The sequence below is a fragment of the Ruegeria arenilitoris genome, assembly GCF_013032445.1.
Classification (GTDB): Bacteria; Pseudomonadota; Alphaproteobacteria; order Rhodobacterales; family Rhodobacteraceae; genus Ruegeria; species Ruegeria arenilitoris_F.
This window is the reverse complement of sequence record NZ_WQCA01000020.1, coordinates 1-51576: the sequence shown is the minus strand read 5'-3', so window position 1 is coordinate 51576 and position 51576 is coordinate 1. Positions and strand designations below refer to the sequence as shown.

Here is a 51576-nt window from a genome sequence, read left to right as displayed (position 1 = left end):
GATCTTTCCTGGTTTAAGTGGTTGTAGACGGAGGAATGGACGGCGGCGAATTTCTGTAAACTTCGCATGCGCCTGAAACGCTGCATGGCGCGTTCGCTTCGTCGAAACGGCAGGTGCGAATTCTCGACGCGGTTGTTGAGCCACCTGCCCGTCTGCTGTTTTTCGAGTGCACCCAATTGTCTGAGCGCAGCCTTATAGGATGCGAAGCGATCCGTGACGATCTCTTCGGCGCAACCATGCCGCTTCATCAATTTCTTGAGGAATTTCAGTGCTGCATCTTTGTTTCGACGTTTGGTGACAACGGCTTCCAGCACCTCACCTTCGTGATCAACGGCCCGCCAAAGATAAAGCCGCTTGCCATTTACCTTCACAAAAACCTCATCCGCGTGCCACTTCCATTTGGAGAACGCGCGCAGCTGCTGAACACGCTTTCGCCTGATCTCAGCGGCAAACATCGGCCCGAACCTGTTCCACCAATATCGGACAGCTTCGCGGCTGACATCGATGCCTCGCTCATGAAGCAGATCTTCGACATTCCGAAGAGAGAGCGGGAAACGGATGTACAGCATCACTGCAAGGCGGAAGATCTCGGGACTGGTTTTGAAGTATTTGAATGGTGATCGTCTTTTCATCCCCAGAGGCTACGAAAGCCCCCTGCCCGCCTCAACCCAAGTTCTTCTGACAAGACCCTTCTGACAAGACCCCCTCGATAATCATTGGGTCCTGACCCTAACACATTGAATGCCAATGTCTCGGTTGTTACAGTCCTGATAGAGGAAACGAAATGGCTCTATTCAACCGCCCGAAATCATTAACCGAGTTAGTGGCTGAAAACCTGAAAGAACGCATTTTAAGTGGCGAGTTCGATCTAGGTGAACAGCTTTCAGAGGCTAAAATTTCCAAAGAACTGGAAGTAAGTCGAACGCCGGTACGTGAAGCGATCAACAGACTTGAAATGGAAGGATTATTGGTCGTCGAACCCCAACGTGGATCATTCGTATTTGACCTTGAACCTGACGAACTCGATAAACTAATCGATGCGCGAGTTTGCCTTGAAACCGCGGCGTTAAAATACGCTATGCAAACCGACAGCAAGAGGCTGCACGCCGAACTGGACAAATGTGTTAAAGAAATGAATCTGGCAAGAGATTCTGGAAATGATACGGAATATCTTCGACAGGACACTATTTTCCACCAGTGTATATTCGACTGCGCGAACAATAGATTCCTCAACGACGCCTATCAGACAATAGCCTTGAAAGTTTCAGCCGTGCGCAACAGGCTAGGTCGCCACCCTAGGCATATGTCGAGATCCCACGAGCAGCACATTGAACTAGTCAAGTCAGTGAAGCAGGATGATTTCCACTGGGCTTTCGAAGTATTGGAAAACCACATTGACAAAAAAAGTGGTTCATATTGGAGCGAAGCGACCGAAAAGGTCAAAACAAAGGAAGAGGCGCTAAGCGCAACTATCGCAAATTGAGAATTAAACAAAAAACATTTTGAGTTTTTGATGACTAGTTTGATTTCGAACCTGCCGTAGACTTCCTCTGCAACTTTTCACCCAGTGGAAGAAAAGCTTAGCGACTATAATAACTTTTAATTGTCTACTAGTTTTCGCGATTTCAGGTCGGCTTCCCGGTCGAAATAGCAATGGGTCTGAGCTCGGGAAGGGAGTCTTTACACTCCGGCGAAGAGTATTTGTTTCTTGCGATCTGCATCCCTTTGACACAAAACGAAATCGTTCTCATTCAAAAAGCCCTGAGGGGAGGACGCAACTAAAAAATGCCCAAAATCATCTCGCCCTGCGACTAGCGCAACCAAAGTTTTCACTCCGTTTTGCTGTTTCATTGAGGGCTTTATGAAACGCAACGCCGCACCAATGCGTCTATCGTCTGTGTTATTGGGCCCTGATGCGTGAAAGAGATGCCCGTGATGCATGGATGCCTGCCCTGCACGCAATTCCGCAGCAACTGCATCTTTTTCGTTCACATCGACTGCGATTTCCTGCCCACGTGACAAAAGATTGTTTTCGCTGAAGGTGTCCACGTGAGGCACGATACGGCTTTTATGGCTGCCAGGAACAAACCTCATACACCCGCTTTGCTCAGACGCTTCTGAAATCGCAACCCAACAGGTTACCTCTTCAGCATCATCCAAACCCCAATAGGTCAAGTCTTGGTGCCACGAGACTATCTTCGATGATCGCGCTTCTTTTACGAAAAGTGCACCGCTCCAAACCATGAGGTCCGGCCCCAACACTGTTGAAGCAGCCTCAATCAGCTTCGGATGGCGAAGAAGTGCATCGAATGACGGTATCAGCCTGTCCGGATAAGAATATAGAAGCTTGAGTTTCTCTGGGTCGTCTCTGAGAATGCACTCTGCTTTCTCAAAATCATCGCGCAGCGTTTGGACCTCCGAAGCTGTCAGGATATCCAGCGGAGCTACGAAACCGTCTCTTTCATAAGTCTTTGCAATATCGCGCATTCGTCTATCCATCGTCATTTTCCGGAAACGTTAACTGCACCTTCATTGATTGGCTTCGATCAGACGCGACCTCAAAGGCAGTGACAGCCTCGCCAACTTCGAAGGAATGCGTCACCAACTGGTCGACGTTTATTAGTCCGCTTCGCATCATCTCGACCGCGACTGAGAACTCGGAATGGAAACGGAAAGACCCGCGGAGCACTATCTCTTTTGCAGTCAATGCCTGCATCGGCACTGTCATATCTCCGCCCAGACCAAGCTGAACCAATGTTCCACCCGGCCTCAAGCATGCGACGCCAGAAGCCAGAGCCGATTGAGCCCCGGAACACTCCAGTTGGACATCAACCTGGCCCTTGTCCTTTTCAAACTGCTCCAGTTTTTGCGGATCGGTGTAGATGTTGATGACATCGTCTGCCCCGCTTTCACGCGCCAGAGCGAGGGTTTGGTCCGAGATGTCCGTCGCCACTATTCTGGCCGCCCCAAAACGACGTACCGCCAAGATCGTGAGGCAGCCGATCGGACCGCATCCCGTGATAAGTACCGTTTTACCCAAGAGGCTCCCAGCTTGTTTAATCGCGTGCAAACAGACCGCCAGAGGTTCGGCCATAGCGGCCTGCGCAGGGCTCAACCCATCTGCCGGAACGCATTGACTGGCTTTCGCCACGAGTTTGCTTTGAAAAGCGCCTTGGATATGCGGGAACGGCATCGCGCTGCCATAGAACTTCATATCAAGACAGTGGTTTTGCTGCCCGTTCAGACAATAAATGCAGGCTTGGCAAGGGCGGGATGGAGAAACTGCAACCAGTTGGCCTAAGTGCAGCCCCTGCACACTTGACCCGACTTTCAAGATTTCCCCGGCGACTTCATGTCCTAGCACCATCGGCTGACGCAACTTGATCGCACCGAAACCACCGTGGTTATAATAATGCAGGTCAGAGCCGCAAATCCCACCCGCGCGCATGGCAATCAAGACTTCGTCTGGCCCCACGTCGTGTACGTCCCGGTTTTCCAACCTCAGATCTTTTGCGGCATGGATAACAACAGCAACACTGGCCGAAGACATTGCACAGACTCCCTATACAGATTGCCAAAAGATACGGATAGTCGGTGCTGACAACCAAGGGGTTTTTGCATGACGCTTGAAATGTTCAACCTAGAGGGAACACGCGCACTAGTAACAGGCTCTAGCCAAGGCATTGGATTTGCGTTGGCTCGTGGCTTGGCTGCCGCCGGTGCGCAGGTCGTTTTGAACGGGCGCGACACCACGAAACTAGCGGCAGCCGCATCCGAGTTGAGCGAAACAGGCGCCTCGATACGTGAACTTTCGTTCGATGCAACCGATCATGAAGGTGTCCGATCTGCCGTGGACAACTTTGAAGATAATGTCGGCCCCATAGACATCCTGATAAACAACGCCGGAATGCAGCACAGGACGGAGCTACAGGATTTCCCCGCTGATGCCTTCGAGCACCTCCTACAGACAAATGTAGCGTCCGTCTTTCATGTCGGTCAGGCTGTAGCACGGCACATGATTGAAAGAAAGTCAGGCAAGATCATTAACATTGCGTCGGTTCAATCCGCATTGGCAAGACCAGGTATTGCGCCTTACACGGCGACAAAAGGTGCCGTGACCAACCTTACAAAAGGAATGGCGACTGATTGGGCTAAGTATGGTCTAAACTGCAATGCCATTGCGCCTGGATATTTCGATACACCTTTGAACGCCGCACTGGTTGCTGACCCTGAGTTCAGTGCATGGCTCGAGAAACGCACCCCGGCCGGTCGCTGGGGCAATGTAGAAGAACTTGTAGGCGCCGCCATATTCCTTGCCTCCCCTGCATCCAGTTTCGTTAATGGACATACTCTCTACGTTGATGGCGGAATAACGGTGTCACTTTGATTTGTGTCTTTCAACCGTTTGCTAGGTACGACTGACGCAGGCTACGTTTAAAGCGCCGACGCCAAAGCAATCACCACAACAACCATCAATGAAGCCGCCATCGCAAAGTTGATCCTTTGATGTGATCTCTCACTTAATTCAAGGCTGCCCAGCTTTGCGCCAGCACCCAGCCAGATCATGTGCACTGGCACCCAAATCATATTGAATACTACGATTTTTATGACGACCTCCCAAACGGGCGCATCGGGCAAAAAGGCAAACCCTGAAAACAATGCAGTGCCGACCACGTAAGCCTTGGGATTAATGAACTGAAGTGTCAGCCCGTTCGCAAAACCAAGTGGCGAGACCGCGGGGGAAAACCCGACCTTTGAGCCAGCGCTTGCAATACGCCAGGCGAGAAATCCCAAATACCCGACAGAGGCAAATAGCAGCAAAGTTCTAAGTACCGGTATAGCCAAAGCTACTGCAGCGACTCCAGAGACAACCAACATCATGTTGATAAACCCGCCCAGCATCAAACCGGCCACAAAAGCGAGCCCGGCTCGAAAGCCAAATGATGATCCAATACCCGCAGTTGTCAAAACACCTGGGCCAGGCGTAATCAGCAGAAAGAAAACCGCAACGGCAAACTCAAACACTGTTCAGATTGGCCTTCTACAAATCTCTGCATTCCGGCACAGCTGTGATCACCGATCCGTCCTTAAGGTGTTGCAGGAGATTGTCGACAGTTAGGTCACCCATAGCTGCACGCGTCTCAATAGTCGCGCTACCAGCGTGAGGGAGCAGAACGACATTGGACAACTCGCGCAATGCTTTTGGAACGCGCGGTTCGTCCTCAAAAACATCAAGCCCTGCCCACCCGAGCTCACCGTTTTGCAATGCATTGATTAGGGCAGTTTCGTCGACAACCGAACCTCGACTAACGTTTATAAGAGTGCCACCTGCCCCCAACGCGCGCAACACCTCAGCGTTTACCAGCCTATTGGTCGACGGGCCGCCGGGCGTGATGCATATGAGGACGTCCACATGTTCTGCCATTTCAACCAAACTTTCGAAATATCGGTACGGGACATCCTTTTGATTGCGGGTGTGATAAGAGATTTCAGGGGCCCACGGCTCCAACTTATCAACGATCGCCTGACCAATACGACCAAGACCAAGAATGCCTATTCTTTGATTGTCCGCTGATCGCGTCAAAGGGGCATTACCTTCAACTTCCCACCGTCCGGACCGAACATAATCGTCGTCACGGATGAGCTCTCGATAACATGACAGCAACAGCAAAACGGCGGTGGTTGCGACTTCTTTGTTCAAAACATTGGGTGTGTGCGTCACAACAATCCCGCGCTCAGCCGCGGCATTTGCGTCGACGGCGTCGTAACCGACTCCATAGACGCTGATCATCTTCAGACTGCTGAGTGATGTCATCAGGTCATGCGGAACGCCATCATGCCCATTTGTAACGATATGTGTTATACTATCCGCGCTGAAATCGTCCAATTGATGAATATTGAAAACTGCGGATAGGCGTTCTCGCATCCGTTCAGTGATCCCTCCGATTTGCAACAAGTCAGTCATCTTGGCCGACCTCTTGCCGCTGAACACCAAGCCCATCGATGCGAAGCTCCATGACGTCGCCTTTTTTCAGGTAAACTGGTTCCGGCTTGATCCCCATTCCAACACCGGGCGGTGTTCCGGTTGAAATGACGTCACCGGGATGCAGTGTGAAAAGTTGGCTTAGATGTTCAATGATCTCGGCAACGGAAAAGATCATCGTAGCAGTATTCCCGGTTTGCATGCGCTGACCGTTTACATCCAATGACATACCAAGACTTTGAGGATCCGGCACCTCATCCCGGGTCACTAGCCACGGGCCAGTAGGGCCAAATGTGTCACAAGACTTGCCTTTGGTCCATTGACCGGTCAGTTGAGTTTGAAAATGCCTTTCCGACACGTCGTTTACGATGCAATAGCCAGCAACGTATTCGAGCGCGTCGGCCTTGGAAACGTATTTGGCTGTTTTACCTATAACGACGCCCAGTTCGCATTCCCAGTCAGTGTGTGTAGATCCCCGCGGCATGACAACTTCGTCATATGCCCCAATGACCGCTGAGTTAGCCTTGAAAAAAAGTATCGGATGCTCGGGAATATCTGCGCCGGTTTCTGCAGCATGGTCCGAGTAGTTCAAACCGATGCAAAGAAATTTACCGATGTCACCGACACACGGTGCGATACGAGGGTCACCCTCTACAATTGGCAGGTTGTTCGGATCCAATGAGCGCAGGTTATCAAGCGTTCCGTCCTCCAACATATCCCCCGTAATATCAATGATATGAGCGGACAGATCCCGCAATTGGCCTTCAGCGTCGACCAACGCAGGCTTTTCCGAGCCCTCAACTCCGTAACGAACAAGTTTCATTTCTGTTCCTTTTAGTGATTGTCGCGTGGCATGAATCCTCGCGCGATATCGTGGTAGTTTTCTGCCCCCTTGAGCGTCATACCGCGATCCAACCGATCTACTTTTTCGCGGAAAATTTCCTGCCACGGGGATTGGTTGGGCGGCATTGAGTACCCACCCTTTGCCTCCAGATCGCGGGCGCGTTCATGCAGTTCTTCGAGCGAAACCAGCATATCTGCTGTGCCTTTGCCAAGATCGATGCGCAGTCGGTCACCATTTCGCACTAAGGCCAACCCACCACCCTCCGCAGCTTCGGGTGAAGCATTCAGGATAGACGGGCTTCCTGATGTTCCGGATTGCCGTCCATCACCGATGCAAGGAAGGGCTTCGATGCCTTGTTTCAACAAATACGCGGGCGGACGCATGTTCACGACCTCTGCAGCACCTGGGTATCCTTTTGGTCCTGCTCCGCGCATAATCAGAATACAGTTTGCGTCGATGTTTGCTGCGGGATCATCGATCCGATGGTGAAAGTCCTCAGGCCCATCAAACACTACCGCCCTGCCCTCAAATGCATTAGGGTCATCCGGGTTCGACAGGTAGGCCTCTCGAAATGCCTGTGAGATCACAGATGTTTTCATAATCGCACTCTCGAACAGGTTACCCGAGAGATTGATGAACCCCGCCCGTTGCTTAACCGGGCTACCGACAGGTTTGATTACTTCGCGATTTTGAGACCGGCGCGCCGAGCAATTATTGCCCATCGTCTTGCCGTTCACTGTTATCGCATCGGGATGCGGCAGCAATCCCGCATCAAGAAGCTCTCCTACAACGGCGGGAACACCCCCGGCCTGTTGGTAGTCTTCGCCCAGATATTTACCCGCAGGCTGCATGTTGACCAACAGAGGAACGTCGTGGCCATGTTTCTGCCAGTCATCGTTGGTCAACGGAACACCAAGATGCCGGGCGATCGCATTCAGGTGGATCGGCGCGTTAGTCGATCCGCCAATCGCCGAGTTTACAACAATCGCATTCTCAAAGGCCTGACGTGTCATCACATCGCTGGGGCGTAAATCCTCCCAGACCATGTCCACAATGCGTTTACCCGTTTCATAACTGATTTGACCGCGCTCTCTATACGGGGCTGGTATGGCTGCTGATCCGGGCAATTGCATACCCAAAGCCTCAGCAAGCGAATTCATAGTCGTTGCTGTTCCCATCGTATTGCAATAACCCACCGAAGGTGCTGCGGCGGCTGCGATTTCCATGAACTCATCGGTGTCGATTTCATCAGCCGCAAGGTCTTCGCGCGCTTTCCATATAACCGTGCCCGATCCGGCGCGTTCACCTTTCCACCAACCGTTGAGCATGGGACCGACCGACAGGGCAATCGCTGGGATGTTGACAGTCGCAGCGGCCATAAGAAGTGCGGGCGTGGTTTTGTCGCAACCAATGTTCAGAACAACGCCATCAATTGGATACCCGAACAGACTCTCAACCAAGGACAGATAAGCCAGATTGCGGTCGAGTGAGGCCGTTGGCCGTTTACCGGTCTCTTGTATCGGGTGGACCGGTATTTCGATGCACGTTCCCCCGGCGGCGATGATTCCGTCGCGAACGCGTTTAGACAACTCGATATGATGCCGATTGCAGGGGCTCAAATCACTGCCGGTCTGAGCAATACCGATGATCGGTTTGCCTGATTGCAGTTCTGCACGAGTCAACCCGTAATTCAGGTATCTCTCTAGATACAATGCGGTCATCTCAAGGTTCTCAGAATTCATGAACCACTTGCGAGATCGCAGATCGTCCTTTGATACTTTTGTCATTGGCCTGACCATCCCCCGTCAATTATATGCGTGTGTCCTGTGGTGAATGCACTCTCATCGCTCGCCAGATAGACGACCAATGCAGCAATCTCTTCTGCTCTTGCTACACGCCCCATAGGCTGACGCGCCACAAATTGTGCAAGGGCTTCTTCTCTGCTACCCAGTTGTTCGCCCAACGCATCCACGCGGTCACGCCAACTGGGACTGTCGACTGTTCCCGGACAAATGCAATTGCACCGAATTCCTTGCGTTATGAAGTCCACGGTTACCGATTTCGTCAGCCCAACAACAGCAGCCTTTGTCGTTCCATATACAAAACGATTTGGCGCACCGATTATGGAACCCAGTGCGGAAGACATATTGATTATCGAGCCTCCTCCGCGCTCTAGCATTCCCGGCAATACAGCCTTTGTCGTGCGCACCATTGAGCGAACATTAAGGTCCATGGCGAAATCCCATTCTTCATCGGTTGCATCCAGGATAGTTCTGTGATGCACAAACCCGGCGCAGTTGAACAAAACGTCTGGCTTCGCTCGCGCGCCCCATGATGAATACTGTCATTATTCGTCACATCCATCTCGAAATTTTCGAAATTCTCGAGAATCTGACCGCGAATCGAGTTTAGATTTTCGGAGTTTATGTCCGTCGCGTAGACTTTCGCACCCTCTCTTGCCAATGCAATCGTGCTTGCAATTCCGATCCCTTGTGCGGCGGTTATGGCTAGGCTGTGCTTCCCCTTAAGCCTTTTTAACATATAAACATTCCGACTCTTAAAGTGGCAACTGAACAAGTGTTTTTCGTTCCACAGATCAACCGAGAAGCAAAGAAACCTTGTCGGTTTCGCAACGACTTCTGGCATGTGGGCCGAGAGCCGTTAGCGTATGACAGAGATTTTGGTTTGGCCATAACCATGCGTGGCGCACCTTCGGAAGGACAGTAGATGATAAGCAAACAGTTCAAAGTGGCTCTGTTGGGAACCGGCCTGATGGGTGCTCCAATGGCGAGGAATATTTTGCGCGCCGAATTTCCGCTCACTGTATGGAACCGCAGCTTGGAAAAGGCAAAACCGTTAACAGCAGAAGGCGCGACATTGGCGGAAACTGCCCCGGTGGCGGTTTCGGGTACAGATGTAATAATAACCATGCTCTCGGATGGTTACGCGACCGGCGCGCTACTTTCTGACGAGGCTTTCCGTGAACAACTCAATCCGGGGATGATCTGGATTGATATGTCCAGCGCCAAACCCGAACACGCCAGAGAGCAATCCGCGCAATTGTCCTCGATGGGGGTGCAGCATCTGGATGCCCCGGTTTCCGGTGGCACCGTAGGTGCCGAAACTGGCACCCTAGCGATCATGGTCGGTGGCGATCAGGACGTTTTGGAGCGCGTGCGGCCGGTTCTGACGGCAATGGGACGTCCTGTGCATGTAGGCCCAAGTGGTTCTGGTCAATTGTGCAAATTGGCCAATCAAACAATTGTCGCTGTAACAATATCGGCTGTCGCCGAAGCGACACTACTGGCTCAGCAAGGCGGTGCAGACCCCACCGCGTTGAGGGCCGCACTGAAGGGGGGCTTTGCGGATAGTATTATCTTACAACAACATGGCGAACGCATGTCTGATGGAAATTTTGTACCCGGAGGTTTATCTAAGTTTCAATTAAAGGATTTGGACAACACGCTAGAGGAGGCACGAAGCCTGAGCGTTGAGCTACCTAGCACCCAATCTGTGCGCGATCGTTTCGAATATCTGATAGACGAAATGGATGGGGCCGAACTGGATCATTCGGCTTTGTATCTGGAACTCAAAAAACGGAATGGAATGCTGTGACGCGGATCCTTGTCATAGGCGGGGGAGGAATGCTGGGCCAGAAACTGGCCCATCGCATTTCGACCCAAGAGACTTTTGGAGCAGATGCCCAATTCTCACTGTTCGACCTCTCGTTTCCGCTCGACAGTGCGCCAGGCAAACAAATTGTGGGGAGTTTGACTGCGTCAGGCATCGCCAAGTCGGTTGCAGCTCAACACCCGGACGTAATATTTCACCTTGCAGCTATCGTTTCAGGCCAAGCTGAGAAAGACTTTGCGTTGGGCTGGGATGTTAACCTTATGGCGACGTGGGCACTGCTGAACGCACTCAAAGATGAACACGAGGCATCAGGAAGCGAGTACACACCTCGTCTGGTTTTTGCCTCATCCATAGCAGTTTTCGGGTCACCATTCCCCGAAAAGATAAGCGATGAGTTCCTCTCGGCACCTTTGACCAGTTACGGAGCGCAGAAAGCGGCGTCTGAATTGATGATCACAGATTTCAGCAGGAAAGGATATATCGACGGTATTTCCTTACGCTTGCCCACTTTGTGTGTGCGCCCTGGCAAAGCCAACGCTGCCGCTTCGTCCTTCTTTTCAAGTATAATCCGAGAGCCTTTGAATGGGAATGAGGCTGTTTTGCCAGTTGCCGAAACTATTCGCCACTGGCACGCCAGCCCCCGCGCCGCTGCGACTTTTTTGACCCACGCAGCAACAATGGACACGCAGCTTTTGAATGATCGACGCGCGTTGAACATGCCGGGCGTAAGTTGCACCGTCGCCGAACAAATCGAAGCGCTGCACGATGTGGCCGGTCAAGATGCAGTGGGCTTAATTAGGCGAGAACCCGACGAGGCAATCGAAAGAATAGTTAAGAGTTGGCCGCGCGACTTTCAAACAGATCGCGCTCTGGAGTTGGGGTTCAAGGCGGAATCAAGCTTCGACGAAATCATTCAGGTGTATTTGGAAGACGATTTACGGCTTTAGTCACCCATCGTCTTTCCAGTTAGGTGGCGTTTCAGATGATCGTGAATTTTTTCTCTTGTTAACTGCTCATCCCCTGACAATGCTGCTTCAAGTATATCGGCATGGTGTCTTATGTTTTGAGAAATGAACTCAAAGTTCCGATCTGCCACCATCAACTGCTGTCTGAATTGCGCGTAAACTCGGCTATGCATTTGTTTTAAGGTTTCCGAGCCACAGGCAGAAATAAGCGTTTGGTGAAACTCCCTCTCCGAGGCAAACCATATTTCGATAAGGCCGCTCGGGTCGTCTGTGGCGTGAATGCGTTTTTCGATATGGCTGAGTTTGTGATGCGCGGCCGTCAATCTTGCTTCCCAATCCACCCCGCCGTTGCGTATCGACATTGCGGTACCTTCGGCCTCCAGCAAGACCCGGATGTGGGTTAACTCTATCAGTTTCTGAGGCGAACGGTTTGGAACACGAAAACCCCTCTGCTCTTGAAAATCCACCAGCCCAACAGCAGCCAACCGAAACAGAACCTCACGAACCGCACTCGCAGAACAACCATACTCTTTACGTAACTCTTCGGCCCGCACCTTGGCCCCATGCTCGAATCCGTTCGAGATCAAACGCATCTTAAGATTTTGATAAATATCGACTTCTTCGTTCATCCCAATATGCGCCTTCGAGTTTTGTCCATTTAGCGTCCTATACCTATTTTCGATTTACTGCAAGAATCTCGAAATTTTTAGTAATTTCAATTTATTCTTGTTGCATTCGATTCTTCGGCTTAACGTCTAGCAGTGTAACGGCAAGGGAGACGGCAAGATCTCTTACCCCGCGCAATGCTCAACGTCTGGGAGGACAATATGAAAATAGTCAAGACAGCGGCCCTGGCGGTCGTAGCCACAACAATGGCAGCCGGTTTCGCAATGGCCGAAACGACCAAACTTCGTATCCAAACCCATTTCTCGCCCGAGCAGTTGTCCGGGCAAATGGCTGCAAAGTTCATCGAAGATGTCACGGAAATGTCCAACGGCGAGATAGAAATCGAGATGTTCTATTCTTCGTCTGTCGTCAAATCGGTTGAAACTTTTGACGCGGCAGCGACAGGTATTCTGGATTGCGACATGACTGGTGGTGGCTACCAGACCGGCAAAAACCCGGCGTTCCAATTCGCAGGTGACCTGCTTGGCGGATATCAAAACCCCTATCAGCAGATGGCTTGGCTGCTCCATGGCGGTGGTCGCAATGCATTGAACGAACTGTACAATGGCTATGACATGGAATTCGTTGGGTGGTGGATTCCCGGTCCTGAATCGCTTTCTTCGACCAAGCCGATTGCCAAGGTTGAAGACTTTAAAGACTGGAAGTTCCGCTCCCCCCCCGGCTTGGCGACCAAAGTGTTCGCCGAACTAGGTGCTTCTCCGATCGTGATGGATTTCAACGAAATTTTCACTGCTTTGGAAACTGGTATTATTGACGGCGCTGATGCAGCGAACCTGACTAACAACGTGGGTTTGGGCTTGTACGAAATTGCCGGACATACGAACTATCCGGGCTTCCACTCAATGCCGGCCGACCATTTGGCATGTCGTAAGGACGTCTGGGAAGCGATGCCTGCCCATCACCGGAAAATTTTAGAAGTCGCAATGGATAGCTTGGCTCTGCATAACGCGACTATAAACGAGGTGCAGAACGCGCAAACCGCCAAAGACCTGCGTTCAAAGGGTATCCAGCTTTACGAATGGACACCAGAAGATCTGGCCGCCTACCGCGCTGCAGTTCAGGTTGGGTGGACCGATTTTGCTACCACTCCCGAAGCACAAGCGCTTCTGGCAAGCCACATCGAATTCCTGCGCAATCTGGGCGCCATGGAATAATCGGGCTTCGGCTGATTGACGACTGTCGGATAGGCCGCGCAGACGGCCTCTCCGATTTGGTTCCGGAGCTCCGAAATTAATGAAAATAAACAGAATAATAAGTCACGTACTGCAGTACGACATGCCGGAAGTTCTGGGCTATTCGCAACAGTATTATGACAAGCGCACAACCCATCTCGTCGAGATTCAGACAGATGAAGGAGTAACCGGTTGGGGGGAGTGCTTTGGTCCCGGAAACGTAGCCATAGCCAACAAGTCCATCGTGGAAAAGGTAATCCAACCAATGGTCCTTGGCTTGGACCCTTTGGACAAAGACGTGATCTGGCACAAGGTGTACAACCTTTTGCGAGACCATGGCCAAAGCGGAATGCCAATACAGGCTTTGTCCGGGGTGGACATCGCACTTTGGGATATCACCGGCAAAATCTCTGGCCTACCCCTCCATAAACTTGTCGGCGGCGCGCATCGCACAAGCGTTCCTTGTTACGGCTACGGCATGATGCTCCGGGATGAACCGATTTCCAATCTGGCCAGCCGTTTTGAGGATGAAGCCGCAAAGATCAAGGCAATGGGATTTACCGCCACCAAGATGAAAACGGGCTTTGGCCCGAAGCCTGATGTGAAGCTGTGCGAAGCAGTTCGACGCGGAGTTGGAGACGACTTTCCTATTATGGTCGATGCAAACCATGCCTATACGACTTCGGACGCATTTTTTGTCGGTCGGGCGTTGGAAGAACTGGACGCATATTGGTTCGAAGAACCCGTTGCGCCGGAAGACATTGACGGATACCGCGAATTGCGTACTTCGCTTAAAGTTAACATCTCAGGCGGGGAGGCAGTTTTCAATCGTTGGGCCTGGCGCAATCTTCTTGAAAATCGCGGCATCGACATAGCGCAGCCAGAAGTATGCGCTTTGGGCGGTATTTCAGAGTATCTCAGGGTACTGTCTCTATGCCACGCACATTTCACTCCGGTCGTAAATCACGTCTGGGGTAGCGCAATCGCCGTCGCAACTAATGTGCATTTACTGGCGGCCATGCCAGCAATTCCAGGCGGTTTGCATCCATGGGAGCCGATGCTGGAGTTTGACACCACGGACAACAAGTTTAGGGACGATCTGCTGACCGTTCCGCTGGAAATTCAGAATCAGGTCAAGGCCAACAACGGCCGTGTCATGATCCCGACAGGCCCGGGACTGGGTGTCGAACCGGATCGAGACTTTATCGATCACTACAGGATCGAAGGATAGGGACGAGGGTTACGCGATGCACAAGAATTTAGGCGGACCAATTGAATGGCTCATACCGTTGGCCTTCGTCGCGACTGCCAGTTGGCTTGTTTGGCATCTCCCAGCATTCCTATTGGATTGGCTGCCTTACACATCTGAATCCCTCAAAAGTCAGGTAACGGAAATTTATCTGCGCAGCGACGTCACGCCCGAATTGTCTGGCGTGTTCGGGGGGTATGTCGACATCATCGACGTGGCCGCGCTCGTCCTGCTACCGTTCCTTGCAGTGATCGGTACAAAGACCGTGCGAGCAGCGACGATGGAGTTCGAAGGTTCTACGATTATGGATCGTTTCGCCCTGTTCATAGGCCGAGTTACGATGATGATGATCGCAATCATGACTGTAGTCATGCTCTACGAAGTCTTCATGCGTTATATCCTGGAAAAGCCGACCGAGTGGGCCAACGAAATGACACTCTGGTTCGCCAGCTTTGTATTTTTGATGTCTGGCTACTACGCCATGCAGCAACGCAGTCACATTCGAATATTCCTGCTATACGACGCAGTTCCACGTTGGCTTCAGCGTGTTTTTGATACGGTTTCGACAATACTGATCGTGCTATTTGCCTTCTTTTTGGTCTACGGCAGCTACAAACAGGTGTTCGTCAACAAGCTCTATAAATGGGAGCTTTATGGCTCTGCCTTCAATCCTCCGATCCCGGCGACGTTGCAGCCGATGGTGCTGATCGTGATTACGCTCGTCGCAATGCAAGCAATTTTGAACTTGATCGCGGATTGGAACAAAGAACCGGAAATCCACACAGATGAACCGGACGAAGACGAAATTGAAATGATCAAAAGAGCGGTGGGACAAGACTGATGGATATTGGAACAATCTCACTCATCCTGATGGTCGCCCTGATCGTGCTTCTGGCGATCGGGATGCCTTTGGGTCTGGCCTCGGCTTCCCTTGCGGTTCTGGTTCTTGTCCTGAAGTTCGAACCGACACTGCTTTTGAACCCATTTTCATTCGGCGACGGGGTCCTCACCGGTCGGCCAGGCACCGGGCCGCTTTATATTCTGGCGCAGAAGATATACGGGCTCTTAACGGACTACGTGCTCATATCAGTGCCATTGTTTATCTTCATGGCGTCGCTGCTAGAGCGGTCCGGGATCGCGCGTGACATGTATTCGTCGCTGAATGTCTGGCTGTCCAGAACACGCGGCGGCATCGCGATCGTGACCTCGATCATGGCGGTGATCATGGCGGCCATGTCCGGCATAATCGGTGGTGAGGTTGTCCTGCTGGGCCTTATCGCCCTTCCCCAGATGCTGCGCCTCGGGTACGATCAGAATCTCGCGATCGGCGTCATCTGCGCCTCGGGGTCGCTGGGCACCATGATCCCTCCTTCCATCGTTCTGATCATCTATGGGCTGATCACCGAAACTTCGATCAAGTCGCTGTTCACCGCGTCTTTCATTCCCGGCTTCATGTTGGCCTCGATGATCATCCTGTACATCATCATCCGCACGCGGCTGAATCCTCATCACGCTCCGCTGCCGGAACCGGACCCGAACGACCCCGAACCGGTAGAAAAACGCAAACTGTTTGGGGCCTTCATGAGCATCGTAGTCGCCGGTTTTTCCACCGTTCTGTTTATCCGGGCCGCGTTCTTCGAGCTCTCAGGCTCGAACGCTGCCAGCCAGGGCGAGCCTGCGCGGCTGGGAACAGCTGACTACCTGCCCTGGTTTGCGGGTATCACGATCGTTGCCCTTCTGCTGATCTTCTTCGTCTTTGGCAGAGCACGCGCTAAAATCGGGTGGGAAATGGGCAAAGGTCTCGTCGCGCCGCTGGTTGTCATCGGCGTGGTGCTCGGCTCGATCTATGGCGGGATCACAGGCATCACCGAGGCTGCAGGCATGGGCGCCTTCGCCGTTCTGATCATCGCCATCCTGCGTGGCGAAGGATCGTTCGAGCTGGTTTGGGACAGCTTGATGCGAACCCTAAAATCCACAGGCACCATCATCTGGGTTACGATCGGGGCTGCCGCGCTGGCGGGTGCCTACACTATTGCTGGCGGGCCCCAGTACGTGGCCGACCTTATCGTCGGCCAGGAGCTGCCGACTATGCTGGTCATTCTGGTGATGATGCTGATCTTGCTGTTCATGGGCGCATTCATGGATTGGGTCGGCATCGTGCTGTTGATCATTCCGGTCTTTCTGCCGATCGTCCTGCGCCTTCCTATCGAGGAAATCGGAGTCTTTGGCCAGTTGGAGCCGAGTCATGTCGCCATCTGGTTCGGCGTCGTGTTCTGTATGAACATGCAGGTCAGCTTCCTCTCGCCCCCTTTTGGCCCGGCCGCGTTCTACCTGAAGTCCGTGGCCCCGCCGCATATCAGTCTGACGGATATCTTCCGCGGCTTCCTGCCATTCATCGGGATCCAGCTGCTGGCGCTTTCCGTTCTTCTGATCTGGCCGGGCATCATCGCGCTGCTGTTGTGAGGTCGCGCCCATGCTGACACAAGATCAGATTGGCAAGTTCCAGACGGACGGATACCTCGTGCTCGAGGATGTTATTCCGGCCGATGTCCTGGATCGGGTACAGGCCGAATACTCGGATGTCCTGAACCGGCTCTATGACGGTTGGTACGAAAAAGGGCTGGTCACGGACGAACCGTCAAGAATGATCTTCTGGGACAAACTTCTGTCCGCCTATCAGGCCGGTTGCGACTATTTCCAGCCGCTGGACATCTCGTTGCCCGGCGATCGGATCATGGCGGACACACCGTTCCATATTGGGCCCGCAGTGTTCGACTTGCTGACGGCCCGGCCCATGCTTGACATTGTCGAGCAGTTGATCGGGCCAGAGTTGGTCAGCAATCCGATCCAGCACGTTCGGCTGAAGCCCCCTGCCCTCAAGCTGTCCAAGGATGAGGTGCGCGCACACATCACCGCAACGGACTGGCATCAGGACCGGGCGGTCGCGTTGGAGGATGCGGACCAGACCGACATGGTCACGGTGTGGATCGCCGTCAACGATGCAACGGTCGAAAACGGCTGCCTGCAAGTGTTGCCAAAGGCACAGGACCAATCCATCCTGCCGCATTGCGCGCGAACGCAGACAGGCATTGCCGACGGGTTCATTGACGAAGACCGAGCCGTGCCCCTTCCTGTCAAGGCGGGCGGGATCATCCTGTTTCACCCTTTGACGCCACATGCTTCGCTGGTCAATGAAACGGACCGGTTCCGCTGGTCGTTCGACATCCGCTTCAGTGCGGCGGGCCAACCCACCGGTCGAGATCATTTCCCCAGCTTCATCGCGAGGTCCAGATCGCGCCCTGAAACCGAGCTGCGAGATTGGCGAGTCTGCAAGGCCAACTGGGAGGCGGCACGAGCAAGGCTGTCTGGACAGCCGCATATAGATATTCACCGGTGGACATCGGACTCGCCGTTCTGCGCCTAGCTGCTGCCCCCAGGAAAGCTGACTATGACTTTTGTACGTTTAGATCGAACGGATAGCGTGGTGATTGCAACTCGGCCCTTGGAGGTCGGCAGTATGGTCGAGGATGTCACGACCAATGCGCGCATCCCCTCGGGGCACAAGGTCGCCACGCGGAATGTTGCACCCGGCGATCCGGTCAGAAAGTACGCCCAGATCATCGGCTACGCCACCCAACCGATCGAACCCGGCGACCATGTGCACACTCACAATATCCAGTTCCGCAAAACCAGCGTGGACTACGAGTTTGCGACGGATCACAGGCCCGTGAAACCCGCCACCTCGGTCGATACGTTCATGGGCTACCACCGGGACAGCGGTCGCGTCGGCACGCGCAATTTCATCGCGGTTCTGACCACCGTGAACTGTTCGGCGACCGCAGCCCGCATGATCGCCAACCACTTCACACCGGACAAGCTGACCGAGTTTCCGAACGTCGACGGCGTGGTGGCCTTTGTCCACGGAACGGGCTGCGGAATGGCCGATTCCGGCGACGGTTTCGAAACTCTTCAACGGGTCATGTGGGGATTTGCGAAACATCCTAACCATGCTGCCGTTCTGATGGTCGGTCTGGGATGCGAGATGAACCAGATCGATTGGCTGCTAGACGCGTATGGGCTGAAGCATAGTCCCACCTTCCAGACGATGAACATCCAGAACGTCGCCGGATTGCGCCGGACCGTGGAAGTGGGCATCAGCAAGATTAACAAGATGCTGCCCATTGCGAATGAGGCGAGGCGCAGCGAAGCCCCGGCGTCTCAATTGATGGTTGCGCTGCAGTGCGGTGGATCGGACGCTTGGTCAGGTGTGACCGCGAACCCTGCGCTCGGACATGCCTGCGACCTGTTGGTTGCCCAAGGCGGCACCGGTGTCCTTGCGGAAACGCCCGAAATCTACGGAGCCGAACATCTTTTGACCCGCCGCGCCCTTGGTCGCGCAACTGGGCAAAAACTAATCGGACTGATCGATTGGTGGCAGGACTATACCGCTCGCAATCACGGCTCGATGGACAACAACCCAAGCCCCGGCAACAAGCACGGGGGGCTGACGACCATCCTTGAGAAATCGCTGGGGGCAGCGGCGAAGGGTGGAACCACTCCTTTGACCGGTGTATTCAAATACGCTGAACCCATCACAGCCAAAGGCTTCACCTTCATGGACAGCCCCGGATATGACCCGGCCTCGGTGACCGGGCAGATCGCGGCCGGGTGCAACCTAGTGTGCTTTACCACGGGGCGCGGCTCTGCCTTTGGGTCCAAACCAGCGCCCACGCTAAAAATCGCTACCAACTCTGAGTTGGCAGCGCGCATGCCTGAAGACATGGACGTGGATACGGGCGATATTCTGACCAAAGGTGCCAGCGTCGAAGAAAAAGGACAGGAAATATACCGACGGCTGCTCCAAGTCGCCTCGGGCGCGCGGACCAAGTCCGAGGCGCAGGGCTTGGGTGACTACGAATTCGTTCCCTGGCAAATCGGAGCGGTGATGTGAAACGGATCCTTGTAGCTGGCGGCGGGTTGATCGGCATCCGCCACGTCCGCGCCGTGATTGAGCATCCCGACTGCATGTTGGTCGGGTTGGCCGATCCAGATGGCTCGATCCAGATCGACGCGCCGCGTTTTGCCAGTATGGACGAGGTGCAGAGCCCAGTAGATGGCGTCATCATCGCGACGCCCACCCACCTGCATGCCGAACATGGCATTCTAGCCGCATCCCGCGGTTGGCACATGCTGATCGAAAAGCCGGTTGCCGCATCGGTCGATGATGCTCTGCGCCTGAGAACGGCCGTTCACCAGGCCGATGTCCGCAGCCTTGTGGGCCACCATCGACGGTATCATACAACTTTGCAGCACCTGAAAGAGGTGATCGCGCAAGGAACGATCGGACAAGTCATCAACGTCTCGTTGCTGTGGGCCATGCGTAAACCCGAGAGCTATTTTGAACAGAACTGGCGGACTTCTGATGGCAGCCCAGTCATGATCAATCTGGTGCATGATATCGATGTCCTGCGGTTTGTGATCGGAGAAATCTCGGATGTCGTCGCCCTGCCCGGCGCGTCGATCCGCGGATCGGATCGGATAGAAAGCGGGGCTATCGCGACCGCGTTCGAAAACGGCGCGACGGGCACTATCAGTTTTGCCGACACCGCACCCAGCCCTTGGGGGTTTGAAGCTGGAACCGGCGAGAACCCGAACATCGGCACGACCCACCAGGACATGATGTGGATCACGGGAACCAGTGGTGCTGTGAGTTTTCCCTCCATGACTCTGTGGCGTGGAAAGGATTGGGGGACTGCGGCCCAAAAGGACCAGCTTACACGACCGGAACAGCAACGCGCACCATTGGAGGCGCAACTGGATCACTTCCTTGACGTGATCGACGGCGCCCCTCCACTGATCGACGTCGAGGATGCAGCCCGGACGCTCGAGGTCACATCATGGATCGAACAGGGGCTAAAGGCGCGAACAACTCGAGCGCGGGCGCCGGCCTGATGGACATGCGGCCCGGCAAAATACCGGACCACTCAAAAATCAATGATATTCCACAGGGCAAAATGAGCATTTAAACTGTAAAGCCGCCCGCACCAGACACAAGAATGGAAACCAGACACATTCACGGAAAGGGAAACCAATGAGCAAACCATCAATCGGGTTTATCGGCTTGGGACTAATGGGCGGAGCCATGGTGAGCCGACTGTTGGACCAAGGATACTCGGTCGCTGTATTGGGAAACCGCGACCGCACGTACCTGGACGCCGCGATTGACCGGGGCGCCCGCGAGACGCAAAACGCCCAAGAACTAGCTGAAGCCAGCGACATCGTGATGCTGTGCATGGGCACCTCCGAACAGGTCGAGGGTCGTATGCGAGGTACAGACGGAGTGATTGCGGGATTGAAACCCGGGGCGATCGTCATCGACTTTGGCACCTCTCTCCCAGGCAGTACACGCGCCTTGGCCGAGGAGGTTGCCGCAGCCGGCGGAAGCTATCTGGATGCGCCGCTTGGCCGAACGCCGTCGCACGCGCTAGAAGGCAAGCTCAACATCATGACTTCCGGCAACAAGTCTGCCTTTGACAAGGCCGAGCCGACACTGAAGGATTTGGGCGAAAACGTCTTTTACCTTGGCCCCGTTGGATCCGGACACACGATCAAGCTGATCAACAACTTCTTCGGAATGACCGTCGCGAATGCGATGGCCGAAGCCTTTGCCATGGCAGATATCACGGGTGTTGACCGCAAGCAGGTGTATGACGTTATGGCCGCAGGGCCGCTGCATTCCGGAATGATGGATTTCGTCAAAGCCTACGGCGTCGAGAATGACCCAAACCAACTGGCCTTTGCCATCAAGAACGCGGCGAAAGACCTTGGGTATTATGACCGCATGGCGCGCGAAGCAGGCGTTACCAGCGTGATGTCGCAGGGGGCGCTTTTGGCGCTGAGTGACGCGCGCGACCAAGGTCAGGCGGACGACATGGTCAGCCAGATGGTTGACTACTACGTCAAGCGTTTCAACATCTGATAGATGGCTGTCACCGCCAACCCCAATGCGGACCTGCCGCGCCTTGGCATCGTGCTGATGCTGACGGCGTGGCTGTTCTTTTCGCTGGTAGACCTTGGGGCCAAGTGGTTGGCGTTGGCCGGCGTGCCGGCATTTCAGTTGGCGTTCATGCGCTATGCGGGGCACTTTGTGATCTCTGTGGGCGTGATCGCCAAAGGCGGGATTGAGGCCAGCCGGTTCAAGACCGACCATCCATGGCAGGTCATTAGCCGGGCCTTGCTGCTGATCTCGGCGACCGTTTTCAATTTTTATGCCCTACGGTTTTTGCCTCTGACCGTCGTGTCAGCAATCATGTTCTCAAGCCCGGTCATCGTGTGTTTTCTGTCCGTCTTCGTGTTGAAAGAACGCGTAGGCCCATGGCGTTGGGCAGCCATCATCCTGGGCTTTCTGGGAGTGTTAGTTGTCGTGCGGCCGTTTGGTTCGGCCTTTCATCCGACCATGTTACTGATCGTCTACAACGCCACCGCGTTGGCCCTGTACTCGATCATGACGCGCAAGCTGTCTGGGGTTGTTGCCGTGGACACTATGCAATTCTACCTCGGGCTTACCGGGACAGTGGTCCTGCTGCCGTTCGCCATCTGGTTTTGGGTTCAGCCGGAAAACACGTGGAGCCTGATAGTCCTGATCAGCCTAGGCGTCTTTGGCTGGTGCGGGCATCAACTGCTGACGAACGCGCATCGGTTCGGAACGGCGAACCAGTTGATGCCATTCACCTATTCGTTCCTGATCTACGTTGCGATCTGGGGCTATCTGTTCTTTGACACTGTACCGGACGCATTCACGTTGGCAGGGGCTGCGCTGATCATGGTCGCCGGGCTCATCATCTGGAAAAGAGAAAAGAAATGACGCGAATTGCCTGCATCGGCGAAGCAATGATCGAATTGTCCATGCTGGAGACCGGCGCGAAGGTGGGCGTCGCGGGGGATACGCTGAACACAGCCATCTACATGCACCGCGCGGCTCCTGATCTGCAGGTGGAGTATGTGACATGTCTGGGCGACGACCCGTTCTCAGGGCGCATCGCGGACTTTATCGCCAACCATGGCATCGGGACATCCGGCATCCGCATCATTCCCAACGCTTCTCCGGGACTATACGCGATCACGACCTCTGCGGACGGTGAACGCAGCTTTACCTATTGGCGCAGCGAGGCGGCCGCCCGCCAGCTTTTTGCCGATCATGACTTCAGCTCGCTGAAAGGTTACGACGTGCTGTACTTGTCAGGGATTTCCGTGGCCATTCTTCCGCATTCGGTAAGGCTTGCGCTTCTGGACTGGCTCGAAGGCTCTTCAGTCCGGTTGGTCTATGACAGCAATTTTCGTCCGCGTCTTTGGGACAGCGCCGAACACGCCCGGCAGATCAACCAACGGCTTTGGCAGCGTGCAGATATTGCCCTACCATCCATCGACGACGAGATGGCACTGTTCGGGGAAAGCGCGGATCAGGTGGCGGCACGTTTTGCCGATCATCACGGTGTCGGTGGGTTAAAACGCGGAGATAATGGCCCTCTTTCCATCGGTCAGAACATTGAGCAAACCTATAAACCTGCCAAAAACGTACTCGATACCACCGCCGCGGGCGACAGTTTCAACGGTGGATACCTCGCGGCCTTGCTGACGGGAAAATCGCAGGCCGAAGCCCTGATGGCAGGACACAGTCTGGCTTCCACCGTTGTTCAGTTTCGCGGCGCGATCATTCCCGGATAAGTGGTGCAAGATCCTCGGCACCGACAAGGCCCAAAAGTGGTACTACCGGATCTGGCTGCTTAACAGCCGACGCGATTTCCGACGCGCAAGGATCGTTAAGCGCTCTGCCCTTGGCGGTCTCGGACATGCAAAAGGCGATCCAGGCCCGCATCCCCGCAATCACCGCCTGAGAGCCGGTTTCGCGGAGTGTGGGAACAAACCGATACGGCAGCTTCTGGCTGCCATCCATCGCGATTTGGTCCAGACGGTGCGCCAGCTCGAGGTTTTCAAAGCGGCGCAACAAAGCCTCGGCATAGTCCGGAACCTGTGCTTGCAGTGCTGCGGGCAGCGTTGCGCCCGCATCCTTCATCAACTCGGAAACCAGCGGGCGCAAAACCAGGTCTCGAACCGCTTCGTGGACGTAGGTCAGGCCTCGCTCCAACCCGGCATAAGCCAACAGGGAATGGGCACCGTTCAACATGCGCAGCTTTCGCATCTCGTGCGGGGCTACGTCATCGACCAGTTGCACGCCCGGCCAATCCGGGTGCGGACCGGCGAAACTGTCTTCGATCACCCACTCCGAGAACGCCTCGGTCGGAACAGCCATAGGATCGCCGCTGATTGCGCGAACGGCGTCCGTGGTGGCCGGGGTGATCCGGTCGACCATCGCGTTGGGAAAGCGAACGGCATCCCAATCCACGTCCAGACCGGCTGCATTCGCAAAATCGGCAACTGCCGTTTCGAGCGTTTTGCCGTTTTCCATGCGATTGTCGCAGCTTAGCACCGTTACTGGCTTGCAACGTTCCGCAAGGCCATAAGCTAAAAACCCGATCAGCGTCGCAGGCCCTTGCCCTGCCAGATCGGCGGCAATCGCCGGGTCCTGAAGGTTCAGATTGCCCGCGGCGTCCAAATGGTAACCTTTCTCGGTGACGGTCGCCGAGATGATTTCGGCATCCGCCATCACATCGAAAATCTCTGTGCGATCATTGGGCACGACCAGAACGTCACGCAGAGCTTTGATGCGCCGGACGCCCTGCCCCTGTACGCACAAATCGTACTCGAAACCTTGTCGGGCCAATCCATCCCGAACCGAGGATGAACGCAGGCTGACGCCGACAACGTCCCATCCGCCAGCTTGATCGGTGTAGTCCAGCAAATGCGCCCGGGCGAAGTTTCCAAGGCCGAAGTGAAGAATTGTACCCATCTAGCTTTGCAATCCGTAAACTTGTTTCGCCAAATCGACAGCCAGCAACCGCGCAAGATGCCCAGCACTATCCCGACCGAAATAGCCGCGCGCAACCTGCTCGGCTAGATGAATCGCCACTCCCCGTCGCCACAGGTCGTGCCGTGCAGGAATGGACAGAAAAGCCCGCGTGTCGTCATTGAATCCGGCCAGATTGTAATATCCGGACGTTTCAACAATCTGATCGAAATACCGCGCTATCCCGGCTGGGCTGTCGTGGAACCACCAAGGCGGCCCGATCCTAAGGCACGGCCAATGTCCCGCCATGGGCGCCAGTTCACGGGCATAGGTGCTCTCGTCCAATGTGAAGAGTATGATGCGCAGTTCCGCCGAGTTTCCGACCCGGTTCAAAAGCGCCTCAAGGCCCGTGACCCAATTCATCGCGATTGGAATGTCGGCCCCCTTGTCCCGTCCGAAGTCCCGCATTACCGCGTCGTTCGTGTTGCGCTTGCTGCCAGCATGTATCTGCATGGTCAGGCCATCATCGATAGACATCTGCGCCATTTCGATCAGCATATGCCCATAGAACCGGCGCGCGCCCTGTTCTGTGCCTTCCCGCCGTCTCAGCCGTTGGTACAGCGCATCCGGGTCGTCCAGCCACTCGGTCTGCACACGTTCGATTCCGTGGTCGGTGGCCGTACAGCCCAGCTGGATGAAATAAGCCCGCCGCATTCGCAGCGCGTTGAGGTAGCCATCGTAGCTGCCCAGATCGCAGCCCGTCAGCTCGGCCAACTTTTTCAGGTTTTGTACGAACTCCGGGTCCGCCCCATCCAAAACCCCGTCTGGGCGGAACGTCGGAACAACTCGCCCGCCCCAACCGCCTGTGCGAATCTCCCGATGCTCAACGAGGCTGTCGAGGGCGGAATCTGTGGTGGCCAGAACCTCGATCCCAAATCTGTCGAACAAAGCCCTCGGACGAAATTCAGGTCGCGCCAGCTTTTCTGAGATCTTATCGTAAACCTGGTCTGCCGTGCGCGAAGACAACTCCTCAGACACGCCCAGCGTTTCATGTAGCACGTAATTCATCCAGATCCGGGATGGCGTTCCCAGAAACAGATGCCAGTGCTCGGCAAAAGTGCGAAAAACGGCGCGAGGATCCTTCTTTCGCCCCTCTTCCCCAATGCCAAGTTCGGACAAGGGAACGCCCTGCGAATAGAGCATACGGAACATGTAATGGTCGGGAACCACCAGCAGTTCTGCCGGGTTGGGAAACGGCGCATCAGTTGCAAACCACCCCGGATCGCAGTGACCATGCGGAGATACGATCGGCAGGTCCCTGATGCCCAGGTACAGGTCTTCTGCCATGCCATTCAAATTACCGGTCAATTCTGCCTCCGATACTGCTGCCCGCAATTGTTAACACAGTTTTTAATGGTTGCATCTTTCCCGTTCGAACCCGCAGACTGACCGGGTGATCCGGGGGAATGAATGAATATTGCGCTGATTGGTTTGGGGATGGTTTCGGGTACGCATTTGGCTGCAATTCGGGCATCGGATCAAGGCCTCAATCTTGCTGGCGTCCTCGGGCGCAATCCTGAAAAAGCAGCTGAGTTCGCGCAGCGAAACGACACCCGCGCTTTCAGCTCGGTCGAGGAAATCGCAAACGACCCAAACGTCGACTTTGCGATCATCGCAACCCCGCCCGATCAGCGCACAGAGTTGGTTCGGGTTCTTTCGACCGCTTCGAAACCGATCCTGATGGAAAAGCCCATCGAAAGAACGCTGGCCGCCGCGACAGCCATTGTCGAGCAATGCGAGGCCTCTGGCGTGCCGCTGGGTATCGTCTTTCAGCACCGCGCCCGCGCCGCCTCGCAGGCGCTGAAATCAGCCATTGAACAGGGTGAGCTGGGCGCGATCGCCACGGTGGAGATCCGTGTCCCTTGGTGGCGTGATCAGAGCTACTATGACGAGCCGGGTCGCGGCACTTACGCACGCGACGGAGGCGGTGTCATGATCTCGCAGGCAATCCACACGCTTGACCTTGCGATGTGGCTGCTAGGGCCGATCTCGGGCATTCAAGCCATGATGAGAAAAACTCCGTTACACGATCTCGAGGCCGAGGATTGGGCAGGTGCAATCTTTGAAACAGATAGCGGCGCAGTGGGCACCATGATGGCGACTACTGCCGAATATCCCGGGGCCGCTGAGTCCATTACCATCCAAGGCACACGCGCCAAAGCGCATTTGGAGTCAGGTGTCCTGACCTTAACGACTTTCGATGGTTATAAATCCACGGTTGGCGAAACGTCCGCCACAGGCGGAGGGGCCGATCCCATGGCGTTCACCCATGCTTGGCATCAGGCGGTCATCGAGGATTTCGCCATGGCCGTTGCTGATGGCACGCTACCCATGGCCACCGGACGCAGTGCCCTTTTGACCCACGCCGTCATAGACGCGATGCAGATCGCCAATCGAACCGGCCAGAAAACACGAGTCATCTCATGAGCCTGACCTGCGTCGCCCTTGGCCTGGACCACCGCCATATCTATGGCATGACGGAAAACATGCGTAAAATCGGCGTGGACTGCGTTGGCTACTGGACACAAGGCGATCCGGAAACGCTTCCGGGCTACGCCAAAAGGTTTCCCGATATTCCGCGGCTGGCCCGACTGGAAGACGCCCTAACCAGTGGGGCGGATCTGGCGCTGATTTCGGCAATACCGGCAGATAGGGCCGCGTTGACGATCCGCGCCATGCAAAACGGCATGGATGTTATGAGCGACAAGCCGGGCTGTACGACGTTCGAGCAACTCGACCAGATCAAACGGGCGGTTGCGGACACCGGTCGCATCTGGTCGGTGAATTTTTCCGAAAGGTTTGAAACGCCCGTCAGCACCCGGGCGACCGAGTTGGTCGAGGCCGGTGCCATCGGGCGCGTGATCCAGACGGTCGGACTTGGCCCGCACCGACTGAACCGGGCAACTCGTCCGGAATGGTTTTTTCAGCGTGAACGCTATGGCGGTATTCTGACCGACATCGCCTCGCATCAGATCGATCAGTTCTTGCACTACACAGGTTCGGAAACCGCGGAAATCACAAACGCTTGTGTGGCGAACTACGCAAACCCCAAAGATCCCGGATTGCAGGATTTCGGAGAGCTCAATCTACGAAGCGAGAACGGCACCGGGTACATCCGGGTTGACTGGTTTACGCCGGATGCCCTGCCAAACTGGGGGGATGGTCGCCTGACGATCCTGGGCACCGAAGGCTATATCGAGTTGCGGAAATACGTTGATGTGGGTGGAGCCTCGGGAACAAATCATCTGATCCTCGTCAATGGTGAAACCTGCCAAAAGATCGACGCATCTGACGCCGGCCTTCCCTACTTTTCGCGCCTGGCCGATGACATCCGTAACCGGACCGAAACCGCGATGATCCAAACCCACTGCTTTACGGTCATGGAACTGGCATTGCACGCGCAGGAAATGGCGGAACGCAAATGATCAACGTTGCGATCCTTGGCGCAGGTATCGGTGCGCAACATTTAAACGCACTGGAACGGCTTGACCGCAAATTCCGCGTAACCGCCGTGGTCGACCAGAATACGGACCGGATCGAGCAGATTCGACAGAACTCGGATTTTCGGGCACTGACCAACATTCAAGACGCGCTGGATGATTCGGAGATCGACGTCATCGACATCTGCCTGCCACCCCATCTGCATGTGCCGACCACCCTTGCCGCACTGGCCACAGGAAAACACGTTGTCTGCGAAAAGCCTCTTGCGACTTCGATGCAGGATGTGGATCGGATCACGGTAGCCGCCCGCAGCGCAGGCAAGCATGTGTTTCCGGTTTTTCAATACCGGTGGGGCCCGTCACTGGCCCAATTGCGCCACCTGCAACGCGCTGGCCTGAGCGGAGCGGTCCAAACTGCCGCGCTTGAAACTCATTGGTCCCGAGGGGCTGACTATTACGCAGTGCCGTGGCGGGGAACATGGGCCGGTGAACGCGGCGGCGCAGTGCTGGGCCATGCCATCCACAACCATGATCTGCTGACTCATATTGCGGGTGATATCGCCTGGGTGTCTGCAATGGCCACAACGCGGGTCAACCCGATCGAGACCGAAGACTGCGCCGCGATCTGTTTTGGCATGACTTCCGGCGCTTTGTGCACAAGCAATATCACCTTGGGCGCCGCCACGGACGAAACCCGCCTGCGGTTCGTCTTTGAAAAGGTGACCGCTACCTCTGGCACGGAACCCTATGCCCCGGGTCAAACGCCCTGGACATTCGTCTCGCGGGACCCGGTGGATCAAGCCGCTATCGACGACGCTCTTGCCACCTCCGCTGTCGAGCCAACAGGTTTCGAAGGGTTCTTTACCGAAGTCGGGAAGGCGCTGCAGTCTGAGGCAAATTCGGCCGTTACGCTGCAGGACGGCGCTGCGTCCATCGGCCTTGTGACGGCGATTTATCACGCTGCGCGCACCGGGCAGCGTGTTACCCTTCCCATCGAGCCCGATCACCCTCTGTATGAAGGATGGCTGCCATGAAACAATGCTGGCGTTGGTTCGGACCCGATGATCCGATCGCCCTGGTCGATCTCCATCAAGTCGGGGTTCAGGGCATCGTCACCGCGCTGCATCACATCCCACCGGGACAGCCTTGGGACGAACCGAGCATCGCCGATCGGCAGGCAGTTCTGGATGCTGCCGGGTACAGTTGGGACGTTGTCGAAAGCCTGCCCGTCTCCGAGGCGATCAAGACGCAGTCCGCAAACATAGCCGAACATCTGCAGGCGTATAAGTCCAGCCTCAGGGCCCTGTCCGCCCGTGGCGTCAAAGTCGTGTGCTACAACTTTATGCCGATCCTGGATTGGACACGCACCGCCCTTCGCGCCCCGCAGCCGCATGGCGGAACGGCCATGCTGTTCGACCTGACTGATTTTGCTGCTTTCGACATATATATTCTCGAACGTCCGGGTGCGTCGGAAGACTATTCCAACGACGTCCAGCAAACGGCCGAGGATCGCTTCTTGCGCATGTCGGATGAATCCAAAGCCCAGTTGCAGCACAATGTCACTGCGGGGCTGCCCGGCGCCAACGATCAGTGGAGCGTGCAGGACGTGCGCTCTTTGTTGCAGACATATGCGCATATAGACCGTGACCGGCTTCGCGCAAACCTGATCGACTTCCTGTCTGAGGTCGCACCAGTGGCCCAAGAACTGGATCTGCGCTTGTGCTGTCATCCGGATGATCCGCCGTTCTCGTTGCTCGGTCTGCCGCGGGTCATGTCCAGCACCGAGGACTACGGCGCCGTTCTGGATGCGGTTGATTTGCAGGCGAACGGCGCAACGTTGTGTACCGGCTCGCTGGGAGTGTCCCCCGAATTCGATGGGCCGGACTTCGTGCGTAGACATGGCGGCCGGATTCACTTTGTTCACTTGCGGAACACCAGACGCATCGCGGGGTCAGACAGCCAGAAGCCGGACTTCTTTGAGGCCCCGCATTTGGAGGGCGACACCGACATGGTCGGCACCATTCGCGAACTGATGAACGAACAGCGCCGCCGTAAATCCCAAGGGCGTGGCGACTGGCAAATTCCGATGCGGCCCGACCACGGACAAGAACTGCTGAGCGATCTGGGCGGACACAGCACTCCCGGCTATCCGCTGATCGGACGAATGCGCGGGCTGGCGGAACTGCGCGGCATCATGGCGGCGTTCTCGTAACGCGTCGGATCAGGCGGTTTCCTTCCGCCGCAACACTTCTTTGCTTGCCTGAACGCCGCATTCTTCGTTTACTTACGGCACGTAAACGGGCAGCGGGGTGTCTTCCGGACTCGCCCGACGTCTGTTCAAGACGCGTGAAACTCCCGCGAAAACCGATGCAATTGAGCATCATTTTCCGAAACGTCTGCCATACCGAAATGGCGAACAAAAACGGGAGGAGTCCAAATGAAAACAGCAGGCGTAATCGGTCTTGGCGACATGGGCAGCGGCCTTACCAAGAACCTGATCAAGAATGGCTTTGAAACATCCGGTTTCGACCTAAGCGAGACGCGCATGACGGCATTTACCGACATAGGTGGCCTGGCCAAGGACAGTGTGGGACAGGTCGGCCGTCACGCCGCCAGTGTGTTTGTCATGGTGATGAACGGAGATCAGGCCCGCGATGTCATTCTGGGTGAAAATGGCCTGGTTGCGAACATGGCCAAAGGCGGAACTGTCATCCTGTCGGCGACCATTACCCCGGCCGAAGCAAGCGCTATCGGGCAAGACATGGAGGGCGCAGGCATCCACCTGATCGACACTCCGGTCTCGGGTGGGTTTCCCGGCGCGCAGAACGGTACATTGACGATGATGGCTGCTGGCGCTGCGGATGTGCTGGACCGAAACGCAGAAGTCATGCAGGCAGTTTCGGCAACCATTCATCGGGTCGGAGAAAACGCCGGCGACGGGCAAACCGTGAAAGCCTGCCTGCAATCCCTTATCGGATCGATCTTTTCCGCCACATTCGAGGCTGCGGCCCTGGCGGCCAAAGCCGGTGTCAGCGGTCAGGCATTGCTTGATGTGTTCTCCTCATCCAGCGCGGGGTGCGGCGTCGTGAATACCGCCCTTGAAAACATCATTGATCGCAAGTTCGAAGCCACAGGTAGTCATATCGCAACCATGCATAAGGACCTGACGATCTCTCTGGCACTGGCCGGTGCATTGGGCGTTCCCATGCACACAGCGTCATCCGCAATGCAGATCTTTCACGCCGGAAAAACCAAATACCCGAATGGCGACAACTGGGTGTGTACTCGCGTCATCGAAGAGATCGTTGGCGCAGAATTGCATCGCTGAGGGGACCAGACATGAAATTAGGTGTAATTTGCGACGGCATTTCCCGCGATCTGCGGCATGCCGTGGACGTAATGGACGAATTCGGTCTGGATTATGCAGAGCTTCAATTCGTTGGCGATACGGAGGTCGGAGACCATTCCCCGCAGGAAATTGCCAAGATCGACGCGCTTTTGCGCGACCGGGGCAAGCCTGTGTCTTGTCTGTCGCGCCATATCTTTGCGGGGATGACAGCTGCCAACAGGCCCGGCGACGACCTGCACACTCGGCATATGGATGCCTTGAAACGCGTGATCGACATGGCGCATGTTGTTGCGTCTCCGCTGGTTCGGATCATGACGCAACGAAAAGAGCAGATACTGTGGGGAAAAAACGGTGCCGAAAAATGGAACGTAGCGCATGGAGTATGGGACTCGATGCCGCCTCTGATCGCGCCGGCGGTTGAACTGGCAAGAGCTGAAGGAGTGAAACTTGTCGTGGAAACCGGAAACGGCACGCTGGTCAATTCCAACTATACAGCCCGCAAGCTGATTGACGAGTTAGACGCAAAAGACACTTTGAAAGTGCTGTGGGACCCCGGAAACAACTGCTGGTGCCATGAATTGGCATACCCGGAAGGTTATGAAGAACTGCGTGGCGGCTACTTGGGTCACATTCACATCAAGGACGTAAAGGTCGACACGCCACGGGCAACGCTGGAAGTACGACGCATGGGGGAAGGTCAGCTTGCGCCTCTGTTCCAACCCATCGCGGACGCACTCAGATCCGACTGCTATGATGGCGTCATTTCGTTCGAAAGCGTTTATCACCCCGGCAACGGAAACTTCGAAGATGGTTTTCGTCTGTGTGTGGACAGGTTCAAAAGCCTGTTTGCATAGACCTACAGCCAATATGCTCTCAAAATCAGAAGCTTAATCCCCATTTCTGAATGCCAAGCGGGATGTAGAAAGCTGGGCGCGTTAGCGTGAAGTCAAGGAAAGGGCCTGCTGGATGAAGCAAGAGTTTTTTGAGCTGTCAATTGAAACACCCGGCAAATCCCTCACCGACGTCAGCGGGATCGTTCAGCGTGCGGTGTCCGAACATGAATTTGTCTCGGGCCTGCTGACCCTTTGGTGCGTCCACACGGGTGCTGCGCTGTTGGTGCAGGCCAATGCCGATCCCGATGTGCTTAAGGATATCGAGACGTTCTTCGAGGAACTCGTACCCAAGTCACCAGGCAAGTATCACCACCGCCCGACCGAGGACGACAACGCTCCATCGCATCTGAGGGCGCTGTTGACGCAAACTCAGGTATCGATCCCGGTCGAACAGGGTCAGCTTCCGCTGGGCCGCGTACAAAGCCTATACCTGTTCGAACATCGGGAAGCACCCAAGACACGCCGATTGAAGGCGCACTACATCGGGACTTGAGACTTCGGGTCACAAGGAGCGTTGACAGCGCTAACGCCCCATCCAGCCCCCGTCGACTACAAGGATTTCACCGTTGACGAAGTCCGACGCGGCAGAGGCCAGAAAGACCACCGGTCCGGCAAAATCACCAGGCGTACCCCAACGGCCCAGGGGTGTTCGCTCCAGGATCGACTTCGACCGGACCGGATCATCCCGCAGAGCTTGGGTGTTGTCGGTCGCGATGTAGCCAGGCGCAATCGCATTCACATTCACGCCCTGCCCGGCCCATTCGTTGGCCAAAGCCTTGGTCAGCTGTCCAATCCCGCCTTTCGAGGCCGCATATCCCGGCACGGTGATGCCGCCCTGAAATGTCAGCAGCGACGCAGTGAAGATGATCTTCCCGGAGCCGCGCGTTAGCATGTCCTTCCCGATCTCTCGAGACAGAACGAACTGCGAGGACAGATTCACCTCAATCACTTCGTCCCACCAGTCGTCCGGGTGTTCGGCGGCGGGTTTGCGTTTGATCGTGCCGGCATTGTTAACAAGGATATCAGGGGTTCGTCCATCGGCCCTCAAGTGGTCAATAAACCCATGTAGAGCGGCGCGATCCGAGAAGTCGCATTGGTAAGCCCGGAAATTGCGCCCGATCGCTGTCACGGCTTTTTCGACATCCGACCCGGACAGTTCGAGCGAGGCGGACACTCCGATGATATCGGCTCCGGCCGATGCTAATGCCTCGGCCATGCCGCGCCCGATACCGCGTTTGCACCCAGTCACAAGGGCCGTCTTTCCCGTCAGGTCGAAACTTTGCAAAACATTCATGTACGCGGTCCTACTTCGATCAGGCTTTTCATTGCGGTTGGACTGCGATCCAGTGCTTCGAACGCGGCCTGAATGTCTGCCAGAGGGCTGACGTCAGTAATCACGACGTCAGCGTCCACGCCGCCCGAGGCGACAACTGCAATGGCTTTCTCGTAATCCTCTGGCTCATAGACCCGAGCACCGATCAGTTGCAGCTCTCGCCAGAAAAACTGGAACAGGTCAATCTGGGGCTTTTGAGCATGGATCGCGACCATCACGATCCGAGCCCGCGTCGCGGCAACGGCGGTCATCGCATCAACACCGGGCTGAGTTCCCGACACCTCGAAAACCACATCTGCGCCTTTGTCGCCCGTGCGCGCGTTGATTGTGGACACCAGTTCGGTCTCTGTTGGGTTGATCGTGTCAAAGCCAAGTTTTTCAGCTATCGCCAGACGGTTCGGATTCACTTCGGAAATCACGACATTTCCACCCGCATCCCGCGCAACCATGGCAACCAGGATGCCGATCGGGCCGCCGCCGATGACGACAACGTCCTCTCCTGTTTGCAGACCAGACAGCCGCACATCGTGGCAGGCAACAGCGACCGGCTCGATTAGCGCTGCGTGATCCATGCGCAAGTCATCCGGCAGAACGTGCAAAGTGTGGGCCGGAACGGTCCAGATCTCTTGCATGGCGCCATCGGTGTCGAGGCCGAGAAACTTGAGGTTCTGACAGATATGCTGATGCCCCCGTTTACAAGCTGGACATCCTCCGCAGTGATCAAGCGGCCGGACAACGACCTTCTGGCCGGGTACGACCGTATCGACGCCATCGCCCACCGCTTCGACGACACCTGACATCTCATGCCCAATCACCCGGTTCAGGCCGACACGAGCATCCATGTTGCCGTGGTAGACGTGCATATCCGTCCCGCAAATCCCACAATAGGAAACGCGAATGGCAGCCTCGCCGGGGCCCGGATCCGTCGCTTGGGCTTGCTCTACAGCAAAGCTCTTATTGCCCCTGTAGTATGCCGCAGAGATCGTCTGGGTCGTCATTTATGCATCTCCTTGTGTTCCGCATTCAATTTGTCCCAGTCGAATTCCACTCCCGTTCCCGGGGTATCCGGGGCCACGGCCAGACAGTCTTCCACAACCAGCGGACGGGTCGTGTACTGGTCTATCGGGAATGAGTGTACTTCTAGCCACCCTGCGTTGGGTTGTGCAGAAACAAGGCTGACGTGCAGCTCCTGCATCCCATGACTGCAAACCGGAATGCCGTGCTGTGCGCTTAGCGCGGCCACGCGCAGCCAGCCGGTGATCCCACCGCAGTTTGAGGCATCGGGCTGGATGAAACTCAGCTTCGCGTCATCAAAAGCGTATTCGAATTCGTGTATGGTGTGTAGGTTTTCACCCATGGCAAGGGGTACGCCCGTCGCTTCGACAATTCGGCCATAACCTTTGTAGTCGTCTGGAATCGTCGGTTCCTCGAACCACAGAATATCGCAGTCGGTAAACCCTCTGGCAGCCACGATGGCCTCTTCGACGCTCATAGAGTAATTCGCGTCGACCATAAAGAACCGGTCCGGGCCCAGCATCTCGCGCACCGCCCGGGCACGTGCAAGATCGTCGGCCAGGTCTGGTTGACCGACTTTGATCTTGACTGCGTTGAACCCACGCGCAAGGTACCCTTCGGTCTGGTGCAGCAGTTTCTCTAACGAGAAATTCAGGTCGATCCCGCCGGCGTAGGCGTTGCAACGTTTGGACGCTCCGCCGGCCATCTGCCACAATGGCGCATTCTGCGTTCTGCCGCGAATGTCCCACAATGCAATATCCACGGCCGAAATGGCAAACGAGGCGATCCCGCCCCGTGCGACGTAGTGCACATGCCACTGCATGGCGTCGTACAGGCTTTCGATCTGTTCGGCGTCTTGTCCTACAAGGAACGGCGCCAGGTCATGCTGGATCATCGCTAGGATGGCATGACCACCCTTGCCCCCCGTATAGGTATACCCGACCCCCTCGACCCCATCCGAGGTTTGAATGGTGACTGTGATCAATTGAAAAAACGTGTGATCCCCATGTTTGGCATCGACCAGGACCTCAGCGAGCGGAACGTTGAACAGCCGCGCTGAAACACTTTCTATACGATTCATGAACCCAAGACCTTCTGCTGCCTGGCAATAACCCGGGACTGTAAAAAGATGACCGCAAATAGAAAGCCTCCACGTATGACCATCTGCCAATAGGCACTGAAACTGATGGTGCCCTGACCGTTTTCAAAGTTCAGAACGTTGAAGACCAGCCCCAGCAACAGCGCACCGGCCACCGTCGCAGGGATCGAACCCATCCCACCCGTCAACAAAGTGCCTCCCACCACGACAGACGCGATGGCCGACAATTCCCATCCGATACCCTCAAGGGGTTGTCCGGCTCCAAAACCCGAGGCCAAAAAGACTCCGGCCAGCCCCGCGCAGCCCCCCGACAGCAGGTAGACGAAAGCCTTGGCGCGATTGACTTTCAGGCCCATTAGGTTCGAGGCATCCTCGCTGCCACCGATCGCCAAGACGGTCCGCCCGATGGTTGTCCTTTCCAGCACCAACCAAAGTGCCAGGGTCAGTCCGGCCACGATGACGATTGTCCATGGAAACAGGCCGAACGCCTGCCCCATGCCAAGCTTGGTGAAGTTCGACCCCCAATCGACTGAAATTGTCTGGGCGCCCGAAATCACCAATGCGCCGCCTTTGGCGGCCAACATGGTCGCCAATGTGGCGATGAAGGGCGGGATTCGAAGGATGATTATACAAAAGCCGTTGATAGCCCCGAAACCAACCCCGGCAAGAACGGCCCACGGCAAGGCAACCTGAATCCCGTGGGGGCTGAGATAGGCCGCAACAACCGACGTAAAGGCCGCAACGGATCCGACCGAAAGATCAATCCCGCCGGTCATGATCACGAAACACATGCCCAGTGCGATCGCAATGAACATCGCGTTGTAATTCAGGAAAGACGAGAAATTGTAGGCGCTGCCAAAGTTTTCATAGCGCATCAGCCCGAACAGGATCAAAGCCAGCAGTGCGAGCCACACCGTCACCGAAGCCGAATTGCGCCGAAGGTACTTTCGCAGGTCGAAAGCCGTTTCATCCAACATCATTCAAGCCCTCCGGAACTGCTGGACCCAAACGGCCAGGATAATGATGACGGCCTTGGCGATTAATGCAACTTCATCCTCTACCCCGTTGGCCAACAACGTATATTTGACCAATTGGATGATGACGGCTCCCAGTATGGCACCAAAGATCGGCGCCCGCCCGCCTTGTAAAAGAGCACCGCCAACAACCGCGGCTGCGATGGCATCAAGCTCCATCAGATTGCCGTTGCGCGCAGCGTCCGAGGCCGAGTTGATAGCAACCACGATCAGACCGGCCAGGCCCGCAAGCACCGCGCAGATGGCATAAGCCCCGATCTTGACCCGTCGGACAGGACCACCCGACAGATAGGCCGCGCGTTCATTGCCGCCGATGGCTAGCAGGTAACGGCCCCATGTGGTTCTGGTGATCACCCAAAACAGCACACAGGCAATGGCCAGCGCCAGCCAACCTTGGAACGGCAAGCCAAACACCTTGCCAGTTCCAAGATAACTGAATGAAGGGTTTGAAAATGTCTGCAGGTTCCCGTTCGTCAAAACCTGGGCAATACCGCGACCAGAGATGAAGAGAATGAGCGTTGCCACAATGGGCTGCACGTTCAATACGGCAACCATCACGCCGTTGAACACCCCGCATAGCCCCGCGACGAACAGCGGCAGGACAATGGCCAAAGTTACGCCTAGCATCGGATTAGCGGCGCCCAGATCCGACAGAAAGATCAGCGGGGCCAGCGCCCCCGCCAGTGCCATGACCGCACCAACCGACAGATCGATCCCACCCGTGGCGATTACCAGTGTCATGCCCATGGCCACGATGGCGATAGTGGCAACCTGGCTGATATTCACAAACAGGGTCTGCAACTGCAGGAAATTGGGGGTGAAAAACGCGTTGAACACCAGCAGGGCGACCAACGCGGCGATACCGCCGTGAAAGCGGAAGGGCATCGATGCGACCCGTTGCGGCGACTTCATTGCGCGGTCCATGAACCAGTTCCTTCTTCATGATGCGCAAGCGCGCGCACCAGTATGTTCTCGGTAATCCCGGGGTTGGTCAGTTCCTTGACCGAGCGCCCCTCGTGCATGACTACGATGCGGTCGGCGCCTTCCACCAGTTCTTCGAATTCCGAACTGATGAGGACGACGCCGAACCCCTTCTCGACGTAAGACCGAATAAACGATTGGATCTCTCGCTTGGCGCCGACATCCACGCCTCGGGTCGGCTCGTCGAGTATCAGGATGTCGGGTTGCGTCGCCAGCCAACGGGCAAGCAGCACCTTCTGCTGGTTGCCGCCGGACAATTCGCGAATGGGTTGGTCCATATGCGCCGCCTTGATACCCAGATCGTCGATGAAGGCCTGAACGATCTCGCGCTCGCGGGAAAAGTCGATTTGACCACGACTGGCCAGTTTCGGCAGCAGGGCCAGCGTCATATTTTCGCGCACGGACATGTCAGGAATGATCCCTTCGGCCTTGCGATCTTCGGTCAGAAAGCCGACCCCGTTTGCGATCGCGTCACCCGGTCCGGACGGTTGCCCGACCGAGCCATGCAACTCGATCGCGCCACTGCGGGCCCCGTCCACTCCGAACAAAGCGCGCGCCGCCTCGGTCCGGCCAGAGCCCAGCAACCCGCCCAGCCCAACGATTTCGCCGCGGTGGAGTGTAAGGTCGAAATGCGTCAATCGCGGGCCTGTCGAAACAGAGTCGGCCCGCAAAACGATATCTCCTTTCTTGGCCTTGGCACCCGCAAAGTCCGTCAGACCATCCGCCGCGATCTCCTCCGTGTTGCGGCCCAGCATGTCCGCGATCATTTCCAGTTTGGTCGTGTCCTTGACGGTACGCGTGCTTACGGTGCGCCCGTCTCGCATCGTTGTAACCCGATCGCAGATTTGGAACAGCTCATCGAGGAAATGCGAGACATACAGAACAGACACGCCCTGTTTCTTTAACTCGCGCACCACACCGAACAAAACCTCGACCTCGCTGGCATCCAGCGACGACGTGGGTTCGTCCATGATGACAAGTTTCGCGTCCAGAGAAACAGCCCTCGCAATCGCAACCAACTGCTGGATCGCTGTCGCGAAATTTCCCAGCGGCTCGGTCACGTCAATATCTATGCCAAAGCGCGCAAGAACCTCGCGTGCGCGCCTGTTGCCCTCGCGCCAGTCGACCAGAAAGCCGAGACGTTTGGGCTCGTACCCCATGATGATGTTCTCGGTCACTGACCGCAGCGGCACCAGGTTGAGCTCTTGATAGATCGTGGCAATTCCGGATTCCTGCGCTTCGCGCGGGGTAGAAATGCGGCTTGGCACACCCGCCAGATGGACGTCGCCGGCATCCCGGTCGTAAACCCCGGTCAGAACTTTGATCATCGTCGATTTACCGGCACCGTTCTGGCCGATCAGCGCGTGAACCTCGCCAGCTGCGATCTTCAGGCTGGCCTGACTCAGTGCCGGTACGCCGGCAAAAGACTTTTCAACTCCCGACATCGAGACGAGCGCATTCATGAGATGTCTTCCTCCGATTGCTTGCAGGTGGCGCCAACCACAGGCCAGCACCACCCGCCAGGGAGAATCAATAGGCTTCGTCGATGTGATCGGCCGCGTTTTCCTTGGTAAAGATGCGATCTTCGACTTTCACCCATTCCGGGATCGTCTCGCCAGCCGCGTATTTGTTCATGACTTCACAAGCCAGAGGACCGAAGAAGGGCGAGCTTTCCACCGTGACCCCCATCTTGCCATCGATGATGGCCTGAAGCGCATCGCGTGTCCCATCGATCGAAACAATGGTCACGTCCTCGCCGGGCTTGCGGCCGGCCAGTTCCAGAGCCTGGATCGCGCCAATCGCCATTTCGTCATTGTGGGCGTAGACCACGTTCACGTCGGGATGCGCCTGCAGCAGGGTCTCCATCACCTGACGACCCAGGTCGCGCGCAAAGTCACCGGTCTGAGAAGCCACAATCGCAAAGCGGTCATCCTCTGCAATCGCGTCGTCGAAACCCTTTTTGCGGTCATTTGCAGGCGAAGAACCAGTCGTGCCTTCCAACTGGACGATGACGCCCTTGTCGCCGTCGAAATTCTCCATCAGCCATTGTGCCGCCCGGTTGCCCTGATCGATGAAATCCGACCCCAGGAACGCTACGAAATGCTCGCCAGGCTTGGCTACGGCCGGATCAACCGAGCGGTCCACCAAAAAGGTCGGGATTCCCGCAGCACGGGCCTTCATAACGGCTGGGATCAAAGGCTTTTCTTCCCGCGGGGGAAGGAACAGAACGTCGATGCCTTGGGCGATCATGCTGTCCACATCCGCAACCTGCTTTGCCGCAGATCCGGCCGCATCCGTCGCGATCAGATCCCAGCCACAGGCTTCGGCCGTGTCATGGAACGATTTGGTCTCGGCAATGCGCCACGGGTTGTTCGACTCCATCTGCGCAAAGCCGACTTTGTAGCGATCCTTCTGCTCAAGCGGTGGCAGATCCTGCGCGATCACCGTGGTGCCCAAAAGTGCACCCGCCACAACCGTCGAGATCAAAAGAGTTCTGCGTTTCATGGTTATTCCTCCTCCATTGGTGCGGTCGCCTCCGTTTTGACCGCGAGTTTTAGGTCATGCCCAATTCATGTAAGTCGTTTGTTTCCTCAGATACCCATCGAAGCCATAAGCGCCGTCTTCGCCCCCAACCCCGGACAGACCCCAACCGGTGTGAAATCCCTGCACGGCCTCGCCATTGGAGCGGTTCAGGTACAATTCGCCAAAATTCAAACGGTTCGGGGCCTCCATCAATCGCCGGTGCGATGCCGTAAAGAGATAGGCAGACAGCCCGAATGATGTGTCATTCGCAAAGTCTATTGCCTGATCAAAATTCTCGACTCGCATGGCTGTCGCCACGGGGCCAAAGACCTCCTCTTGCATCGCGGCATTGCCGTTGTCTGAGACCTCAAGAACCGTCGGGGACATCCAGTGCCCCTTATGGTGCGTCCCGTCCGCCAGGGGCCCGCCTGCAAGATGAACCGTGGCTCCTTCGTCGATGCTGCGCTGGATGATCTCGGCGACCTTGGTCACTTCGGCCTTGCTGACTTTGGGACCCAAATCGCAGTCTTCCATCGGATCCCCGATCGACAAAGCGCGGGCCGCGGACACGAATTTTTCCAAGAACTGATCCGCAATGCCGCGATGCAGATACATACGCTCGTTGCAGGTGCAAATCTGGCCGCAATTGGCAAACCGGGCGGCAACGGCTGCCGAAACGGCAGCGTCAATATCCGCATCCTCCATCACAATGAGCGGAGCCTTACCGCCAAGCTCGAGCCGGACAACCTTGATCCGGTTGGCCGCTGCGCGAAAAATCTCTTTCCCGGCTCGTGTGCTGCCGGTCATCGTGATTAGTGACGTATCGGGATGTTCGACCAACCGCTGCCCTACCACCGGCCCCTTGCCTGTCAGAACATTCAGAACACCCGGCGGAAACCCGACCTTGTCGGCAAGCTCGGCGATCGCAAGACCGGACAGCGGCGTGATTTCGTGCCCCAACAGAACAACGGTGTTGCCCGCGACCAGCGAAGGCCCGATTTTCCTGGCGGCCAATGCCAACGGATAGTTCCAGGCCGTCAACGCAACAACAACACCATAAGGATGACGCCGGATCTGAATTTCCTCGGACTTGTTGTCCGATGCCACTATGTCACCCGAAATCCTCCGGGCCTCTTCAGCCGCATGACAAAGAAAGGTAACGGCGGCATCCACTTCACCTCGAGCTTGCGAGATCGGCTTGCCCTGCTCGGTCGTGATCAGGGCTGCCAGGCGTGTGGCGTCGACCCGGACGGCCTCGGCGAGTTTCAGGACCAGCCGCGCCCGCTCGATCGCCGGGCGCGCGGACCATGAGCCAAGTGCCCGATGGGCCGCGTCGACCGCCGCATCCGCATGAGCGGCGGCGCCATCTGGAACTTGCGCAACGATCTCTTCATTTGCAGGGTTCTCGACACCAACCGTGTCCGCGTCAAAGTCGGCAAAGCGGCCATCGATGAACATCGAATGCCGAACGACTTGACCCAACTCCCCCACTACAGACCGCAATTTCGCCTCCCGCACCTGCTCGGCCAGACCACAACGACGACCGCACTGCGATAAAAACACTAATAATATTATTTCGTCAACACTAATATTAGTTATCTCTTACTAATATTAGTTGCACACCCCCCGCATAGTCGATAAAAAGAATGCGAACAAAAAGGTTGAACGATGAACGATCAAGCGAACAAAGCCGGGCAGCACAGGGGCGTGGGACGAGTCGCGGGCCGGCAGCGCGTAACGATGCACGACATTGCGCGCGTCGCCGGATGCTCGCAGACGACGGTATCGCTGGTTCTCAACAAAAATGATTCCGTCAAAATCTCCGAGGACACAAAACAACGAGTACTGGATGCCGCAAACACGCTTGGATACGCCATGTCCCCTCAACTCAGGAAACCCCAGGACAGCGCGCGTCGACCCTCGGCACTAGGCGGCACCATAGCTTTTGTCGTGGATGATCTGGCGTCGAGCCCTGAAATGGTAAACGCGTTTAACGGCGTGAAACAAGCCGTTCGGGACACCGGAAATCTTGTATTGCTGGCAGAAACCCAAAACGACCCCGAGGTTGAGCCCAATACGCTCCGGTATTTCCTCGACCAACAGGTTGCGGGCATCATTTACGCAACCGTTTTCACCCGGCGGGTGGTCGTTCCGGAAATCCTCACGCAAACCGCAACCCCAGTTCTGCTGCTGAACTGCTTTTGTGACGACCTCTCTTTTCCTGCGGTGATCCCCGGCGAAGTCGCTGCTGGACATACTGCGACCAACGCTCTGATCAAGGCCGGGCACATACGGATCGCCACTATCACCGGCGAGCCGTTCATGGAATGCGCCGCGGGACGAACGACCGGGTACAGAAACGCCTTGGCTTCCGCGGACATTCCATTCGACGAGGATTTGGTTGTCGAAGGCAATTGGTTGCCCAGCGCCGGATATGCCGCCACGCGTAAATTGATGGACCTGCCCTCTCCGCCAACCGCCATTTTCTGTCAGAATGACCGCATGGCAATCGGTTGCTATGAGGCGCTCAAGGAACTTGGCCTGTCCATCCCAGAGGACATCTCGGTCATCGGATTTGACGATGACGAAACCGCGCGACACCTGTCGCCGCCTCTGACCTCGATGATCCTTCCCACCCGGGCGATGGGACGCTGGGTCGTCGAACAGCTATTCCACGGGCCGACGGATGGTCAGAGGCACCTACTCGTAAAGCTTGAATGCGAACTGGTCGAGCGCGACTCGATCAGCGAACCCAAACGCCGGACCTGAAGGCGAAATCATGACGGAAACCTTCGATCACATCGTCATCGGCGGCGGCTCTGCCGGCGCCGCAGCTGCCGCGCGACTGGTCAACCAGGGCAAGTGCAGGGTTCTGGTGCTGGAGGCCGGGCATTCGCACCGCCATCCGTTGCTGGACATGCCGCCGGGTATTTTCAAGATGATCAACGGGTCCAAGTTCATGACCTACCACCAGACCGAACCGCAGGGCCACCTGGACGGCCGCGTGCATGACATTCCGCAGGCCAACGTACTGGGCGGCGGGTCGTCCGTGAATGCGCAGGTCTATATGCGCGGCCGCCCTTCTGACTATGACGCGTGGAACGACCTGCTACGACAGACCAACGACGGGGTCGGTTGGGGATGGGACGATGTGTTGCCCTATTTCCGCAAGATGGAAAACAACAACAGGCTTCACAATGACCTGCATGGCAGCGACGGTCCGGTCCAGGTCTCGGATCCGGGGTATATCGACGACATGTCCCGTTGGTTCGTTCAGTCGGTGCAGGCCCTTGGTGAACCATTTAACACGGACTTCAACGGCGCAACACAGCGCGGTGTCGGGTTCTATCAGTTCACCAATCGCGCCGGTAAGCGCAGTTCGTCGGCCTATGCTTTCCTCGCCCCTCTCGAGACGAACCCGAACTTGACCATCCGGCTTGGCGCAACGGTCAGCAAAGTCATCATCGAATACGACAAGGCCGTCGGGGTGCAGTATCAAGACAAAGGCGGGTTCCGCACCGTCCGGTGTGATGGTGAGGTTGTCCTTGCGGCGGGCGCTCTGGTCACGCCGAAAATCCTCATGCTGTCAGGCATCGGACCAGATGCACATCTTGCTGAGCAAGACATTCCCGTGTTCTGCCCATTGCCCGGGGTTGGCCAGAACCTGATCGACCACCCGGAAGTTCCAATTACCGCCTTTGCCAACGGTCCATACGGATATTTCAAACAAGGTGAGGGCTGGCGGATGCTTCGCAACGGCATACAGTTCAAACTGTTCGGCAGCGGCCCGGTGACTTCGGCCGGGGTCGAAGCTGGTGCCTTCGTCAATCCGTCTAACCCAGATGGAGAACCGACCATTCAGGCCTTTTGCGTGCCCATCGTCTATCTGGATCGCGACGCGCTGAACGAGGTGCAGGATGACTTTGGCCTGACCGTTACGACCGTCGTAGTCAAACCGAAATCACGCGGAGAGGTTCGGCTTCGCTCGACCGATCCTCTCGCCATGCCGGTGGTCTCGCCCAACCTTCTGAAGCATGAAGACGACATGCAGGAGATGATCCAGGGGCAGCGGTTCTTTCGCCAAGCATTCACGTCGGGCCCGCTCGCGCAAAGGATCCGCGAAATCGTCATTCCGACAGCGGATGACGACCAAACGCTGAGAGCACACTGCAAGCGGTTCGTAAAAACCAACTATCATCCGGCGGGCACCGCCAAAATGGGCCGGGACGGCGACGGAATGGCCGTGCTGGACGCCAGGATGCGCGTGCGCGGGATCGAGAGCCTGCGGGTGTGCGACATGTCAGCCGTGCCCGACATCAACGCCGGCAACACAAACGCACCTGCCATGATGCTGGGCGAACGGTGCGCTGACCTGATCCTAGGAATTTGCGAAAAGTTGCAGGTGACTAAAGCGACCTAGGTTGTAGCTGCGGTTTCGCTTTGGCCCAAGCGACAAAAACTGTTACGATAGAAGAGTTTGCGCTCGAGACTTCTTTAAAGGCTGGCGGCACACCGATACTCACCCAATTGTCTACCCAATCTTGAATTCCCCTGGATCGCCCAAGGGAGCAAGTTCCGCCATGCACTCACCGATTGCCAAGATACGCATGGGTTCTATAAAAAATCGTCACGCCGCGGAGTGAAGCTATCCACGAGCTTTCCTGGTTCCAGGCAAACACATCCGTGGGTCTGATCTGAAGGAATGACAAAACTGTCTCCTGGCCCGAACTCTTGGTCACTTTCGCCCAAAGTGAACCGGAACCGGCCGCTTTCGACATATGTTGACTGGACATGCGGATGGCTGTGCAACGCGCCTATCGCCCCTGCTTTGCTGAACCGAAAGGCAACGACCATGAGATTAGGGTGATCAGAGAGAATTTGCCGTGTGACATTCTCTCCTATCGAGACAACTGGAAATTCAGGCAAGGAGTACCTCCGCTACATTATGAGAAAAGCATCCCACCATTCAGATCGACATTAGCTCCTGTAATGAACGCACTGTCGTCGCAGGCTAGGAATAGGACAAGATTTGCGACATCCTCAATGGTGCCCTGACGTTTCATTGGCGCAGCGGCTTCAAAGCCGCGACGTCCTGCGTCCGGTGTGTGGATGTTATGAAAATCAGTATCAATCATGCCAGGGCACAGCCCATTGACCCTGATATCCGGGCCCAGCTCTTTAGCCAAACCCCGCGTCAGCGTCATGATCGCACCCTTTGAGGTCGCATAGGGAACTGATCCGGGACCACCGCCATCGCGAGCGGCTTGGCTCGCCAAATTGACAATCGCACCACTTTTCATATGAGCCAAACAGGCGTTCGTCATCATGAAGTTGCTGGTCAGGTTCAAATCCATCACATATTGCCAATGTTCAAGTGAGGACTCTGCGACTGTTTTGCGGGCAACCAAACCGCCCGCATTATTGACCAAAACGTCAATACTGCCGAACTCCGCGAGAGATAGCGCCACCAATGCGTCAACGTCTCTCTTCTGCGTTAGGTCTCCCTGAAGCGCAAATGCCGTCCCGCCATTTGCTTTGATCTTGGCCACAACGTCCTCAGCGCCTGTGCTGCTGGCAAAATAGTTGATTGCGACGTTTGCGCCCTCGGACGCTAGCTTGATTGCAGCAGCTGCACCGATATCCCGACCGGCTCCAGTTACAATTGCCGATTTTCCAGCGAGTTTCATGGCCATCCCTCATCGTTGCTCTGCTTTGAAAACTGTCATGCTCCAGCGTGCGCTTGCTTAGGCAGCGCCGCGTTTGACAAACATGTCGAAAATTTCGGGCACGTTGCCATCGCCCATCCCTGCGTCAAGCGCCGTTTGAAGATTTGCGGAAGTGCCTTCAGCGATTTCGGAGCGTGTTCCAATGTCAGTGATCATCTGAACGAAGTAAGCGATATCCTTGTTGGCATTGCTGATCGAAAACCCAAGATCGCTTACACCATCTACGGCGTAATTCTTGCAAAATTGCATGAAGGGGGAATTGGACGGGCCCGCGGACATGATGTCGAATAGCAGCTGGCCATCGATGCCAGCTTGTTTTGCAACAGCAAATGCCTGGCTCATAGTACACGCTGTTGTCATACCCATGAAGTTGTTGATCAGCTTGGTCGTATGACCCGCGCCGAGCGCGCCAAGATGGAACACGTTCTCGCCCTGTACATCGAGCACAGGTTTGACCTTTTCAAACGTTTCGATATCGCCCGCTGCCATGATATTCAGCAAACCGTCCTTGGCGTGTACAGGTGAACGCCCCAACGGCGCGTCGAGCATCCCGGCCCCTTTTGTCGCAAGGTCCGCGCCAATTTTCTTTGTTGACGCTGGAATGGACGTGCCGAAATCTATGACCACCGCGCCTTTTTTGATCCCGGCAAGAATACCGTTCTCACCGTAGATCAGGCTTTCGACCACGTCAGATGTTGTAACGCAGAGCATGATTATATCGCTGGCCGCGGCGAGTTCCTTAGGGGTGCTCACCTCGACCGCGCCGCGCGCAACCGTTTCGGCAACCGCCGCTTTATTGCGGCCCATGACCACAAGATCAAAACCATTTTTTTGGAGGCATTCAACCATCTTGCTGCCCATTTGGCCTAGACCAATGAAACCGATTTTTGGGTTCGACATACGTGACTCCTAAGCGTTTGGGTTTTTCGTTTTGGTAAAGACATCGGCTCCAGCTTGGGCAACGTCATGATCTTGCGCAGGCGAGCCAGAGCTAACACCAATACCGCCGACGACATCAGAACCTGCAAGCACAGGAAGACCGCCGGCAACGGTCAACATACGTCCGCCTAAGGCTGAAGCGATGCCATGCGCTGGCAATCCCGGTTGACTGACTTCACCCAAGGCTTGCGTGCTCTTTTTTATGCCGCATGCGGTATAAGCCTTGTCGATCGCCAGATTGACGCTGGTAATCTTGGCGCCATCCATTCGCTCGAAAGCGATGAGGCTACCGCTCTCGTCGGTAACAGCGATGCACATTGGCACCCCGATACCCTCGGCTTTGAGCCTTGCGACCGCGATCAGCCGTCTCGCCTCTTCAATGTCCAATCGTTTGATATTCAGCATAGCGGCGTCCTTTTGACTTTATGGGCCGATTAGGAGAGTCGGAAGTGTGAGTGAGATGGCAGGAACGAAGGTGATCAGCATCAGAGCTGCGAAGATCGCAAGGTAGAAAGGCCAGATCGTTTTGATGGCTTTTTCCATCGGCAACTGGCCAACCGCACAGCCTACAAACAGGCAGGTCCCGACCGGAGGCGTGCAAAGCCCCAGACCAAGGTTCACCAAAAGGATCATGCCGAATTGCAGCGGATCGATCCCAAGCATGTTCATCACGGGTAAGAAGATCGGCGTGCAGATGAGGATCAAAGCTGCCATATCCATAATCATGCCAAGCAGCAAAAGAACGGCGTTGATCATCAGCAAAACCAGGATCGGGTTCTCGGTTATCCCCAGAAGGAACTCGACCGTTTTGGTTGGTACGCGGTTGTAAGTCAGCATATAGGCGAAAGCCCCGGCGCAGGCGATCAGGATCATGACCATCGACGTTGTGCGCACGGACGAAATTACAGCAGTCTTAAAGGCATCCCATGACAGGCTGCGGTAGACGATCAGCGTGACAACAAAGGCATACATAGCCCCGAACGCACCGGACTCTGTCACAGTAAAGATGCCTGATAGGACACCTCCGACGATAATGACGGCAGTCAGCAAGCCGGGGATGGAGCCGATAAACGCGTACGCCAGCGCCGTCCATCCAGGAAACCGTTCGGCCTGATAGCCGCGCTTTACTGCGACCACATATGCAGCAATTGCCAAGCAACAGCACATCAGGATGCCGGGGATCACACCCGCCAAGAACAGCTTGGAAATTGACACCGCACCGCCCGTAGCAAGAGCAAAGATAATCATATTGTGACTGGGTGGAATGATGATCCCGGCGATGGAAGACGTCACCGTCACATTCACCGCATAGTCGGCGTCGTATCCCTTGTCCTTCATAACGGGGATGAGAATTGAGCCCAGCGCGGAGATGTCCGCGATCGCCGAACCTGAAATCCCACCAAAAAGCATGGAGGAAAACACGTTCACAATGCCAAGCCCGCCGCGCACGGCACCGACAGCGGCTTGCGCGAACTTTACCAATCTGACGGCTATGCCACCGTGGAACATCAGCTCGCCAGCGAAAATGAAAAACGGGATAGCCATAAGCGAAAAAACGTTGATTCCTGCGACTATTCGTTGAAAGCCGACGAACAAAGGCAAGCCTTCATACCAAAACGCAGCCAAGGCAGAAATCCCGAGTGCGTAAGCGACTGGAGTACCAATGATGACGGAAAGGGCAAAGACCCCGAGAAGAACTGCAAGTCCCATGATTAACCCTGATCTATACTGTCTTGACGCGCGTCCTCGCCCAGAAACAGGCGGATCAGATGACCGATGGAAAACAGAAGGACCAATGCTCCGCTAATGGTCATAGGCAGGGATCTCAGGCCCTCGGGCCATTGAATAAGCGGGATCAACGTGCCCCATTTGAATTCGGTCAATTCAAGCCCATACCAGAACATCATCGCGCCAAATCCGGCGAGCAGCGTATCTGTGATGCAGACAAAGACTGATCGTACTTTCGGCGGCACCATGCCCCGGAAAAGAACAACAGAGAGGTGGGTGTGGTTGTGCACTCCGGCTGCTGCGCCGAGGAAGGCAATGACCATGACAAGTAATAGCGATACCTGCTCAACCCAGGTGGGCGTGTCATTGAGGACGTACCGGCCAAAGACTAGCCACGCGAAGATAGCGGTCATACTCACGATGGCGACGCCGGCCAACAAGGTACAAAGGCGGGCGAGCAGGTCGAGGAAGAAATCCATCCTCCGTAGAAACTCTGATGTCTTGCCTGAAACTTGCATGCCGCCCCCTTTTTTGGTTTTACGAGTCCGGCTTCTTTGAAGGAAACCGGACGCGCTTATTTGTATTCGCTTTGGCAAATCACTCAGTGGCCTGGGCCATCTCGACCAACGCTTTCATATCTGGGTTGGCAGCGAGGTAGTCGGCATAGACTACGTCCATCGCGGACTGGAAGGGGCCCTTGTCTGCGATTTCGTTGACTGTGATGCCAGCCGCTTCAACGTCAGAGCGCGCTTGCGCAGACCCAACAGCCCACAGTTCGCGCTGGTATAGAGCCGCTTCTTGCGCCGCACTGCGTACAGCTTCTTGTAGTTCGGGGCTAAGCGCGTTGAACTTGGCTGTATTCACACAGATGCACTCGGGGATGATCAAATGCTCAGATAGGGAATAGTGCGACGTCACTTCGTAATGGCCGACGTTTTTGAACGACGGGAAGTTGTTCTCTGCACCATCAACGACGCCTGTTTTCAGCGCCTGTTGTACTTCCGAAAAAGCCATGGGAGACGGATTTCCACCCATCGCCGTAATCATCGAAGTGTAGAGATCGTTGTTCATGACTCGGATCTTCAAGCCTTCCACATCGTCTGGAGAGTTGATCGGTTTCTGGCTGTAGAAAGACCGGGCTCCCGCGTCGAAATATGCAAGTGGAAGGACACCCGCTTCACCCATCGCTTCGGCAACGACCTCGCCTGCGTCACCTTCCATCACACGGAACATGTGAGGAACACTTTTGAAAATGAACGGAAGCGATACAAGGTTTGCCTCTTTGACCATCGGACCAATCGGGCCAAGGTTGAAGTTTCCAACTTCGATGGCTCCAATACGCACTTGCTCCAGGGCATCGGGTTGCGAGCCAAGAACGCCGCCGTGGAACACATCGACCGTGACTTCGCCATCCGTGGCTGTGTCCACAAGCTCAGCAAACTTGTCCATCGCCGCCGTATTGGGGTGGCCGTCATTGTGAATGTTCCAGGCACGCCAGCTTTCGGCCGATGCTGATGAGGCGATCAGTGCAACGGCTACTGCTGCAAAAAGCGATTTCGTAGAAGTCATGGGTCTCCTCCCGTTTTTTTCTGGGCAGCAACAGGCCAAAACGTGTCGTCCGGAGGATGAAAGTCGCAAAACTTACTGCTTCCTCCCAGAGCCGGAATCACTGCTTACACTATAAGGACACTAGTATCCAAGTTGTGTCAACAACTCGTTTGAAACTTGTGACAGCCTTGACTTCAATGGTTACAGGCTCTTTGATATTAACCGAAAAAGCCATACCTAAATACGTACGAATTCTGGCTTTTCACTCGCAATAACAGTGCCTTAATCACCGCTCAGACCGTGTCGACAGGAATATGAATCAGAGGATGAAAGAGAAAATCGTGGACGGAATTAGAACCCGAACGACCACTGACGCCGTTTACGAAACACTGCACGATCAGATCGTTTCGCTCGAAATTCTTCCCGGTACAAAACTATCCGAGACAGAAGTCGCACGGCGATTTGGTGTCTCTCGTCAACCTGTTCGCAACGCCTTCACCAGGCTTGGAAATGAGGATTTGCTACTCATCCGACCACAAAAAGCGACCGAGGTGCGCGGCTTTTCAATGGATCGATTAGAGCTTGCTCGTTTGGTACGCAGGGCTGTCGAGCTTGAAATAGTTTACATGGCGGTTGAAACTTGGGACGCAGATCGGGATGCGAAGCTAAGCGAAAACTTAGCCCTTCAGGAGAATGCTCTGACGCAAGGGGATCTATCTGCCTTTCACGCGCTCGATTATGATTTTCACAAACTAATTTACGTTCTGGGCGGCAACCCGTTAGCGTTCGAAGTTATGCTGGAATGCAAGCAAAAAGTGGATCGTCTCTGTATGCTTGGTCTTGAGAAAGACCGCGAGGCGAATTCCATTTTGGAAGACCACTATGAGATAGCAAATGGACTCGCCTCGCGGGATCTTTCAAAAGCGCAAACTGCAGTCAGAAAACACTTATCCCGCCTCGACGACACTATTGCGTTTATTCACGAACGCCATCCTGAGTACTTTGAATAAGTTCGGAAACTCGTACCGGTAACTTCATTTAATATCTAGTCCCGACTAAGTGCCTACCATGCCAGCCGGTTGTTCGTTAATCTTGACGTTTTTTCCGCTTCTTGGGGATCAATACCGGCTCAGAGTGGAAAACAATTTTGAATGCATCAAGCTAGTCGAAAGGTGCTGTCAGACAAATTCGAACCAGTCTCTGGTAGGCCTGTATAGCTGCCTTTTATGACGCACCAAGTTCGCGCCACTCGGCAAGAGCGGCGGTGCGTGTCAGCTTGAAGGTGTCTCGGCTGGTCAGCGATCTTTCCTGGTTGAAGTGGTTGTAAACGGAGGAAAGGACGGAGGCGAATTTCTGCAAACTTCGCATACGCCTGAAACGCAGCATGGCCCGTTCTCTTCGTCGAAACGGCAGGTGAGAGTTCTCAACCCGATTATTAAGCCACCTGCCCGTCTGTTGTTTTTCGGTGGCTC

At 55.6% G+C, this 51576-nt stretch carries 49 protein-coding genes and 2 pseudogenes; 24 read left to right on the top strand and 27 right to left on the bottom strand.

What is annotated here, in order from left to right; translation table 11 throughout:
* On the bottom strand, nt 1-632 hold a 632-nt coding region (locus GOW98_RS21440; protein ID WP_170335878.1), incomplete at its 3' end, for an IS6 family transposase.
* Nucleotides 633-784: 152 nt separating this feature from the next.
* Here GOW98_RS21440 and GOW98_RS21435 point away from each other — a divergent pair.
* Nucleotides 785-1483, top strand: coding sequence for a GntR family transcriptional regulator (locus GOW98_RS21435; RefSeq protein WP_170335876.1), 699 nt, complete (start codon nt 785-787; stop codon nt 1481-1483).
* A 197-nt stretch (nt 1484-1680) separates the two neighbouring features.
* Here GOW98_RS21435 and GOW98_RS21430 read toward each other — a convergent pair whose 3' ends face one another.
* Together GOW98_RS21430 and GOW98_RS21425 are read right to left on the bottom strand one after the other, a co-directional pair.
* On the bottom strand, nt 1681-2487 hold the full coding sequence (locus GOW98_RS21430) for a phytanoyl-CoA dioxygenase family protein (protein ID WP_254438108.1): 807 nt from the start codon (nt 2485-2487) through the stop codon (nt 1681-1683).
* A 4-nt stretch (nt 2488-2491) separates the two neighbouring features.
* Nucleotides 2492-3550 (bottom strand): L-idonate 5-dehydrogenase, encoded by a 1059-nt coding sequence (locus GOW98_RS21425; protein WP_170335872.1) that lies wholly within the window; start codon nt 3548-3550, stop codon nt 2492-2494.
* Between the two features lie 69 nt (nt 3551-3619).
* Here GOW98_RS21425 and GOW98_RS21420 point away from each other — a divergent pair, with 69 nt between their 5' ends.
* Complete coding sequence (locus GOW98_RS21420; protein ID WP_170335869.1) at nt 3620-4387, top strand: SDR family oxidoreductase; 768 nt, start codon at nt 3620-3622, stop codon at nt 4385-4387.
* Between the two features lie 47 nt (nt 4388-4434).
* Here GOW98_RS21420 and GOW98_RS21415 read toward each other — a convergent pair whose 3' ends face one another.
* The 5 genes and pseudogenes from GOW98_RS21415 to GOW98_RS21395 form a co-directional block, all read right to left on the bottom strand.
* Nucleotides 4435-5025, bottom strand: a complete 591-nt coding sequence (locus tag GOW98_RS21415; RefSeq protein ID WP_170335867.1) for a LysE family translocator — start codon at nt 5023-5025, stop codon at nt 4435-4437.
* A gap of 16 nt (nt 5026-5041) precedes the next feature.
* On the bottom strand, nt 5042-5965 hold the full coding sequence (locus tag GOW98_RS21410; protein WP_170335865.1) for a 2-hydroxyacid dehydrogenase: 924 nt from the start codon (nt 5963-5965) through the stop codon (nt 5042-5044).
* Nucleotides 5958-6806: a fumarylacetoacetate hydrolase family protein gene (locus GOW98_RS21405; protein WP_170335863.1), complete on the bottom strand. Its 849-nt coding sequence runs from the start codon at nt 6804-6806 to the stop codon at nt 5958-5960. The genes GOW98_RS21410 and GOW98_RS21405 overlap by 8 nt, the downstream gene beginning before the upstream one ends.
* Before the next feature lie 11 nt (nt 6807-6817).
* On the bottom strand, nt 6818-8614 hold the full coding sequence (locus GOW98_RS21400) for an IlvD/Edd family dehydratase (protein ID WP_170335861.1): 1797 nt from the start codon (nt 8612-8614) through the stop codon (nt 6818-6820).
* A pseudogene (locus GOW98_RS21395) lies at nt 8611-9368 on the bottom strand (SDR family oxidoreductase). Before GOW98_RS21395 ends, GOW98_RS21400 begins: the two are co-directional and overlap by 4 nt.
* Nucleotides 9369-9554: 186 nt before the next feature.
* Here GOW98_RS21395 and GOW98_RS21390 point away from each other — a divergent pair.
* Together GOW98_RS21390 and denD are read left to right on the top strand one after the other, a co-directional pair.
* Nucleotides 9555-10442 carry an NAD(P)-dependent oxidoreductase gene (locus GOW98_RS21390; protein ID WP_170335860.1) on the top strand — a complete coding sequence of 296 codons (888 nt, stop codon included), beginning with the start codon at nt 9555-9557 and terminating at the stop codon, nt 10440-10442.
* A 29-nt stretch (nt 10443-10471) separates the two neighbouring features.
* Nucleotides 10472-11407: a D-erythronate dehydrogenase gene (gene denD, locus GOW98_RS21385; RefSeq protein WP_217359680.1), complete on the top strand. Its 936-nt coding sequence runs from the start codon at nt 10472-10474 to the stop codon at nt 11405-11407.
* Here the strand turns inward: denD and GOW98_RS21380 are convergent.
* A complete protein-coding gene (locus GOW98_RS21380) occupies nt 11404-12054 on the bottom strand; it encodes a GntR family transcriptional regulator (protein WP_170335856.1) in 651 nt (216 codons plus the stop codon). The genes denD and GOW98_RS21380 overlap by 4 nt on opposite strands.
* Nucleotides 12055-12252: 198 nt before the next feature.
* Between GOW98_RS21380 and GOW98_RS21375 the strand changes: the two genes are divergently transcribed.
* From GOW98_RS21375 to GOW98_RS21330, 10 genes and pseudogenes are all read left to right on the top strand, one after another.
* Nucleotides 12253-13266: a TRAP transporter substrate-binding protein gene (locus GOW98_RS21375; protein WP_170335854.1), complete on the top strand. Its 1014-nt coding sequence runs from the start codon at nt 12253-12255 to the stop codon at nt 13264-13266.
* Between the two features lie 79 nt (nt 13267-13345).
* Complete coding sequence (locus tag GOW98_RS21370) at nt 13346-14515, top strand: mandelate racemase/muconate lactonizing enzyme family protein (protein WP_170335852.1); 1170 nt, start codon at nt 13346-13348, stop codon at nt 14513-14515.
* 16 nt (nt 14516-14531) lie between these two features.
* A complete protein-coding gene (locus GOW98_RS21365) occupies nt 14532-15374 on the top strand; it encodes a TRAP transporter small permease subunit (RefSeq protein ID WP_254438107.1) in 843 nt (280 codons plus the stop codon).
* On the top strand, nt 15374-16996 hold the full coding sequence (locus GOW98_RS21360) for a TRAP transporter large permease (RefSeq protein ID WP_170335850.1): 1623 nt from the start codon (nt 15374-15376) through the stop codon (nt 16994-16996). The genes GOW98_RS21365 and GOW98_RS21360 overlap by 1 nt, the downstream gene beginning before the upstream one ends.
* A gap of 10 nt (nt 16997-17006) precedes the next feature.
* A complete protein-coding gene (locus tag GOW98_RS21355; RefSeq protein ID WP_170335848.1) occupies nt 17007-17957 on the top strand; it encodes a phytanoyl-CoA dioxygenase family protein in 951 nt (316 codons plus the stop codon).
* Nucleotides 17958-17981: 24 nt separating this feature from the next.
* A complete protein-coding gene (locus GOW98_RS21350) occupies nt 17982-19484 on the top strand; it encodes a UxaA family hydrolase (protein ID WP_170335846.1) in 1503 nt (500 codons plus the stop codon).
* A complete protein-coding gene (locus GOW98_RS21345; protein WP_170335845.1) occupies nt 19481-20485 on the top strand; it encodes a Gfo/Idh/MocA family protein in 1005 nt (334 codons plus the stop codon). Before GOW98_RS21350 ends, GOW98_RS21345 begins: the two co-directional genes overlap by 4 nt.
* 97 nt (nt 20486-20582) lie before the next feature.
* Nucleotides 20583-21512, top strand: a pseudogene (locus tag GOW98_RS26485) (NAD(P)-dependent oxidoreductase); the annotation flags it as partial.
* Nucleotides 21513-21515: 3 nt separating this feature from the next.
* Nucleotides 21516-22397, top strand: a complete 882-nt coding sequence (locus tag GOW98_RS21335) for a DMT family transporter (protein ID WP_170335840.1) — start codon at nt 21516-21518, stop codon at nt 22395-22397.
* Nucleotides 22394-23257 carry a sugar kinase gene (locus GOW98_RS21330; RefSeq protein WP_170335838.1) on the top strand — a complete coding sequence of 288 codons (864 nt, stop codon included), beginning with the start codon at nt 22394-22396 and terminating at the stop codon, nt 23255-23257. Before GOW98_RS21335 ends, GOW98_RS21330 begins: the two co-directional genes overlap by 4 nt.
* Here GOW98_RS21330 and GOW98_RS21325 read toward each other — a convergent pair.
* Both GOW98_RS21325 and uxaC read right to left on the bottom strand, forming a co-directional pair.
* On the bottom strand, nt 23244-24440 hold the full coding sequence (locus GOW98_RS21325) for a mannitol dehydrogenase family protein (protein WP_170335836.1): 1197 nt from the start codon (nt 24438-24440) through the stop codon (nt 23244-23246). The two genes, GOW98_RS21330 and GOW98_RS21325, sit on opposite strands and share 14 nt — an antisense overlap.
* Nucleotides 24441-25805, bottom strand: a complete 1365-nt coding sequence (gene uxaC / locus GOW98_RS21320; protein ID WP_254438106.1) for a glucuronate isomerase — start codon at nt 25803-25805, stop codon at nt 24441-24443.
* A 102-nt stretch (nt 25806-25907) separates the two neighbouring features.
* Here uxaC and GOW98_RS21315 point away from each other — a divergent pair, with 102 nt between their 5' ends.
* From GOW98_RS21315 to GOW98_RS21285, 7 genes are all read left to right on the top strand, one after another.
* Nucleotides 25908-26924: a Gfo/Idh/MocA family protein gene (locus tag GOW98_RS21315; protein ID WP_170335834.1), complete on the top strand. Its 1017-nt coding sequence runs from the start codon at nt 25908-25910 to the stop codon at nt 26922-26924.
* The gene (locus GOW98_RS21310; RefSeq protein WP_170335832.1) at nt 26921-27922 is read left to right on the top strand and encodes a Gfo/Idh/MocA family protein; all 1002 of its coding nucleotides are present in this window, start codon (nt 26921-26923) and stop codon (nt 27920-27922) included. The genes GOW98_RS21315 and GOW98_RS21310 overlap by 4 nt, the downstream gene beginning before the upstream one ends.
* On the top strand, nt 27919-28971 hold the full coding sequence (locus tag GOW98_RS21305) for a Gfo/Idh/MocA family protein (protein WP_170335830.1): 1053 nt from the start codon (nt 27919-27921) through the stop codon (nt 28969-28971). The genes GOW98_RS21310 and GOW98_RS21305 overlap by 4 nt, the downstream gene beginning before the upstream one ends.
* Nucleotides 28968-30149: a mannonate dehydratase gene (gene uxuA / locus GOW98_RS21300; protein ID WP_170335828.1), complete on the top strand. Its 1182-nt coding sequence runs from the start codon at nt 28968-28970 to the stop codon at nt 30147-30149. The genes GOW98_RS21305 and uxuA overlap by 4 nt, the downstream gene beginning before the upstream one ends.
* Before the next feature lie 225 nt (nt 30150-30374).
* On the top strand, nt 30375-31265 hold the full coding sequence (locus GOW98_RS21295) for an NAD(P)-dependent oxidoreductase (protein ID WP_170335825.1): 891 nt from the start codon (nt 30375-30377) through the stop codon (nt 31263-31265).
* 11 nt (nt 31266-31276) lie between these two features.
* A complete protein-coding gene (locus tag GOW98_RS21290) occupies nt 31277-32140 on the top strand; it encodes a sugar phosphate isomerase/epimerase family protein (RefSeq protein WP_170335823.1) in 864 nt (287 codons plus the stop codon).
* Between the two features lie 112 nt (nt 32141-32252).
* Nucleotides 32253-32672, top strand: a complete 420-nt coding sequence (locus tag GOW98_RS21285) for a secondary thiamine-phosphate synthase enzyme YjbQ (protein ID WP_170335821.1) — start codon at nt 32253-32255, stop codon at nt 32670-32672.
* Between the two features lie 30 nt (nt 32673-32702).
* Here GOW98_RS21285 and GOW98_RS21280 read toward each other — a convergent pair whose 3' ends face one another.
* From GOW98_RS21280 to GOW98_RS21245, 8 genes are all read right to left on the bottom strand, one after another.
* Nucleotides 32703-33473 carry an SDR family oxidoreductase gene (locus GOW98_RS21280; protein WP_170335819.1) on the bottom strand — a complete coding sequence of 257 codons (771 nt, stop codon included), beginning with the start codon at nt 33471-33473 and terminating at the stop codon, nt 32703-32705.
* Complete coding sequence (locus GOW98_RS21275) at nt 33470-34510, bottom strand: zinc-dependent alcohol dehydrogenase (protein ID WP_170335817.1); 1041 nt, start codon at nt 34508-34510, stop codon at nt 33470-33472. The genes GOW98_RS21280 and GOW98_RS21275 overlap by 4 nt, the downstream gene beginning before the upstream one ends.
* Complete coding sequence (locus tag GOW98_RS21270) at nt 34507-35607, bottom strand: mandelate racemase/muconate lactonizing enzyme family protein (RefSeq protein ID WP_170335815.1); 1101 nt, start codon at nt 35605-35607, stop codon at nt 34507-34509. Before GOW98_RS21270 ends, GOW98_RS21275 begins: the two co-directional genes overlap by 4 nt.
* Nucleotides 35604-36605, bottom strand: coding sequence for an ABC transporter permease (locus GOW98_RS21265; RefSeq protein WP_254438105.1), 1002 nt, complete (start codon nt 36603-36605; stop codon nt 35604-35606). The genes GOW98_RS21270 and GOW98_RS21265 overlap by 4 nt, the downstream gene beginning before the upstream one ends.
* The gene (locus tag GOW98_RS21260) at nt 36606-37583 is read right to left on the bottom strand and encodes an ABC transporter permease (RefSeq protein WP_170335814.1); all 978 of its coding nucleotides are present in this window, start codon (nt 37581-37583) and stop codon (nt 36606-36608) included.
* A complete protein-coding gene (locus GOW98_RS21255) occupies nt 37568-39103 on the bottom strand; it encodes a sugar ABC transporter ATP-binding protein (protein WP_254438104.1) in 1536 nt (511 codons plus the stop codon). Before GOW98_RS21255 ends, GOW98_RS21260 begins: the two co-directional genes overlap by 16 nt.
* Nucleotides 39104-39170: 67 nt before the next feature.
* Nucleotides 39171-40145, bottom strand: a complete 975-nt coding sequence (locus tag GOW98_RS21250) for an ABC transporter substrate-binding protein (protein WP_170335811.1) — start codon at nt 40143-40145, stop codon at nt 39171-39173.
* Nucleotides 40146-40199: 54 nt separating this feature from the next.
* A complete protein-coding gene (locus tag GOW98_RS21245) occupies nt 40200-41726 on the bottom strand; it encodes an aldehyde dehydrogenase family protein (RefSeq protein WP_217359679.1) in 1527 nt (508 codons plus the stop codon).
* 105 nt (nt 41727-41831) lie between these two features.
* Between GOW98_RS21245 and GOW98_RS21240 the strand changes: the two genes are divergently transcribed.
* Together GOW98_RS21240 and GOW98_RS21235 are read left to right on the top strand one after the other, a co-directional pair.
* On the top strand, nt 41832-42932 hold the full coding sequence (locus tag GOW98_RS21240) for a LacI family DNA-binding transcriptional regulator (protein ID WP_254438103.1): 1101 nt from the start codon (nt 41832-41834) through the stop codon (nt 42930-42932).
* Between the two features lie 10 nt (nt 42933-42942).
* Entirely contained in the window at nt 42943-44583 is a 1641-nt protein-coding gene (locus GOW98_RS21235) for a GMC family oxidoreductase (protein WP_170335809.1), read from the top strand.
* Between the two features lie 194 nt (nt 44584-44777).
* Here GOW98_RS21235 and GOW98_RS21230 read toward each other — a convergent pair whose 3' ends face one another.
* From GOW98_RS21230 to GOW98_RS21200, 7 genes are all read right to left on the bottom strand, one after another.
* Nucleotides 44778-45089: a cupin domain-containing protein gene (locus tag GOW98_RS21230; RefSeq protein WP_170335807.1), complete on the bottom strand. Its 312-nt coding sequence runs from the start codon at nt 45087-45089 to the stop codon at nt 44778-44780.
* Nucleotides 45090-45106: 17 nt separating this feature from the next.
* Nucleotides 45107-45850 carry an SDR family NAD(P)-dependent oxidoreductase gene (locus tag GOW98_RS21225; RefSeq protein WP_170335805.1) on the bottom strand — a complete coding sequence of 248 codons (744 nt, stop codon included), beginning with the start codon at nt 45848-45850 and terminating at the stop codon, nt 45107-45109.
* Nucleotides 45851-45907: 57 nt separating this feature from the next.
* Nucleotides 45908-46789, bottom strand: coding sequence for an NAD(P)-dependent oxidoreductase (locus tag GOW98_RS21220; protein WP_170335803.1), 882 nt, complete (start codon nt 46787-46789; stop codon nt 45908-45910).
* A 9-nt stretch (nt 46790-46798) separates the two neighbouring features.
* A complete protein-coding gene (locus GOW98_RS21215; protein ID WP_170335801.1) occupies nt 46799-47233 on the bottom strand; it encodes a GlcG/HbpS family heme-binding protein in 435 nt (144 codons plus the stop codon).
* A gap of 18 nt (nt 47234-47251) precedes the next feature.
* Complete coding sequence (locus GOW98_RS21210; RefSeq protein ID WP_170335799.1) at nt 47252-48538, bottom strand: TRAP transporter large permease; 1287 nt, start codon at nt 48536-48538, stop codon at nt 47252-47254.
* 2 nt (nt 48539-48540) lie between these two features.
* A complete protein-coding gene (locus GOW98_RS21205; protein ID WP_170335797.1) occupies nt 48541-49074 on the bottom strand; it encodes a TRAP transporter small permease in 534 nt (177 codons plus the stop codon).
* A gap of 79 nt (nt 49075-49153) precedes the next feature.
* Complete coding sequence (locus GOW98_RS21200) at nt 49154-50125, bottom strand: TRAP transporter substrate-binding protein (RefSeq protein ID WP_170335795.1); 972 nt, start codon at nt 50123-50125, stop codon at nt 49154-49156.
* 305 nt (nt 50126-50430) lie between these two features.
* On the opposite strand from GOW98_RS21200, the gene GOW98_RS21195 reads away from it, so the two are divergent.
* The gene (locus tag GOW98_RS21195) at nt 50431-51114 is read left to right on the top strand and encodes a GntR family transcriptional regulator (protein ID WP_170335793.1); all 684 of its coding nucleotides are present in this window, start codon (nt 50431-50433) and stop codon (nt 51112-51114) included.
* Between the two features lie 214 nt (nt 51115-51328).
* Here the strand turns inward: GOW98_RS21195 and GOW98_RS21190 are convergent.
* On the bottom strand, nt 51329-51576 hold a 248-nt coding region (locus GOW98_RS21190), incomplete at its 5' end, for a DDE-type integrase/transposase/recombinase (protein ID WP_170335791.1).

Coding starts and splice junctions, on each gene's coding strand:
- GOW98_RS21435 (WP_170335876.1), top strand. CDS start 785: ATGGCTCTATTCAACCGCCCGAAATCATTAACCGAGTTAGTGGCTGAA.
- GOW98_RS21430 (WP_254438108.1), bottom strand. CDS start 2,487: ATGCGCGATATTGCAAAGACTTATGAAAGAGACGGTTTCGTAGCTCCG.
- GOW98_RS21425 (WP_170335872.1), bottom strand. CDS start 3,550: ATGTCTTCGGCCAGTGTTGCTGTTGTTATCCATGCCGCAAAAGATCTG.
- GOW98_RS21420 (WP_170335869.1), top strand. CDS start 3,620: ATGACGCTTGAAATGTTCAACCTAGAGGGAACACGCGCACTAGTAACA.
- GOW98_RS21410 (WP_170335865.1), bottom strand. CDS start 5,965: ATGACTGACTTGTTGCAAATCGGAGGGATCACTGAACGGATGCGAGAA.
- GOW98_RS21405 (WP_170335863.1), bottom strand. CDS start 6,806: ATGAAACTTGTTCGTTACGGAGTTGAGGGCTCGGAAAAGCCTGCGTTG.
- GOW98_RS21400 (WP_170335861.1), bottom strand. CDS start 8,614: ATGACAAAAGTATCAAAGGACGATCTGCGATCTCGCAAGTGGTTCATG.
- GOW98_RS21390 (WP_170335860.1), top strand. CDS start 9,555: ATGATAAGCAAACAGTTCAAAGTGGCTCTGTTGGGAACCGGCCTGATG.
- denD (WP_217359680.1), top strand. CDS start 10,472: ATGCTGGGCCAGAAACTGGCCCATCGCATTTCGACCCAAGAGACTTTT.
- GOW98_RS21380 (WP_170335856.1), bottom strand. CDS start 12,054: ATGAACGAAGAAGTCGATATTTATCAAAATCTTAAGATGCGTTTGATC.
- GOW98_RS21375 (WP_170335854.1), top strand. CDS start 12,253: ATGAAAATAGTCAAGACAGCGGCCCTGGCGGTCGTAGCCACAACAATG.
- GOW98_RS21370 (WP_170335852.1), top strand. CDS start 13,346: ATGAAAATAAACAGAATAATAAGTCACGTACTGCAGTACGACATGCCG.
- GOW98_RS21365 (WP_254438107.1), top strand. CDS start 14,532: ATGCACAAGAATTTAGGCGGACCAATTGAATGGCTCATACCGTTGGCC.
- GOW98_RS21360 (WP_170335850.1), top strand. CDS start 15,374: ATGGATATTGGAACAATCTCACTCATCCTGATGGTCGCCCTGATCGTG.
- GOW98_RS21355 (WP_170335848.1), top strand. CDS start 17,007: ATGCTGACACAAGATCAGATTGGCAAGTTCCAGACGGACGGATACCTC.
- GOW98_RS21350 (WP_170335846.1), top strand. CDS start 17,982: ATGACTTTTGTACGTTTAGATCGAACGGATAGCGTGGTGATTGCAACT.
- GOW98_RS21335 (WP_170335840.1), top strand. CDS start 21,516: ATGGCTGTCACCGCCAACCCCAATGCGGACCTGCCGCGCCTTGGCATC.
- GOW98_RS21330 (WP_170335838.1), top strand. CDS start 22,394: ATGACGCGAATTGCCTGCATCGGCGAAGCAATGATCGAATTGTCCATG.
- GOW98_RS21325 (WP_170335836.1), bottom strand. CDS start 24,440: ATGGGTACAATTCTTCACTTCGGCCTTGGAAACTTCGCCCGGGCGCAT.
- GOW98_RS21315 (WP_170335834.1), top strand. CDS start 25,908: ATGAATATTGCGCTGATTGGTTTGGGGATGGTTTCGGGTACGCATTTG.
- GOW98_RS21310 (WP_170335832.1), top strand. CDS start 26,921: ATGAGCCTGACCTGCGTCGCCCTTGGCCTGGACCACCGCCATATCTAT.
- GOW98_RS21305 (WP_170335830.1), top strand. CDS start 27,919: ATGATCAACGTTGCGATCCTTGGCGCAGGTATCGGTGCGCAACATTTA.
- uxuA (WP_170335828.1), top strand. CDS start 28,968: ATGAAACAATGCTGGCGTTGGTTCGGACCCGATGATCCGATCGCCCTG.
- GOW98_RS21295 (WP_170335825.1), top strand. CDS start 30,375: ATGAAAACAGCAGGCGTAATCGGTCTTGGCGACATGGGCAGCGGCCTT.
- GOW98_RS21290 (WP_170335823.1), top strand. CDS start 31,277: ATGAAATTAGGTGTAATTTGCGACGGCATTTCCCGCGATCTGCGGCAT.
- GOW98_RS21285 (WP_170335821.1), top strand. CDS start 32,253: ATGAAGCAAGAGTTTTTTGAGCTGTCAATTGAAACACCCGGCAAATCC.
- GOW98_RS21280 (WP_170335819.1), bottom strand. CDS start 33,473: ATGAATGTTTTGCAAAGTTTCGACCTGACGGGAAAGACGGCCCTTGTG.
- GOW98_RS21275 (WP_170335817.1), bottom strand. CDS start 34,510: ATGACGACCCAGACGATCTCTGCGGCATACTACAGGGGCAATAAGAGC.
- GOW98_RS21270 (WP_170335815.1), bottom strand. CDS start 35,607: ATGAATCGTATAGAAAGTGTTTCAGCGCGGCTGTTCAACGTTCCGCTC.
- GOW98_RS21265 (WP_254438105.1), bottom strand. CDS start 36,605: ATGATGTTGGATGAAACGGCTTTCGACCTGCGAAAGTACCTTCGGCGC.
- GOW98_RS21260 (WP_170335814.1), bottom strand. CDS start 37,583: ATGGACCGCGCAATGAAGTCGCCGCAACGGGTCGCATCGATGCCCTTC.
- GOW98_RS21255 (WP_254438104.1), bottom strand. CDS start 39,103: ATGAATGCGCTCGTCTCGATGTCGGGAGTTGAAAAGTCTTTTGCCGGC.
- GOW98_RS21250 (WP_170335811.1), bottom strand. CDS start 40,145: ATGAAACGCAGAACTCTTTTGATCTCGACGGTTGTGGCGGGTGCACTT.
- GOW98_RS21240 (WP_254438103.1), top strand. CDS start 41,832: ATGAACGATCAAGCGAACAAAGCCGGGCAGCACAGGGGCGTGGGACGA.
- GOW98_RS21235 (WP_170335809.1), top strand. CDS start 42,943: ATGACGGAAACCTTCGATCACATCGTCATCGGCGGCGGCTCTGCCGGC.
- GOW98_RS21225 (WP_170335805.1), bottom strand. CDS start 45,850: ATGAAACTCGCTGGAAAATCGGCAATTGTAACTGGAGCCGGTCGGGAT.
- GOW98_RS21220 (WP_170335803.1), bottom strand. CDS start 46,789: ATGTCGAACCCAAAAATCGGTTTCATTGGTCTAGGCCAAATGGGCAGC.
- GOW98_RS21215 (WP_170335801.1), bottom strand. CDS start 47,233: ATGCTGAATATCAAACGATTGGACATTGAAGAGGCGAGACGGCTGATC.
- GOW98_RS21210 (WP_170335799.1), bottom strand. CDS start 48,538: ATGGGACTTGCAGTTCTTCTCGGGGTCTTTGCCCTTTCCGTCATCATT.
- GOW98_RS21205 (WP_170335797.1), bottom strand. CDS start 49,074: ATGCAAGTTTCAGGCAAGACATCAGAGTTTCTACGGAGGATGGATTTC.
- GOW98_RS21200 (WP_170335795.1), bottom strand. CDS start 50,125: ATGACTTCTACGAAATCGCTTTTTGCAGCAGTAGCCGTTGCACTGATC.
- GOW98_RS21195 (WP_170335793.1), top strand. CDS start 50,431: ATGAAAGAGAAAATCGTGGACGGAATTAGAACCCGAACGACCACTGAC.